General features: G+C 68.9%; 45 protein-coding genes (1 of these 45 running past the window's edge). 17 read left to right on the forward strand and 28 right to left on the reverse strand.

Annotation, left to right across the window (positions count from 1 at the left end):
• Together AC1DVI_RS17965 and AC1DVI_RS17970 are read left to right on the forward strand one after the other, a co-directional pair.
• The coding region (locus AC1DVI_RS17965; RefSeq protein WP_476959214.1) for an HU family DNA-binding protein at window positions 1-149 on the forward strand (149 nt) is incomplete at its 5' end.
• An 86-nt stretch (window positions 150-235) separates the two neighbouring features.
• On the forward strand, window positions 236-418 hold the full coding sequence (locus tag AC1DVI_RS17970; protein ID WP_476959119.1) for a hypothetical protein: 183 nt from the start codon (window positions 236-238) through the stop codon (window positions 416-418).
• A 9-nt stretch (window positions 419-427) separates the two neighbouring features.
• On the opposite strand, the gene AC1DVI_RS17975 is transcribed toward AC1DVI_RS17970, so the two are convergent.
• The 7 genes from AC1DVI_RS17975 to AC1DVI_RS18005 form a co-directional block, all read right to left on the reverse strand.
• Window positions 428-802 (reverse strand): response regulator, encoded by a 375-nt coding sequence (locus AC1DVI_RS17975; protein WP_476959120.1) that lies wholly within the window; start codon window positions 800-802, stop codon window positions 428-430.
• A gap of 99 nt (window positions 803-901) precedes the next feature.
• Entirely contained in the window at window positions 902-1633 is a 732-nt protein-coding gene (locus tag AC1DVI_RS17980; protein WP_476959121.1) for a helix-turn-helix domain-containing protein, read from the reverse strand.
• Between the two features lie 181 nt (window positions 1634-1814).
• Entirely contained in the window at window positions 1815-3131 is a 1317-nt protein-coding gene (locus AC1DVI_RS17985; RefSeq protein WP_476959122.1) for a four-carbon acid sugar kinase family protein, read from the reverse strand.
• Window positions 3128-4399: a ribulose-bisphosphate carboxylase large subunit family protein gene (locus tag AC1DVI_RS17990; protein WP_476959123.1), complete on the reverse strand. Its 1272-nt coding sequence runs from the start codon at window positions 4397-4399 to the stop codon at window positions 3128-3130. The genes AC1DVI_RS17985 and AC1DVI_RS17990 overlap by 4 nt, the downstream gene beginning before the upstream one ends.
• Window positions 4400-4407: 8 nt before the next feature.
• A complete protein-coding gene (locus AC1DVI_RS17995; RefSeq protein ID WP_476959124.1) occupies window positions 4408-4947 on the reverse strand; it encodes a VOC family protein in 540 nt (179 codons plus the stop codon).
• 44 nt (window positions 4948-4991) lie between these two features.
• Window positions 4992-6881: a TRAP transporter large permease gene (locus tag AC1DVI_RS18000; protein WP_476959125.1), complete on the reverse strand. Its 1890-nt coding sequence runs from the start codon at window positions 6879-6881 to the stop codon at window positions 4992-4994.
• Between the two features lie 39 nt (window positions 6882-6920).
• On the reverse strand, window positions 6921-7976 hold the full coding sequence (locus AC1DVI_RS18005) for a TRAP transporter substrate-binding protein (protein WP_174444299.1): 1056 nt from the start codon (window positions 7974-7976) through the stop codon (window positions 6921-6923).
• Between the two features lie 134 nt (window positions 7977-8110).
• On the opposite strand from AC1DVI_RS18005, the gene AC1DVI_RS18010 reads away from it, so the two are divergent.
• Window positions 8111-9196 (forward strand): LacI family DNA-binding transcriptional regulator, encoded by a 1086-nt coding sequence (locus tag AC1DVI_RS18010; protein ID WP_476959215.1) that lies wholly within the window; start codon window positions 8111-8113, stop codon window positions 9194-9196.
• Here AC1DVI_RS18010 and AC1DVI_RS18015 read toward each other — a convergent pair.
• The 11 genes from AC1DVI_RS18015 to AC1DVI_RS18065 form a co-directional block, all read right to left on the reverse strand.
• Window positions 9162-10100 carry a DMT family transporter gene (locus AC1DVI_RS18015; RefSeq protein WP_476959126.1) on the reverse strand — a complete coding sequence of 313 codons (939 nt, stop codon included), beginning with the start codon at window positions 10098-10100 and terminating at the stop codon, window positions 9162-9164. The genes AC1DVI_RS18010 and AC1DVI_RS18015 overlap by 35 nt on opposite strands.
• A 179-nt stretch (window positions 10101-10279) precedes the next feature.
• Window positions 10280-11224 carry a 3,5-dioxohexanoate:acetyl-CoA acetone transferase gene (gene kce / locus AC1DVI_RS18020; RefSeq protein WP_476959127.1) on the reverse strand — a complete coding sequence of 315 codons (945 nt, stop codon included), beginning with the start codon at window positions 11222-11224 and terminating at the stop codon, window positions 10280-10282.
• Window positions 11225-11280: 56 nt separating this feature from the next.
• Window positions 11281-12828, reverse strand: a complete 1548-nt coding sequence (locus AC1DVI_RS18025) for an acetolactate synthase large subunit (RefSeq protein WP_476959128.1) — start codon at window positions 12826-12828, stop codon at window positions 11281-11283.
• On the reverse strand, window positions 12825-13886 hold the full coding sequence (locus tag AC1DVI_RS18030; protein WP_476959129.1) for a histone deacetylase family protein: 1062 nt from the start codon (window positions 13884-13886) through the stop codon (window positions 12825-12827). The genes AC1DVI_RS18025 and AC1DVI_RS18030 overlap by 4 nt, the downstream gene beginning before the upstream one ends.
• Before the next feature lie 145 nt (window positions 13887-14031).
• A complete protein-coding gene (locus AC1DVI_RS18035; RefSeq protein WP_476959130.1) occupies window positions 14032-15261 on the reverse strand; it encodes a Zn-dependent hydrolase in 1230 nt (409 codons plus the stop codon).
• A gap of 27 nt (window positions 15262-15288) precedes the next feature.
• Entirely contained in the window at window positions 15289-16239 is a 951-nt protein-coding gene (locus AC1DVI_RS18040) for a ketopantoate reductase family protein (protein WP_476959131.1), read from the reverse strand.
• 10 nt (window positions 16240-16249) lie between these two features.
• The gene (locus AC1DVI_RS18045; RefSeq protein WP_476959132.1) at window positions 16250-17914 is read right to left on the reverse strand and encodes an ABC transporter ATP-binding protein; all 1665 of its coding nucleotides are present in this window, start codon (window positions 17912-17914) and stop codon (window positions 16250-16252) included.
• Entirely contained in the window at window positions 17914-18786 is an 873-nt protein-coding gene (locus AC1DVI_RS18050; RefSeq protein WP_476959133.1) for an ABC transporter permease, read from the reverse strand. The genes AC1DVI_RS18045 and AC1DVI_RS18050 overlap by 1 nt, the downstream gene beginning before the upstream one ends.
• Window positions 18783-19763: an ABC transporter permease gene (locus AC1DVI_RS18055; RefSeq protein ID WP_476959134.1), complete on the reverse strand. Its 981-nt coding sequence runs from the start codon at window positions 19761-19763 to the stop codon at window positions 18783-18785. Before AC1DVI_RS18055 ends, AC1DVI_RS18050 begins: the two co-directional genes overlap by 4 nt.
• A gap of 148 nt (window positions 19764-19911) precedes the next feature.
• Window positions 19912-21522, reverse strand: coding sequence for an ABC transporter substrate-binding protein (locus tag AC1DVI_RS18060; protein WP_476959135.1), 1611 nt, complete (start codon window positions 21520-21522; stop codon window positions 19912-19914).
• Window positions 21523-21562: 40 nt separating this feature from the next.
• Window positions 21563-22876, reverse strand: a complete 1314-nt coding sequence (locus AC1DVI_RS18065) for a M20 family metallopeptidase (RefSeq protein ID WP_476959136.1) — start codon at window positions 22874-22876, stop codon at window positions 21563-21565.
• Window positions 22877-23112: 236 nt separating this feature from the next.
• On the opposite strand from AC1DVI_RS18065, the gene AC1DVI_RS18070 reads away from it, so the two are divergent.
• Both AC1DVI_RS18070 and AC1DVI_RS18075 read left to right on the forward strand, forming a co-directional pair.
• Window positions 23113-24111, forward strand: a complete 999-nt coding sequence (locus AC1DVI_RS18070) for a LysR family transcriptional regulator (RefSeq protein WP_149167294.1) — start codon at window positions 23113-23115, stop codon at window positions 24109-24111.
• A 320-nt stretch (window positions 24112-24431) separates the two neighbouring features.
• On the forward strand, window positions 24432-27254 hold the full coding sequence (locus tag AC1DVI_RS18075; RefSeq protein ID WP_476959137.1) for a carbohydrate-binding domain-containing protein: 2823 nt from the start codon (window positions 24432-24434) through the stop codon (window positions 27252-27254).
• A gap of 57 nt (window positions 27255-27311) precedes the next feature.
• Here the strand turns inward: AC1DVI_RS18075 and AC1DVI_RS18080 are convergent, their stop codons facing one another.
• From AC1DVI_RS18080 to AC1DVI_RS18105, 6 genes are read right to left on the reverse strand one after another with little or no spacing between them, the layout of a single operon-like run.
• Window positions 27312-28589, reverse strand: coding sequence for a glycosyltransferase family 4 protein (locus AC1DVI_RS18080; protein ID WP_476959138.1), 1278 nt, complete (start codon window positions 28587-28589; stop codon window positions 27312-27314).
• Window positions 28590-28602: 13 nt separating this feature from the next.
• Entirely contained in the window at window positions 28603-29940 is a 1338-nt protein-coding gene (locus AC1DVI_RS18085) for an O-antigen ligase family protein (protein WP_476959139.1), read from the reverse strand.
• Window positions 29937-31163, reverse strand: a complete 1227-nt coding sequence (locus AC1DVI_RS18090) for a glycosyltransferase family 4 protein (protein ID WP_476959140.1) — start codon at window positions 31161-31163, stop codon at window positions 29937-29939. The genes AC1DVI_RS18085 and AC1DVI_RS18090 overlap by 4 nt, the downstream gene beginning before the upstream one ends.
• Window positions 31150-32415, reverse strand: coding sequence for an MATE family efflux transporter (locus AC1DVI_RS18095; RefSeq protein WP_476959141.1), 1266 nt, complete (start codon window positions 32413-32415; stop codon window positions 31150-31152). Before AC1DVI_RS18095 ends, AC1DVI_RS18090 begins: the two co-directional genes overlap by 14 nt.
• Entirely contained in the window at window positions 32412-34652 is a 2241-nt protein-coding gene (locus AC1DVI_RS18100) for an NAD-dependent epimerase/dehydratase family protein (protein WP_476959142.1), read from the reverse strand. Before AC1DVI_RS18100 ends, AC1DVI_RS18095 begins: the two co-directional genes overlap by 4 nt.
• Window positions 34653-34704: 52 nt before the next feature.
• Window positions 34705-37053, reverse strand: a complete 2349-nt coding sequence (locus AC1DVI_RS18105) for a GumC family protein (RefSeq protein WP_476959143.1) — start codon at window positions 37051-37053, stop codon at window positions 34705-34707.
• A gap of 564 nt (window positions 37054-37617) precedes the next feature.
• Between AC1DVI_RS18105 and AC1DVI_RS18110 the strand changes: the two genes are divergently transcribed.
• From AC1DVI_RS18110 to AC1DVI_RS18150, 9 genes are all read left to right on the forward strand, one after another.
• On the forward strand, window positions 37618-38565 hold the full coding sequence (locus tag AC1DVI_RS18110; protein WP_035679710.1) for a UDP-glucuronic acid decarboxylase family protein: 948 nt from the start codon (window positions 37618-37620) through the stop codon (window positions 38563-38565).
• Window positions 38566-38641: 76 nt separating this feature from the next.
• Window positions 38642-40240 carry an undecaprenyl-phosphate glucose phosphotransferase gene (locus tag AC1DVI_RS18115; RefSeq protein WP_476959144.1) on the forward strand — a complete coding sequence of 533 codons (1599 nt, stop codon included), beginning with the start codon at window positions 38642-38644 and terminating at the stop codon, window positions 40238-40240.
• A 51-nt stretch (window positions 40241-40291) separates the two neighbouring features.
• On the forward strand, window positions 40292-41371 hold the full coding sequence (locus AC1DVI_RS18120) for an NAD-dependent epimerase/dehydratase family protein (protein WP_476959145.1): 1080 nt from the start codon (window positions 40292-40294) through the stop codon (window positions 41369-41371).
• Window positions 41368-42174, forward strand: a complete 807-nt coding sequence (locus tag AC1DVI_RS18125) for a WecB/TagA/CpsF family glycosyltransferase (protein ID WP_476959146.1) — start codon at window positions 41368-41370, stop codon at window positions 42172-42174. Before AC1DVI_RS18120 ends, AC1DVI_RS18125 begins: the two co-directional genes overlap by 4 nt.
• Window positions 42175-42372: 198 nt before the next feature.
• Window positions 42373-43617 carry a glycosyltransferase family 4 protein gene (locus tag AC1DVI_RS18130; protein WP_476959147.1) on the forward strand — a complete coding sequence of 415 codons (1245 nt, stop codon included), beginning with the start codon at window positions 42373-42375 and terminating at the stop codon, window positions 43615-43617.
• A gap of 45 nt (window positions 43618-43662) precedes the next feature.
• Complete coding sequence (locus AC1DVI_RS18135; protein ID WP_476959148.1) at window positions 43663-44742, forward strand: GDP-mannose 4,6-dehydratase; 1080 nt, start codon at window positions 43663-43665, stop codon at window positions 44740-44742.
• Window positions 44743-44769: 27 nt separating this feature from the next.
• Complete coding sequence (locus tag AC1DVI_RS18140) at window positions 44770-45753, forward strand: SDR family NAD(P)-dependent oxidoreductase (RefSeq protein ID WP_476959149.1); 984 nt, start codon at window positions 44770-44772, stop codon at window positions 45751-45753.
• A gap of 80 nt (window positions 45754-45833) precedes the next feature.
• The gene (locus AC1DVI_RS18145; protein ID WP_476959150.1) at window positions 45834-47270 is read left to right on the forward strand and encodes a UDP-glucose dehydrogenase family protein; all 1437 of its coding nucleotides are present in this window, start codon (window positions 45834-45836) and stop codon (window positions 47268-47270) included.
• A 133-nt stretch (window positions 47271-47403) separates the two neighbouring features.
• Entirely contained in the window at window positions 47404-47946 is a 543-nt protein-coding gene (locus tag AC1DVI_RS18150) for a DNA-binding response regulator (protein WP_476959151.1), read from the forward strand.
• Here AC1DVI_RS18150 and AC1DVI_RS18155 read toward each other — a convergent pair.
• A complete protein-coding gene (locus AC1DVI_RS18155) occupies window positions 47903-48685 on the reverse strand; it encodes a response regulator transcription factor (RefSeq protein ID WP_476959152.1) in 783 nt (260 codons plus the stop codon). The genes AC1DVI_RS18150 and AC1DVI_RS18155 overlap by 44 nt on opposite strands.
• A gap of 709 nt (window positions 48686-49394) precedes the next feature.
• Between AC1DVI_RS18155 and AC1DVI_RS18160 the strand changes: the two genes are divergently transcribed.
• Entirely contained in the window at window positions 49395-50177 is a 783-nt protein-coding gene (locus AC1DVI_RS18160) for a LuxR C-terminal-related transcriptional regulator (protein WP_476959153.1), read from the forward strand.
• 60 nt (window positions 50178-50237) lie between these two features.
• Here AC1DVI_RS18160 and AC1DVI_RS18165 read toward each other — a convergent pair whose 3' ends face one another.
• Together AC1DVI_RS18165 and AC1DVI_RS18170 are read right to left on the reverse strand one after the other, a co-directional pair.
• Window positions 50238-51110, reverse strand: a complete 873-nt coding sequence (locus tag AC1DVI_RS18165) for a LuxR C-terminal-related transcriptional regulator (protein ID WP_476959154.1) — start codon at window positions 51108-51110, stop codon at window positions 50238-50240.
• Window positions 51111-51463: 353 nt separating this feature from the next.
• On the reverse strand, window positions 51464-52969 hold the full coding sequence (locus tag AC1DVI_RS18170) for a right-handed parallel beta-helix repeat-containing protein (RefSeq protein WP_476959155.1): 1506 nt from the start codon (window positions 52967-52969) through the stop codon (window positions 51464-51466).
• A 185-nt stretch (window positions 52970-53154) separates the two neighbouring features.
• Here AC1DVI_RS18170 and AC1DVI_RS18175 point away from each other — a divergent pair, with 185 nt between their 5' ends.
• Window positions 53155-54951: a glycoside hydrolase family 15 protein gene (locus tag AC1DVI_RS18175; RefSeq protein WP_476959156.1), complete on the forward strand. Its 1797-nt coding sequence runs from the start codon at window positions 53155-53157 to the stop codon at window positions 54949-54951.
• A 58-nt stretch (window positions 54952-55009) separates the two neighbouring features.
• Here AC1DVI_RS18175 and AC1DVI_RS18180 read toward each other — a convergent pair whose 3' ends face one another.
• Window positions 55010-56260 (reverse strand): BON domain-containing protein, encoded by a 1251-nt coding sequence (locus tag AC1DVI_RS18180; protein ID WP_476959157.1) that lies wholly within the window; start codon window positions 56258-56260, stop codon window positions 55010-55012.
• Between the two features lie 545 nt (window positions 56261-56805).
• Between AC1DVI_RS18180 and AC1DVI_RS18185 the strand changes: the two genes are divergently transcribed.
• Window positions 56806-57671, forward strand: the 5' portion of a protein-coding gene (locus AC1DVI_RS18185; RefSeq protein ID WP_476959158.1) for a ribonuclease J. 745 nt of this gene lie beyond the right edge of the window; 866 of the gene's 1611 nt are visible here — the first part of the coding sequence; the start codon lies at window positions 56806-56808; the stop codon falls past the right edge of the window.

Below are 57671 nucleotides of genomic sequence, written 5' to 3' on the forward strand. Positions count from 1 at the left end.
GCTTCGGCCAGTTCGAGATCGCCGAGCGCGGCGAGCGCACGGGCCGCAACCCGCAGACCGGTGCGGAGATCAAGATCGCCGCCTCCAAGGCGCCGAAGTTCTCCGCCGGCAAGGCCCTCAAGGACGCCGTCAACGGCAAGGCCGAGTAAGCCTTCCGCAAGGACAATCCTTGTATTGGATGAAGGGGCGGCGGCAACGCCGCCCCTTTCGTCTTTCCAAATTTCTTGGTGACGTCATGAGCAGCAACAGCGTTTACCGCTGGATCAAGGTCGAAGGACGGTGGGAGCCGGCGCAGCAACTGGCCGATGGCTCCTACATGCCGATCGGTGACATCGTGCCGCTGCCCGCCCGCAGCGTGAAGGTCGGTCCGGTGATCGAGCCGCCGCCCCGCAATGCCGCCCCCAAGGACGACGACTGAACCCGGGCTCTACCCGAAGGGCCGGGCGTGGTCGAGCATGGCGCGGACGGCGCCGATCGCCGCCTGGAAGCTGAAGGGCTTGTGGAGGACGCGCAGCCGGTCCGATTCCGGGTGCCGGAGCGCGCCGCTGTCGGCGGTCATGACGATCACCGGCAGGGCGGGCCGCCGCGCCCGCGTCCGGCGAATCAGTTCGTTGCCATCCATCACCGGCATGCGCAGGTCGGTCATCAGCAGCGACGCCGGCCCGCTTTCCAGGGCGGTGATGGCTTCCAACCCGTTGTGGGTCAGCGTGACGCGCAGCCCTTGGCCTTCCAGCGTGTCGGCAAGGGCCAGGGCTTCGAGGCGTTCATCCTCGGCCACGAGGATGTGGGGAACGGACTCCATGGTTCGGCCTGACAATGCAACGCAAAGGGAGTAAGGGGTACGTTGCGGCCGGCCGAATGGATTTCCCTTGATTGCGGAGGGTGATCAGCGTGCTTGATTTCAGGCGCATTCGGCCAGATCGGCCAGGGCCTCGGCGTCCAGCAGCTCGACCCGGCCGCCGTCCAGGATGCGGATCAGGCGCGAGGTCTTCAGCTTGGTGAAGCCGCGCGACACCGTCTCGGTGGTCAGGCCCAGATGGTCGGCGATGTCGCAGCGGCTCATCGGCAGGGCGATGGCCCGGCCGGCACCGGCACGGCGGCTCAGCGCCAGCAGGAAGCTGGCCAGCTTCTCCAGCGCCGACTTGCGGCCCAGCAGCAGCATCTGGTCCTGCGCCGCCACCAGTTCGGAGGTGGTGACCGACAGCAGGCGGCGGGCCAGGGCGGGCTGCGCATCGAGCAGGGCGTCGAGTTGGCAGCGCGGGATGCGCTGGACGGTGGAGGCGGTGATCGCCTCGGCCGAATAGAGGTAGCGGTCGGCGAAGGCCAGACCGACCATGTCGCCGGCCTGGAGGAAGCCGATGATCTGGCGGCGCCCGTCCGGCAGCAGCTTGTAGAGGCGGATCATGCCGTCGACCACCCGGAAGACGGCGTCGGCAGCCTCGCCCTCGGCGAAGATGGACTGCTCGCGGTCGAACACCCGGAACTGGGCGATGGCGGCCAGGGGGTCGGCGTCAATGGCGGCGAAGCCGGCGGCGGGACGGGACGGGGCGACACGCGGCATCGCCATCGCGACGGCCTGATGGCCGTGCGGAACGCGCGTCGGCTGGGCGGCGATGGCGGTGTGAGCGTGCATGTCGGGGCCCTCGGCGTTCGTGGAAGCGGCCCGTCCCTGTGGGGCAACCGCTCGATGAGCCGAAGTTATGCGCTGCGGGGTACCCTGTGCAGTTCGGTCTTGTACCTAAGGGGCTTTGCGTACGTAAGACTACCTAGGGGGCATTGCGGACGCTTGGGGGGCGGAGGGGGAGCAGGGATGCTCACCCCCCGTGGACCAGCCGTTCGAACAGGTCCTCCGATCCCATCTGACCACCCTTGAGCATCAGCTCGATGCCGTCGGTGGGCGGGTGCGCGCTGTGGGTCAGGCTGACCGTCACGCCGGGGCTGAGCGCCGTCCGGTAGGACAGGCCCCACAGGCCCAGCGCCTTCACCGCCTTGCTGGAGGTGTCGCCTCCGGCGATGCCCATGCGGCGCAGCGGCACCGCGCGGGCGACCGAGGCGACAAAGTCCGCGGTGGCGTCGGCGATGGCGGCGGACTGGGCGGTGTCGGGCGTCTCGCCCTCCGCCGGGGCGGTCCACACCAGCACGTTCCGGCCCTGGCCCAGGAGGCCGGTGATCTCGCTCCGCAGCCGCTCGCGGTAGGCGTCGTCGTGGCACAGGGCGCCCGCGTCCGCCGGCATGCGGTGGAAGGAGGCCGCCGCGGCGATCTGCCGGCGGGTGACCGGCGACAGGCTGCCGGCCAGCACGAAGACCGGCCCCGCCGCGGCGGCCAGCGGCGCGTCGCCGACCGCCCCGTCGCGCTCCCACTGGGTGGCCAGCGCCTGGACCACGCCGCTCGGCCCGACCGCCAGGAGGGGCGAGCGCTGTGCCCGTTCCCAAATCAGCCGCCCGGCGGGCGCCAGATCGGCCGGTTGGGCGATGTCCAGCAGGACGGCGGGAGCACCTGCCGCCACCATCCGGTCGAGCTTTTCGTCCAGCGCCCCGGTGTCCAGTCCGTAATCCGGGTAGTGCAGGGCGCCCATCCCCTCCAGCCCCTGCGCGGCGAGATGGAGGCGCAGGTCGGCCTCCGTCATCGGGGTCACCGGGTGGGCCTTCATCGTCGGGTGACGGTCGATGCGGTGAACCGTCCCGCCGGTGCCCGCCGCGGCGAACAGCGTGCTGAACAGGCAGTAGCGCCCGATGTTCGGCTGGCCGCCGACCACCGGCAGGAAGCGGTTGGGGAAGAAGGGCCGCAGGGCCGCCACTGCCGCCCCAATGCTGCCGACCCGCGGCGCGCTGTCGAAGGTCGAGCAGCACTTGTAGTGCATCACCGGCACGCCGAGCCCGGCGAAGAAGCGCCCCACCGGCTCCAGCTCCGCCCGCAGGGCTTCCGGGTCCATGGTGCGCGACGCCCCGGCGATCCCCAGCGCGTCCAGCGGGCCGAGGCCGGCCAGCCGCTCCGCGTCGGGGATCTCCAGCAGCAGCAGCGCCCGCTGCCCGGCCTTCGCCAGGGTGGCCAGCGTGTCGGTGGCCCCGGTGAAGTCGTCCCCGTACCAGCCCAGACGGGGGCCGGGCCGGGGCGGCGGATGGCCCGTCACTTGCCCGCCCCGAAGAACTCCAGGGCGCGCTTCAACTCCGGCCGGGTCGTGGCGGCGTCCGGCAGGGTGACGCCCTCGCGGACCGCCGCCCAGGCCTGGCGGATGCTCGCCACGCCCGCGGCGGGACCGTCCGGGTGGGCCATGATGCCGCCGCCGGACATGAACAGCAGGTCGTCCGTCCCCACCGCGTCCCAGGTCACCGGCACCGTCCCCGCCCACTGGCCGGAGGAGAAGGCCGGCATCACCGCGTCGTCGCAGCCCTCGGCCAGCGGGGCGAGGCAGGACTTGGCGCCGTCGATGACCTCCGCGTCGGGCTGGGCGAACTTGCCCTGGAGGCCGTGGACGTGCATGTGGTCCACCCCGGCCAGCCGCCACAGCGTCTGGTAGGCGTCGAAGCCGATGCCCAGGCTGGGGTGGCGCGACAGGGCGCCGAAGCCGTTGCGGTGCCCGTGCAACACCAGCCCGCTGTGACGGCGCAGCGTCTGCACGGTGGAGAAGCCGCACCAGTTCAGGCTGACCATCACGCAGCTTCCGCCCTCGCGCTCCACCAGATCGGCGTGGCGGCGCATGGCGTCCGTCTCGTCGCTGATGTTGAAGGCGACCATGACGTGCTTGCCGGTGCGGTCCTGGTGGCGGCGCACCCGGTCCATCACCGCCGGCACGCGCTGGGCCAGCGGGGCGTGGATCGGATCGGCGCAGATCTCGTCGTCCTTGATGAAGTCCAGCCCGGCGGCGCAGAGTGTGCCGACCAGCTCGCCGGTCTCCTCCGCCGACAGGCCGAGGTTCGGCTTGATGATGGAGCCGACCAGCGCCCCGCGCTCCACCCCGGTCAGCCGCCGGGTGCCGGCCACGCCGTGCCGTGGCGCGTCGAAGCGATTGCGGTACGCGGCGGGCAGGCGGACGGAGTCGAGCCGCAGGCCGGTGACCTCGCCCAGGTCGAACAGGTTGCCGGCCACCGTCGCGGCCAGCGTCGGCAGGTTGGCGCCGACGTTGCCGGTGGGGAAGCTGATGGCGACGCGGGCGCGCCGCCACGGTCCGGGCCGCTTCTGCCGCTCCAGCCACGTGTTCGGCAGGCTGGGGGAGGCGGCGGGTTCCAGCTCTTCCACCCGTTCCACCACGGCGCGAGCGCGGGCGCGCAGGTCGTCCGTCTCGCCGTGGACGCGGGTGAAGGTGCCGCAGGACTGCTCCCCCGCCATGACCTCCGCCACCTTGGCGGGGTCCAGCGGGGTCTCGATCAGATAGGTCGCCTCGAAGCGGTCGGAGCGCATGGCGAGACTCACAGGCGGCTGAGGTCGGGGAAGGGCCGGACCGGATCGCAGCCGTCCCAGTCGAGGGAGGCGTTGCGGATCAGGTCGAACATCTTGCCCTTCGGTCCGGCGACCTCCGACAGCTCGATCACCGTGCCGGGGTGGTACTCGGTGTCGAAATAGACGAAGCGGCCCTTCTCGCCGACCTCGCCGCTCATCACCGGCTTGAAGCCCTGGCCGGTCAGCCGCTCCAGGTCGGCGTCGTAATTCTCGGTCCAGTAGGCGACGTGCTGGAGGCCGGTGCGCCCGGCCTTCAGGAAGTCGCGGTACATCGACGGCGCGTCGTTGCGGGTCTGGATCAGCTCCATCTGGAGCGGGCCGGAGTTGGCGAGCGCCACCGAGTTGTGAACCTCGTACCGCTCCCCGCGGTAGGTGTAGTTCCGGATCGGAACCCGCTCGTTGTAAAACCACGGGCCGATGCCCAGGGTGCGGCTCCAGTAATCCATGGCGGCCTCGATGTCGTCGACGACGTAGCCAGCCTGCCGGATCTGGCCGAAGAATCGGCTCATGAAGGAACTCCTGATCTTATTGTTATGGGGGGACCGGCAAGGCTTCAGTAGGGAAGGAAGCCGGTGGAAATCCACGGAATGGCGGCGACCACGATCAGGCCCACGAGAAGGGCGGCGACGTAGCCCCAGATGTGCTTCAGGCCTTCGTCCGGGCTGACCTTGCTGATGGCGCAGGCGCCGTAGTAGCCGACGCCGAAGGGTGGGGCGAACAGGCCGATGCCCATGGCGAAGATCACCACCATCGCGTAATGCACCTCGTGCACCCCGGCGTCGCGGGCGATGGGGAACAGCAGCGGGCCGAACAGGACGATGGCGGGGATGCCCTCCAGCACGCTGCCCAGGATGATGAAGGCGATGATGGAGATGGCGAGGAAGCCGTAGCCGCCGCCGGGGATGTCGGCCATCCACAGGGCCAGCGCGCGGGAGAAGCCGGACTGCGTCAGGCCCCAGGCCATGGCGGTGGCGCAGCCGACGATGAAGATGATCGCCCCGGTCAGCGAGGCCGTCTCGATCAGCATCGGCTTCAGCCGCGCCCAGTCGAACTGGCGGTAGACCAGCAGGCCCATGAGGGTGGAGTAGGCGATGCCGATGGTCGACACCTCGGTCGCCGTCGCCACCCCTTCCACCACCGCGGCGCGGATGACGAAGGGCAGCAGGATGGCCGGCAGGGCGGCCACGGCCAGCCGGGCGATCTCCGACGCCGGCGGGCGGCGGATGTGGCTCAGGTCCTCATGGCGGTAGCGCCACCAGACGACGGCGCAGAGCGCCGCGCCCAGAACCACCGCCGGCAGCAGGCCGCCCGCGAACAGCGCCGCGATGGACACGCCGGTGACCGAGCCGATGGTGATGAGGACGATGGAGGGCGGGATGGTCTCGGTCTGCGCGCCGGTCGCCGACAGCAGGGCCACGAGGTCGCCGGGAGGGGCGCCGCGCTTCTTCATCTCCGGGAACAGCACCGGAGCGATGGCCGCCATGTCGGCGATCTTCGAGCCGGAGATGCCCGACACCAGATACATCGCCCCGATCAGCACGTAGGACAGGCCGCCGCGCACATGGCCGAGCAGGCTGGCGAGGAACTGGATCATGGCGCGGGCCATGCCGGTCATCTCGATCAGCAGGCCGAGGAAGACGAACAGCGGCACCGCCAGCAGGATCAGGTGCGACATGCCCTCGTCCAGCCGTCCGACCATGACGAGCAGCGGGGTCGAGGTGGTCAGCGCCAGATAGCCGAAGGTGGCCAGCGCGAAGGAGAAGGCGATGGGGACGCCGCCGAACACGCAGGCGGCGACCACGCCGACGAAGAAGATGACGAGGTTGGCCTGCCCCAGCGGCTTCAGCACCGGGCCGGCGAGCCAGAAGGCCACGGTCACCGCCGCGGTCAGCGCGACCGCCGCGAGCGTGATCCGGAGGTTGCGCATCCGCATCAGCCGGATCAGCGCGACCACCGCCATCAGCCCCAGCCCGGTCGGCAGGGCCGCCGCGCGCCAGGCGTTGCTGATCTCCAGCGCCGGGGTGACGATGAACTGCTCCTCCATGGCGTAGTCCAGGGCAGGGTGCAGGATCATCGCCAGGAAGGCGATGGGGGCCGTGATCGCCAGCGTCTCCAGCAGGGTGCGGGCCGTCGGGCCGACGCGGCTGACCAGACCGGTCATCCGCATGTGCTCGCCGCGGCGCAGCGCCACCACGGCGCCCAGCATGGACAGCCACAGGAAGAGGATCGAGGCCAGCTCGTCCGACCACACCAGCGGCGCGTGGAAGACGTAGCGCGCCGTCACCCCGGCCAGCAGGATGGCGATCTCGGCCAGAACGATGAGAGCGGCCGCACCCTCCACCGTCGCGGCGAGGCCGCGGTCCAGCCGATCGGTCCAGGAACCGCCGGACGCGGCCCCTGGCATGGCGCCGCCCTCGTCGAGCGCCGTCGCGTGGTGTGACAAAGCCGCACCCTCCCTTCCCATGTTGTTCACAGCCGTTTCTTAGGCGAGCTTGCCGACGGCTCCTTCCAGCAGCGCCCAGGCCTCGTCGCCGAAGCGGCCCTTCCACTCGCCGTAGAAGCCGCTGTCGCGGAGCTTGGCGCGGAAGCTGTCGGGGGACGGCTGGTTGAAGGTCAGGCCCTTGGACTGGAGGTCGGCCTGCACCGACTGGTTCAGCGCCTTGATGTCCTCGCGCTGCTGGACGCCAGCGTCGTTGATCGCGGTGGAGACGATCTTCTGCAGGTCGGGCGGCAGGCCGCGCCAGGCGCGCCCGTTGGCGATGAACCAGAAGCCGTCCCAGATGTGGTTGGACAGGGCGCAGTACTTCTGCACCTCGTACAGCTTGGCGACCTGGATGATCGGCAGCGGGTTCTCCTGCGCGTCGACGATGCGCGTCTGCAGCGAAGAGTAGACCTCCGAGAACTGCAGGCTGGCCGGGGCGGCGGACAGCGACTTGAACATGGCGATGCTGAGCGGGCTGACCGGCACGCGGATCTTCAACCCGTCCATGTCGGCGGCGGATTGGATCGGCTTGGCCCCGCTGGTCATTTGGCGGAAGCCGTTGTCCCACATCTTCTCGAAGGCGTGCAGGCCGACCTTGGAGATGGCGCCGCGCACATGCTCGCCCAGCTTGCCGTCCATGGCGGACCAGACCTGCCCGTAATCGGCGAAGGCGAAGCCGACGGCGTTGATGGCGGCCACCGGGACCAGCGTGGCGATGACCAGCGCCGAGGGCGTGAAGAAGGTGATGCCGCCGCTGCGCACCTGCGACAGCATGTCGGTGTCGCCGCCGAGCTGGTTGTTCGGGAAGATCTGGATGTCGACGCGGCCGTTCGTCTCGCGGCGGATGCGCTCTGCCGCCTCGTGCGAGCGGACGTTCAGCGGATGGGTCAGCGGCAGGTTGTTGCCGTACTTGAAGTCGAACTCGGCGGCGCGGGCGATGCGCGGCGCGCCGATCAGTGTGGCGGTGCCGGCCCCCGCGGCCAACCCGGCAACCATTCCAGCCGCCGGAGTGGCGGCCAACGCCTTGAGCATCTTGCGGCGCGAGAGCGGGTTCATGCTTTCCTCCCAGGAAACGTTGATGTAGTTTGATGTTCGACGGTGATTGTTGGTTGGACGGTATGTGCGCGAATGGCCGGTGTCAAACGCGAATGATGATGTGATTTGATGGGATCGGAGGGTTTTGAACCGTGATGCAGGATGATGCGGACGCCGTCGCCGCACCCTTCGAGAACGCCCGTGGACTGCCGCGGATCGCCGACATCGCGCGGTTGTCCGGCGTCTCCACCGCCACCGTGGACCGCGTGCTGAACCACCGCCCCGGCGTGCGCCCGGCGACCGTGCAGCGCGTGATGAAGGCGGCGGCGGAGCTGGACTACATTCCGGAATCGGACATCGGCGCGGCGCTGGGGCCGAAGCCGGTGCGGCTGGCCTTCCTGCTGCCGGACGGGACGAACCGCTACCTGACGCGGCTCGGCCAGCTCATCCGCCAGTCGGAGGCGGCGCTGGCCCCGCTGGGCATTCGCGCGCAGGTGGAGTTCATCAAGAGCTTCAACCCCGACCTGCTGGCGCGCAGCCTGCTCCAGCACTGGCGCAAGGTCGACGGGGTCGCCTTCATGGCGCTGGAGCATCCGGCGGTGCGCGAGGCGGTGAACGAGCTGGCGGCGCGCAACGTGCCGACCGTGACGCTGATCTCCGACGTGCAGAATTGCCGGCGGGCCGCCTATGTCGGGCTCGACAACCGGGCGGCGGGGCGGACGGCGGGCTATCTGTTCGCGCGCTTCCTCGGCGGGCGGGCGGGGAAGGTGGCGATGATCGCCGGCAGCCTCAGCTACCGCGCGCACGAGGACCGCGAGCTGGGATTTCTGAACATTTTGAAGGAGATGGCGCCGGCCATCGAGGTGGTGGGGCTGCGCGAGGCCCACGACGACGAGGCCAAGAGCTACCGGCAGACGCGGACGCTGCTCAGCCACCACCCCGACCTCGCCGGCATCTACACCATCGGCGGCGGGGCGGAGGGCGTGGCCCGCGCGCTGAAGGAGGCGCGGCGGGAGCGCGAGGTCGTCTTCATCGGCCATGGCTTCACGCCGGAGACGCGGTCACTGCTGATCGACGGCACGATGGAGGCGGTGATCACCCAGGACCCGCGCAGCGCCCTGATGAGCTGCGCCGCCGTCTTCGCCAATTTGCGCGCGGGCCGGCAGGCGATGCACGGCGTTGAGCCGCCGCGCATCGAGATCATTTTCAGGGAGAACCTGCCCCCCGCGGCTCCGCCGTGACCGGCGCCGGGGTGGGAACGGGCCGCTTGTCGCGCACCATCACGACCAGCAGGACGGCGCAGAGGATCAGCGCCAGCGCGGCGTAGGTGCGCAGCGGCGGCGTTTCGCCCAGCACGACGATGGCGCCGGTCACGCCGATCACCGGCACGATCAGCGAGCTGACCGAGGCTTGAGCGACGCTCAGCCGCCGCACGATGGCAAACCACAGCAGATAGCCGCCGACCATCGCCACCAGGATGTGGAAGACCAGCGCGACCAGCACGCGGGGCTCCAGCGCCAGCGTCGGGGCGGGGTCCATCGCCAGCGCGAAGGGCAGCACCACCGGCAGGGAGATGGCGAACTGCCAGCCGGTGATGGCGTTCGGCCCCATGGTCCAGGCCGTCCGCTTGATGAGGACGTTGCCCAGCGCCCAGCTCAGCGCTCCGGTCAGCATGAAGGCGGGGCCGAGCGGCAGGGCGCCCAGCCGCAGCAGATCGGGGCCGAGCAGAACGGCCAGGCCTGTCAGCCCGCAGGCCAGCCCCATCCACTGGCGCGGCCCCGGACGCTCGCCCAGGATGGGAATGGCCAGCAGCGTCGCCCAGGCCGGCATGGTGTAGGCGATGATGGCGGCCCCGGACGTCGCCATGTTCATCTGCCCGAAGGCGGAGCAGATGTTGAAGCCCGCCATGTTGAGCAGGGCGACGGCGACCAGCGGCCAGCGCTGTCCGCGCGGCACGGCCAGCGATTCCCCGCGCGACCGCGCGTAGGCGAACAGCACCGCCGCTCCCACGGCGAAGCCCAGGCTGCGCAGCGTCCAGGGCTGGATCTGGGTGAGGATGATCTTGACGGCGGGCCAGTTCAGGCCCCAGCAGACGCTGATGAGGCCCACCAGCGACAGATCCAGCGCCCGAGCGCGGCTTATCATGGCATGGGATTCCGGGTGTGGGGTGGAAGCTCTTCATTTCCCCTCTCCCCTCCGGGGAGAGGGTTAGGGTGAGGGGGTTGCGCTCGGCGGTATGTCCGGCAAAAGCGCATCCCCCTCACCGGCCCTGAGGGCCACCCTCTCCCCGGAGGGGAGAGGGGTCAATCGAGCGGAAACTCCGGTCAGAACGTCACCGCGTCGCCGCCCTTCAGGGAGAGCATGGCGCGGGCCTCGTCCGGCGTCGCGACCTCAAGCGCCAGCCCCTCGATCAGCTTGCGGACCATGGCGACCTGTTCGGCGTTGGAGGTGGCGAGGCGGCCTGGTCCGGCCCACAGATTGTCCTCCAGCCCGACGCGCACATTGCCGCCCAGCGCCAGCGATTGGGTGGCGATGGGCATCTGGTTGCGCCCGGCGCCCAGCACCGACCACACATACTGGTCGCCGAACAGCCGGTCGGCGGTGCGCTTCATGTGCATCACGTCCTCCGGATGCGCGCCGATGCCGCCCAGGATGCCGAACACCGACTGCACGAACAGCGGCGGCGTCACCAGCTTGCGGTCCAGGAAATGGGCCAGCGTGTAGAGGTGGGAGATGTCGTAGCACTCGAACTCGAAGCGCGTCCCGTTGCCGGAGCAGGTCTTCAGGATGTGCTCGATGTCCTTGAAGGTGTTCTTGAAGACGAGGTCGCGGCTGTTCTCCAGATAGGTGCGCTCCCAATCGTGCTGGAACTCGGTGAAGCGGTTCAGCATGGGGAACAGGCCGAAATTCATCGAGCCCATGTTGAGCGACGCGACTTCCGGTTGGAACTGCGCGGCGGGGCGCAGCCGGTCCTCCACCGTCATGGCGGCGCTGCCGCCCGTGGTGATGTTCACCACGGCCTTCGTCGCCTGCTTGATGCGCGGCAGGAAGCGCTGGAACAGATCCGGGTCCTGGGTGGGACGGCCGGTCTCCGGGTCGCGGGCGTGCAGGTGGACGATGGCCGCCCCGGCCTCCACCGCGGCGATGGCCTCCGCCGCGATCTGGTCCGGAGTCACCGGCAGGTGCGGCGACATGCTGGGCGTGTGGATCGAGCCGGTGACCGCGCAGGTGATGATGACTTTGCGCGCGCTCTTCTTGGGCGTGGTCATGTGTCCTCCCTTATCCCCCGCGCCCCTTGAGGGCGCGCGGGATGTGTTGTTGTTCGTCAGATCACCGCTTCGATCAGGAAGGGACCCTTGCGGGCGAAGGCGGCCGTCAGCAGGCGGTTGAAGCTCTCCGAGTCGGTCGCCTGTCCGCCCTCCACCCCCATGCCGCGGGCGAGCGCCACCCAGTCGAGGTCGGGGCGGCCCAGCTCCGTGCAGTTTCGGGCGTTCGGCCCCATGTCCCGGAAACCGAGGTTGCCCAGCTCCCATTGCAGGATGCCGTAGCGGCGGTTAGCGAAGACGATGGTCACGACGTTGGCCCGCTCGCGCGCCTGGCTCCACAGGGCCTGGAGCGTGTACATGCCGCTGCCGTCCGCCTGGAGCGTCACCACCTTGCGGTCGGGGCAGGCGATGGCGGCACCGAGCGCCAGCGGCATGCCGATGCCGATGGCCCCGCCGGTGATGGTCAGCCAGTCGTGCGGGCGCGCCCCGGCGCAGGCCGTGTAGACCATGGGGCTGGAGGAAATCCCCTCGTCCACCACGATGGCGCCTTCCGGCAGCAACGCCGCCAGGGACTGCCCGACTCTGTCGGCGGTGAGATCGTCGGTCGCCGGTTCGGGCAGGGCGAGGGGCTGCACCGGAACGGGCGTCCCGGCGGCGCCCACCGCCTCGACCAGCCAGCGCAGGGCGGCCAGGGCGTCGCTGCCCGGCGGGGCGACGTTGTGGATGCGGCAATCCTCCGGCGCCAGACGGCTGGGCTTGTCGGGGTAGCCGAAGAAGCCGACCGGCTCGCCCGAACCGATCAGGACAACGTGCTTGGCCCCGGCCAGCGCGGCGATGCCGAGGTCGATGGGGTAGGGGAAACGCTCCACCGTCACGCGGCCGGCCCCACGCTCGATGCGGGTGGCGCCGGTGTGGGCGTAGAGTTTGGCGCCGGTCGCGGCTGCGATTTGCCCCGCCAGCGCCAGCCCCTCCGCCCGCGTGGCGCGGCCGTTCAGCAGGACAACCACCCGTTCGCCGCCGCGCAGGGCGTCGGCGGCGGCGCGCAGGGCGTCGGCGTCCGGGGCGGCGGGGGCCGGCGGCTCGACGATGGTCGGCTCCACCGCCGCTGTGTCGTCCCAGGAGGAGTCCGACGGCAGGATCAGCGTCGCCACGCTGCAGGGCGGAGTCAGGGCGGCGCGGATGGCCTCCGCTGTGTCGGCGGCGACCGAGGCGGCGTTCGGCACCGTGTGCACCCAGGCCGACATGGGCTTCGCCAAGCCTTCCACGTCGGAGGTCAGCGGTGCGTCGACGCCGCGGTGCCACGTCGCGTGGTCGCCGACGATGTTGACCATTGGCACGCAGGCGCGCCGGGCGTTGTGCAGGTTGGCGAGACCGTTCGCCAGCCCCGGCCCGAGATGCAGCAGCGTCGCCGCCGGGCGGTCGGTCATCCGGGCGTAGCCGTCCGCCGCCCCCGTCGCCACCCCTTCGAACAGGGTCGGGACGCAGCGCGCGCCGGGCATGCTGTCGAAGGCGGCGAGAGCGTGCAGCTCCGACGTGCCGGGGTTGGCGAAGCAGGTGTCGACGCCGTTCGCCACCAGCGTCCGGACCAGAATTTCCGCGCCGATCATCGTGCCGCCTCCGTGAGCCCGCCTTCGAAACCGTCCAGGAAGCTGGCGAGATTCACCGCCAGCGCGTCGCAATCGTAACCGCCCTCCTGCACGACCACGGTCGGCAGGCCGGCGCCGGCGATCTTGCGGCCCAGCGTGGCGAAGCCCGGCGTCGTCACTTTGAAGAAGGCCAGCGGGTCGCCGACGTAGGTGTCGAAGCCCAGCGACAGCACCAGCGCTTCCGGCCCGAAGGCGGCGATGTGGGTCAGCGCCCCGTCCACCGCGTCGAGGAAGGTGGATTCCTCGGTGCCCATGGGCAGGGGGATGTTCAGGTTGCTGCCCAGCCCGCGGCCCTTGCCACGCTCGTGCGCGTATCCGGCGAACCAGGGGTAGAAGTTGTTGGGGTCGCCGTGGATCGACACGACCAGCACGTCGTCGCGCTCGTAGAAGATCGCCTGCGTGCCGTTGCCGTGGTGGACGTCCACGTCGAAGACGGCGACGCGCGGCGCGCGGCCTTGCTGGGCCAGCACCGGCAGCATCGCCTGGGCGGCGACGGCGGCGTTGTTGATGTAGCAGAAGCCCCCGGCCATGTCGCGGGACGCGTGGTGCCCCGGCGGACGGCACAGGGCGTAGGCCGCGCGCTCCCGACCGCTCGCCACCATCAGCGCCGCGTGGACCGCCGTGTCGGCGCCGCCGCAGACCGCCTCCCAGGTGCCGGCGCCGATCGGGCAGGCGGTGTCCGCCATGTGCCAGCCCGCCTGACCGACGATGCCCGTGGGATACTCGGCCATGTCGGTGTTGCGGTGGATGTTGGGGACGATGACCTCAGACGCGTCGGGCAGGGCCGACCAGCGGGCGTGGGCGGTTTCCAGGAAGCGCAGGTAATCGGCGGAGTGGACCGCCGCGCGCGGGCCGGCGCCGTAGGACGGCGGCTCCTCCACCGTCACGCCGCGCGCCCGCAGGGAGCCGACGAGCGCCTCCGCCCGTTCCGCCTTTTCCGGCGAGGGCTTCGGCTGGCCGCGCACCAGGAAGGTCGGCGGTCGATGGCGCAACTGGGCCTCGGCAAAGACATAGCGCATGGACAGGCTCCCGGAGTGATTTGATCCCCTCTCCCCCCTGGGGAGAGGGTTAGGGTGAGGGGGACGTGCGCGTCGGACCGTTCGGCAAAAGCGCAACCCCCTCACCCCGGCCCTCTCCCCAGAGGGGAGAGGGGAAAAATGAACGTTACCCAGCCGTCGCCAGAACCGCGTCGGCCAGAACCGCGCAGCCGGACGCGGCGTGTTCGGGCTTGATGTTCTCCGCCTCGTTGTGGCTGAGGCCGTTCTCGCAGGGGATGAAGATCATCGCCGTCGGCACCTTGCGCGCGACATAGACCGCGTCATGGCCGGCCCCGGACACGATGTCGCGGTGGCTGAGGCCGCGCCGCTCCGCCGAGCGGCGGACATGGCCGACCAGCTCCGGCGCGAACGGCGTGGTCGGGAAGGCCCAGAAGTCGGTCAACTCCAACGTCAGGCCGCGCTTGTCCGCGATGGCGGCCAGCCGCTCGCGCAGCATCGCGTCCATGCGGGCCAGCGCGTCGGGGTACGGGTTGCGCAGGTCGATGGTGAACCAGACGCGGCCGGGAATGACGTTGCGGGAGTCCGGGTGGACCTGGACACGCCCGATGGTCGAGCAGGCGTCGCCGCCGACCTCCAGCGCGATGGCCTCCACCGCCTCCATCATCACGGCGGCACCGGCCAGCGCGTCGCGGCGCAGGCGCATGGGCGTCGGCCCGGCGTGGGATTCGCGGCCCGTCACCGTCGCCTCGTACCAGCGCTGGCCCTGCGCGCCGGTCACCACGCCGATCTCGACATTCTCAGCCTCCAGCACCGGACCCTGCTCGATGTGCGCCTCAAAATAGGCGCCCATGGCGTGGCCGGTGACCGGGACGTTGCCCTTGTAGCCGATGCGCGCCAGTTCGTCGCCCAGGCGGACGCCGTCGGTGTCGCGGATGTCCAGCACATGGTCGAGTGTGAAGACGCCCATCGCCACGCCGGAGCCCAGCATCGGCGGGGAGAAGCGCGCGCCCTCCTCGTTGGTCCAGACGATCAGGTCGATGGGGGCGTCCGTCTCGATGCCCTGGTCGTTGAAGCTGCGGATGACCTCCAGCCCGGCCAGCACGCCGTAGATGCCGTCGAAGCGGCCGCCGGTCGGCTGGGTGTCCAGATGGCTGCCCATGCAGACGGCGGGACGGTCGGGGTTGCGGCCCGCACGGCGGGCGAAGATGTTGCCCACCTCGTCCACCGTCACGGTGCAGCCGGCCTCCTCGCACCAGCGCACGAAGAGGTCGCGTCCCTCCCGGTCGAGGTCGGTCAGCGCCAGCCGGCACAGGCCGCCCTTCGGCGTCGCGCCGATCGTCGCGAGGTCCATCAAGGTCCGCCACAGGCGGTCGCCGTCGATGCGCAGGTCAGACATGGTCGCTATCCCGATCCCAATTTCGAGTTATTGTTGAGTCTCGGCGCGAACCGCGGTCAGCAGCCCGGTCGCCGTGGGCAGGCTCAGCCCCACCCTTTTTGCCAATTCCAGCGGCGCATCCAGCACCGCCTCGATCTCCGCCCGACGGCCCGCCGCAACGTCGGCGCGCAGCGCCGGACGGATGCGGCCTGGATGCTGGGCCATGGTCCAGACGTCCTCGACCTTCGCCGTCGCCGGATGGCCGAGCGCCGCCGACAGGCCCAGGAGTTCCTCGACCACCGCCGCGAAAGTCGGCTGGAGCCCGTCGTCGTGGGCGATCTCCTGCGCCGGCTTGCCGGTGACGAGGCCGAGCAGGCCGAAGGCGAAGGGCGCCAGCAACGCCGTCCAGACCTCCGCCCGGATGTCCGGCACGGCCAGCGCGTTGAAGCCGCCCGCCCCGAACAGGGCCGCCAGATCCTTGACGTCCTCCTGTCCCGCCACCGCGCCGAGGGCGAGCCGCAGCCCGCCCAGATGCCGCAGGTAGCCGGGGGTCCGCCGCTCCACCGCCACGCGGGCGACGGCGCCGACGATGCGGTCCGCCGGGATGGCGTCCGACAGCAGCCCCTTCGGATCGACCACAGCCAACGGACCGCCGATGGCCTCGCCCCCCGGGTACCACCAGGGGATGCCGCCGACCACCGGCACCAGCCGCGTCTTCGGCCCGAGCAGGGGAAGAAGCAGGTCCAGCACGTCGGTCAGCAGGGGGGAGGGCACCGCCAGCACCACCACGTCCTGCGGGCCGAGCGCCAGCGTGTCGTCGGTCACCTCGGGCCGCACCGTCACCGGACGGCCCGAGGGGCCTTCGACGGTCAGCCCGTCGCGCCGCAGCGTGTCGAGCGTCCGCCSCCGGGCGACCAGCGCGGCGGTCAGCCCGGCGGCGGTCAGCCGCGCGGCGATCAGACCGCCGACCGCCCCGGCCCCGATGACGGCGACCTTCATGCCCGCCCCGTCAGGCGCTGTTGCGCAGCGCGGCGGACCGCCGCGTCACCGGAATCACGTCCTCCGGGATGGTCCAGCCCTTGCCGGGGATGGCGTCCAGCAGGGTGCGGGTGTAGCTGTGCTGCGGGTTGCCGAACACCTCCTTCGCCGGGCCGATCTCGACGATGCGGCCCTTCTGCATGACCGCGATGGTGTCGCAGATCTGGGCGGCGATGCGCAGGTCGTGGGTGATGAACAGCATCGACAGGTTCAGCCGGTGCCGCAGATCCTCCAGCAGGTCGAGCACCTGCGCCTGCACCGAGACGTCGAGCGCCGACACCGGCTCGTCGGCGACCAGCAGCTTCGGCTCCAGCGCCAGGGCGCGGGCGATGGAGATGCGCTGGCGCTGCCCGCCGGAGAACTCGTGCGGGAAACGCTCCGCCGCCGAGGCGTCGAGCCCGACGAGCTTGAGCAACGCCTTCGCCTTGTCGAGCGCCTTGCGGCGGTCCTCGCCGAAGGCCACCGGCCCCTGGGTGATGATGTCGCCCACGGTGTGGCGCGGGTTCAACGAGGCGTAGGGGTCCTGGAAGACCATCTGCACGTGCCGCCGGTAGGGCCGGAAGGCCGGGCGCGACAGCGACAGCAGATCGACCCCTTCGAACAGGATCTTCCCCGAATCCGGCTTGATCAGGCCGACGATGGAGCGCCCCAGCGTCGATTTGCCGGAGCCCGATTCACCGACCAGCCCGACCGTCTCGCCCTGGTGGATGGTCAGCGACAGGTCGTCGCCCGCCACCACCTTGCGCCCCGGCGTGAAGAAGCCGCCGCCGAGGTGGAAGGTCTTGCACACCTTCTCCGCCGTCAGCACCGGCTGGCGGGCGCGGGTGAAATCCTCGCGGTGCTCGATCAGGTGCGGGACGGCGGCGATGAGCTGGCGGGTGTAGGGATGCTTCGGATGGTTCAGCACCTCTTCGGCGGTGCCGATCTCGACGATCCGGCCGCGCTGCATCACCGCCACGCGGTGGGCGATCTCCGCCACCACGCCGAAGTCGTGGGTGATGAACATCACGCCCATATGGCGCTTGGCCTGGATGTCCTGGATCAGCTCCAGGATCTGCTTCTGGGTGGTGACGTCGAGCGCGGTCGTCGGCTCGTCGGCGATCAGGATGTCCGGCTCGACCGCCAGCGCCATGGCGATCATCACGCGCTGGCGCTGGCCGCCCGACAGGCGGAACGGGTAGCTGCGGCGCAGATGGTCCGGCTCCGGCAGGCCGACCGAGGCGAGAAGCTCCAGCACGCGGGCCCGGCGGGCGGCGCGGTCGAGCGTGGTGTGGTAGCGCAGCACCTCGTCGATCTGGTCGCCGACCCGCATCAGCGGGTTCAGCGCCGTCATCGGCTCCTGGAAGATCATGGCGATGCGGCCGCCGCGAAGCGCACGCTGGGCGCGCTCCGGCAGGCTGAACACGTCGGTGCCCTGGTGGCGGATCTCGCCGGACGACACCGTCACCGCCTTGGGCAGCAGGCCCATCACGGCGTGCGCGGTCATCGACTTGCCCGACCCGGACTCGCCGACCACGCAGAGGATTTCCCCGGGCTCCAGCGTGAAGGTCAGGTCCTCGACGGCGTGCGGGCGGTCGGCGCCGCGCGGCAGGTCGATGGTCAGGTTGCAGACGTCGAGGAGAGGCGTCTCGGTCATCAGGAACGGCCCTTTCGCGCCAGCTTGGGATTCAGCGCGTCGTTCAGTCCCTCACCCACGAGGTTGAGGGCGAGCACGGTCAGAAGGATGGCGATGCCGGGGAAGAAGCTCATCCACCAGGCCTGACGGATCACCGTGCGGGCGGCGCCCACCATGTAGCCCCAGCTCATCAGGTTCGGATCGCCGAGCCCGAGGAAGGAGAGGGAGCTTTCCAGCAGGATCGCCGTCGCCACCATCAGCGAGGCCGACACGATGATCGGGGACAGGCTGTTGGGCAGGATCTGGCGCCAGATGATCGTCATGTTCGACTGGCCGGTGGTCACCGCGGCGTGCACGAACTCGCGGCTCCGCAGGCTCATGAACTCGCCGCGCGCCAGCCGCGCCAGCGGCGGCCAGGAGACGATGGCGATGGCCAGCACGATGGAGGTCAGCGAGGGCGTGAAGATCGCCACCAGCACCACGGCCAGGACGAAGTTCGGGATGGTCTGGAACAGCTCGGTGAAGCGCATCACCAGATCGTCGACGCGCCCGCCGTAGAAGCCGGAGACGGCCCCCAGGAACACGCCGATCAGCACGGCGACGGCGGTCGAGGTCAGCCCGATCAGCAGCGACACCCGCGCCCCGTGGGCGATGCCCGACGCGATGTCGCGGCCCAGCGTGTCGGAGCCGAGCAGCGCGTCCTCCGACAGCGGCGGCTGGAAGGGCATCGCGGTCATGTCCCACGGGCTGTCCGGGTAGAGCACGTCGGCGAAGGCCGCCATCAGGATGATCAGAGTGAGGAAGGCCAGCCCGATCACCGCGCCCTTGTTGCGGGCGAAGGCGCCCCAAAAGCCCGACCCCTTGCGGGCGGGCGTGATGGCCGCGGCGGTCATGGCGCCACCTCGATGCGCGGATCGACGAGGGAATAGATCAGGTCGGTCAGCAGGTTGAACACCACCACCACCACCGAGGTCAGAAGGAAGATGCCGAGCAGGACCTGATAGTCGCGCTGCAACACGGCCTCGAAGGCGAGGCGCCCGATGCCGGGGAGCGCGAAGACGGTCTCGATCAGGATGGAACCCCCGATCAGGTGCCCGGCCTGGAACCCTGCCACCGTGATGACGGGCAGGATGGCGTTGCGCAGGATGTGCACCGACACGATGCGCCATTCCGGCAGGCCCTTGGCCCGCGCCGTCTTGACGAAGTCCATGTCGCGCACCTCCAGGATCGAGGCGCGGGTCAGCCGGGTGTAGACGGCCATGTAGAAGAGGCCGAGCGTGGTCACCGGCAGCACGAGGTGCTTCGCCTTGTCGAGGAGGGCCTCCCAGCCGGTGTAGCCGGCGCCGATGGTTTCCGTGCCGAAGGCGGGCAGCCAGCCGAGATTGACCGAGAAGAGAAGGATCAGCATCAGGCCGATCCAGAAGATCGGCGTCGCGTAGGCGGTCAGGCCGACCACGGTGATGGCGGTGTCCGACCAGGTGCCGGCGCGCATCGCCGCCAGCGTGCCCAGCGCCACGCCGCCCAGCAGGGCCAGCACGAAAGCGGTCAGCGTCAGCGACAGGGTGACGGGCAGGCGGTCCATCAGCAGGTCGAAGACGGGACGCTGCTGGCGGTAGGAATAGCCGAGGTCGGCCTGCACCACCTTGGACATGTAGGTGCCGAGCTGCTCGTACAGGGGGCGGTCGAGGCCGAACTGCTGGCGGAGCTGTTCGACGAACTTGGCATCGGCGGCCCCGGCCTCGCCCGCCATCACCGCGGCGGGATCGCCGGGCGCTGCGTGGACCAGGAAGAAGTTGAACACGGCGATCGCCAGAACGACGAAGACCGCCTTCACCAGCCTCTGTGAGATGAATAGGGCGATGCGGGGCATGTTGTCACTCCCGGGTGCGTGGTGCCCCCTCCCTAACCCTCCCCCGCTTCGCAGGGGAGAGGATTGACCTCCCTCTCCTGCGAAGCGGGGGAGGGAAGGGGCCCGCGGCGCGAGCCGCGGGAAGGGTGGGGGCAACCGCTCCCTTTTCTTACTTCTTGACCATGTAGACGCTGTCGTAGCTCTCGTTCACGCCGATGGCGGTCGTGACGGCGTTCTTGAAGCGCTTGTCCACGAAGGTCGGGAACTCCATCTCCAGCAGCCAAGCGACGGGCACGTCCTCGACCAGGATCTTCTGGGCGGCGGAGTAGAGCTGCTGGCGCTCATCGTCCTTGTTGGTCTGGGCGGCCTGGGCGAACAGCTGGTCCACCTCAGGGTTGGAGTAGCCCATGGTGTTGGAGAACATCACGCCCTTGCGGATGTTTTCCGACACGTAGGTGCGCGTCACGCCGAGCGCTGGGTCGCCGTACTGGTAGACGAAGTTGAAGCTCAGGTCGTAGTCCCAGTTGGACACCCGGTTGACCCAGCCGGCGGCGTCGGTGGTCTCCAGCGTCACGTCGACGCCGACGCGCTTCATCGCCTGCTTCACATACTCGCCGAGGCGGGTCCAGGTCTCGCCGTAGGGCATGACGAGCAGGCGGACCTTGGCGCGCGTGCCGTCGGCGCCCTTCTTGTAGCCGGCCTCCTCAAGCAGCGCCTCGGCCTTCTTCGGGTCGAAGTCGTACTTCTTGACGTTGGCTTCGTGGAAGCGGGTGACCGAGTTCACCGGGCCGGTCGCCGGACGGCCGAGGCCGAACCAGATCTTGTCGCGGATGAACTTGCGGTCGATGGCGTGCATCATCGCCTGCCGGAAGCGCTTGTCGTCCAGCGGCTTGTTGCGCGTGTTGATCTCGATCCAGGACAGCGGCGCGAAGAATTCGTAGCCCTTGGTCGTCATCTCGACGTTGGGCAGGCCCTTCAGGCGCGGGACGTCGAAGGTCTCGATGTCGTTGAACTGGGTCTGCTGGACGGTGCCCTGCTCCACGGCGACGGCGCGCGAGGCGGCGTCGGGGATCACGCGGAAATAGATGTCGTCCAGATAGGGCTTGCCGGCCTTCCAGTATTCGTCGTTGCGGACGAGGTGGATGTAGGAGCCCTTGTTCCACTCCTTGAACTTGAAGGGGCCGGTGCCGATCGGGGTGGCGTTGGCCGGGTTGGCCTTGAAGTCTGTGCCGTCATAGATGTGCTTGGGCATCATTGGGGCCGACGACACTTCGAAGGCCTGAAGGAACGGGCCGAACGGCTCCTTCAGCGTGAACTGGACGGTGTGGTCGTCCAGAGCCTCGATCTTCTCGCACTTGGAGAAGGTGGCGCGGGCGCGCGGGTGTGTCTCCATCAGGAACTTGGAGGTGGAGAACACCACGTCGTGGGCGGTGAAGGGCTTGCCGTCGTGCCACTTGGCGTTCTTCACCAGCTTGAAGGTGTAGACCTTGCCGTCGGGCGAGACTTCCCAGCTTTCCGCCAGTTCCGGCTGCGGCTTCAGATCGAAGCCGAAGGTCAGCAGGCCCTGGTAGATCTTGCCGGCGACCGTCTGCGTCGGACCCTGCTGGTTCAGGCCCAGCACCAGGATCGGCGGTTCCGGCTGGACGATGATGTTCATCGTGCCGCCGCGCTCCTGCGCCACGGCGACGCCGGGCACGGTCAGCGCCAGCGGCGCCGCCAGGGCGGCGGCCAGCGCCGCGGCGGTCAGGGTTTGACGAAAGTGACGCAAACGATTGCTCATGTCTGAAGCCCCCTTATTGTTGATTCTCGTCACACGACCGTTATGGATCGATGGATTCGAGGCCGCACCAGTCGGCCATGAACAGGGCCAACACGGCGGTAACCTTCGCCATGCTGTCGAGCGAGACGGATTCGTCGATGCCGTGGATGCGCTCCGCCTCCGGGCCGTAGCAGGTGGCCGGCGTGTCGCCGTAGAGGACGAAATTGCGGACGTCGGTGGTGCAGGTCTGGGCCAGCTTCGGCGCCGGGGTCCCGAAGATCGACCGGTGCGCGGCGTCCAGCGCCTCCAGCATCGGGTGATCGGGGTCCAGCGTGCAGCCCTCGGCCTGGAAGCCGCGGAAGACGACGCGGGCGTCGATCCCCTTGAGGTCGGAGTCGCCGCGGCAGGCCTCGGCCACCGCGCGCTCGATCTCGGCGCTGACCTCGGCGGCGACCCGGCCCGGCGGAAAGCCGAAGCGCAACTCCATCCGGCAGCGGGTGGGGACGGAGGACGCCCATTCGCCGCCCTCGATGTGCCCGACATTCAGGTTGTAGGGGTGGTGATGGTGCGCGTAGGCCGGATGCCGCCCGTCGGGGTGGTTCCAGGCCGATTCCAGCGCCTTCAGGTGCTTCAGCACGCGGAAGGCCGCCTCGATGGCGTTCAGCCCGGCGCCGGTGTCGAGCACATGGGCGGGGCGGCCCGTCACCTCCAGCTCGCAGCGGATCACGCCGACCTGGGCGATCTGGAGCGTGTGGTTGAAGGGTTCCGGGATCACCGCGGCGTCGGCCTTGTAGCCGCGGGCGACGCAGGCGAGCGCGCCGTTGCCGGTGCATTCCTCCTCGACCACCGACTGGAGATAGACCGGTGCGGCGGGCTGGACGCCCAGGCTCTTCAGCGCCTTGAAGGCCATGACGTAGGCGGCGATGCCGGCCTTCATGTCGCCGGCGCCGCGCCCGTAGAGGCGGCCGTCGCGGACCACCGGCTCGAAGGGCGGGGCGGACCACAGCTCTTCCGGACCGGTCGGCACCACGTCGATGTGGCCGTTCAGGATCAGCGACTTGCCGGTCGCCCGCCGGGGCCTGTGGACGCCGACGACGTTCTCGCGGCCTTCATAGGAGATCAGCGAGGGGGACCAGCCGGGCTGGGCCTTCAGCGCCTCCTCGTCGATGGCGAAGCGGTCCACCTCCAGGCCCATGCCCCGGAAGATCCGTTCCATCAGATCCTGCGCCGGGCCTTCCTGCCCCAGCAGGCTGGGGCTCCGGACCAGATCGGACAGCAGGCTCACTCCGTCCTCGCGCAGCTTCGCCACCGCGCCCAGGATCGCATCCCGGTCCACGGCTGCAATGCTCCGCCCACCCTCGTGGGATGCGGGCATGACGACTCCGTTCTTACCACTCCACCGCGCAGTCGTCCGTCTGGGTCGGCAAATCGCCGGGAAGAATCCGGAGCGATTTCGACTTTCGGACTATGACCCTGATTTTGCCCGGTTGGGCGAAGCCGGGGATCGACCGCTGACGACAGGCGTATTACAATTCAGCTTCTCATCCTCCGCCAAATCGATAATCCTCATTGCCGACATAAGCAGGATTTATGGCGATGGGATTTCCCCCGATGACGGCGCGCGACCTGGAACGGCTCGGCCACCAGCTCGACTGGAACCTGCTGCGCACCTTCATGGTGATCGTGCAGGAGCAGGGGCTGACCCGCGCGGCGCAGCGTCTCGGGCTGACCCAGCCGGCGGTGTCCCAGGCCCTGAAGCGGCTGGAGGACCAGATCGGCCGCAGCCTGATCGAGCGTGGGCAGGGCCGTTTCCGCGTGACCGAGGCGGGCGAGATCATCTACGCCGAGGTGCTGGAGATCTACGGCAACATCTCCCGCTTCGCCGTCCTGATGCGCGACATCCGCGAGGAGATTTCCGGCCACATCCGAATCCTGCTGGCAAGCCGGATCCAGTCGCTGCTGTTCGACGCCCTGCTGGAGCGCTTCCACGCCACCCACCCCCAAGTCACCTTCCGGCTGGACGTGATGGCGAGCGCCGACGTCCACATGGCGATCCAGCAGAAGACCGGCTCGCTCGGCCTCTGCCTGATGCGTGAGCCGCCGCCGCTGGTCGAGCACGCCCTGTTCGCCCGCCAGATCTACCGTCTCTATTGCGGGCCGCGGCACCATCTGTTCGGCCGCACCGGCCTGACGCTGAGCGATCTGCGCAGCGAGGGGTTCGTCTCCTTCACCTCCGACCAGATCGGCGGCGTGCTGTCGCCGCTGGCCGTCTTCCGTGCGCAGGAGGGGATCGAGAGCCGGATCGTCGGCGCCTCGGTCAATCTGGACGAGGTGCGGCGCATGATCTCCGTCGGGCTGGGCATCGGGCCGCTGCCCCGCCATGTGGCGGAGCGCGACGTGCGCGACGGGCTGCTCTGGCCCCTGCCGCCGGAGGAGGGGGTGGCGCCGGTGGACATCCACCTGCTGTGGAACCCTGCCTCCAAGATGAACCGGGCGGAACGCGCCTTCATCGAGCATTGCCGCGCCGCCATCGCCGGCATCCCTCTCGACCTGCGTTTCGATCCGGCGGCGGTGAGCGAGTGGATCGACCGCCAGTTTGGCGGCGACTGATCCTTCCGCGTTTTCGAAGTCCCGTTTCTGATGTCCCTAAGGGGCGTGCGCCGTCATCCAGTGGATGACGAGGCGCGGCGCTTGCGCGCCAGCAAGAGGCCGCAAGCAAAAATTCCCATTCTCTTCCCCGCTCTTTGATAAGCGGAAGATTCCTTTTTGAAAAACAGAGACTTCCTGGAGTCTTCGCAAAGGATCCCGGGAATCTCACAAAAATGCCCCGCCGCCCGCCGTCCTCGAATTGGTAGTAGATGCATATGCCAAAGGGCGAAATCGCCTAAGAACTCATACCAGAAGACAACATCTTAAGAGAGCATTGACATATGGCTAACCTGTACGGACCGAAGACGCTGACGGCCCCCGCTGGTGCGATCGTCATAGCACCGGGCGCCAACATCCAATCCATCGTCAATGGCGCTCCCGCTGGCGCAACCTTCTGGTTGCAGCCGGGCGAGTACCGTCTCCAATCGATCACGCCCAAGGACAACCAGACCTTCATCGGTGCCGAGGGCGCCGTGCTGAACGGGTCGAAGCTGCTGACCGGATTCACCCAGGACAGCGCCGGGCGCTGGGCGGTCGGCGGGCAGACCCAGCAGGGCGAGCGCCGCGCGACGGACGAGGCGACGCCCGGCGCGATGCGCGCCGGCTATCCGGAAACCGTCTATGTCGACGACAAGCCGCTGACCCCCGTTGACGCCCTGTCGAAGCTGAAGGCGGGAACCTTCTACTTCGACTACAACGCCGACAAGATCTATCTGGGCGACAACCCGGCGGGGCACAAGGTGGAGGCCGGGACCACCGCCCACGCCTTCGGCGGCACCGCGGACGGCGTGACGGTCAAGAACCTCGTCATCGAGAAATACACCCCGCCGGCGCAGGAAGGCGCCATCCAGGGCGACGTCAACTGGACCATCCAGGACAACGAGCTGCGGCTGAACTACGCGGTCGGCGCCACGGCGCAGGATGGCAGCAAGTTCATCGGCAACTACGTCCACGACAACGGCGAGATGGGGCTGGGCGGCGCCGGGACCAAGATCCTGGTCGAAGGCAACGAGATCGCGCGCAACGGCGCCTGGTCGGGCATCGACGTGTTCTGGGAGGGCGGCGGCACCAAGTTCGCCTACACCACCGATCTGGTGGTGCGCGGCAACTATTCCCACGACAACACCGGCTTCGGCCTGTGGACCGACATCGACAATGTCGGGACGCTGTACGAGAACAACGTCCTTGTGAACAACAGCGGCGGCGGCATCACCCACGAGATCAGCTACGACGCCGTCATCCGCAACAACGTGATGGTCGGCAACGGCGCCAAGCCGCAGGCCGAGGGCTGGCTGTGGGGCGGGTCGATCCAGATCCAGAACTCGCAGAACGTCGAAGCCTACGGCAACAAGATCGACATCACCGGGGTCAAGGGCGCCAACGGCATCGTGATGATCCAGCAGGACCGCGGCGCCGGAGAGTTCGGGACCTGGACCACGACCAACAACAAGGTCCACGACAACATCGTCGTTTCCAAGGACGGCAACGGCCAGTCGGGCGGCGTGGCCGACCACAACGAAGCCGGCATGCTCAACGGCGGCAACGTGTGGGACAACAACACCTACTACATGCCGGACGGCGACCGCTGGCGCTGGGGCGACTTCCCGGAAGGCGACAGCTGGTCCGCCTACATGAACGCGACCACGCAGGACGAGCATTCGACCCTGTCGCAGGCCTACCCCTCGACCGCCGGCTGGACGACGGTCACCCCGACCGCCCCGACCAATCCGCCGGCCCCCACTCCGACGGACACCACGCCCCCCTCGGTCAAGGTGACCATCGCCGACACCAGCGTGACCAAGGGTGAGGCGCCGCTCGTCACCTTCGCCTTCAGCGAGGCGGTGAAGGGCTTCGCGCTGGCCGACGCCACGGTGAAGGGCGGCACGCTGAGCGGCTTCAAGACGGTGGACGCCTCCACCTACACCGCCGTCTTCACGCCCTCGACCAACACGAAGATCACCGACGCCAACGTGGCGGTGAAGGTGGGCAGCTACACCGATCTCGCCGGCAACGCGGGCAAGGCGGGCGCCTCCGCCGGCTTCGCGGTGGACACGACGACGACCACACCGACCGTCCCGACGACGCCGACGGCCAGCGTCACGACGATCAAGGTCAACGCCTCCGGCGCCGCCGCGGGCGGGGTGAACGCGCATTTCAAGGTGCTGGTGGACGGCAAGGCCATCGGCGACGCCACGGTCGGCACGGCGGCGAAGGACTACAGCTTCTCCACCACGCTGACCGCCGGACAGCCGCACAAGGTTCAGATCCAGTACGACAACGACGGCTTCGTGAACGGCCAGGACCGCAACCTGTTCGTCAACAAGATCACCATCAACGGCACCGCCCACAACCCGACCGACGGGATCGTCACCTACGACAAGGGGGCGCTGGACGGCAAGGACGTGGTCAAGGGCCAATCGTCGATGTGGTGGGGCGGCACGCTGGTGGTCGACGCCCCGGCCAAGGAGTTCCCTGCGGGCGGCACGCTGCCGCAGAGCGGTCCCAGCAGCACGACGATCACCGTCAACGCCTCCGGCGCCGCGGCCGGCGGGGTGAACGCCCACTTCAACCTGCTGGTCGACGGCCAGAAGGTCGGGGAGGGCGTGGCCGGCACCTCGGCCAAGGACTACAGCTTCACCACCAGCCTGAGCGCCGATCAGGCGCACAAGGTGCAGATCCAGTACGACAACGACGCGGTGGTGAACGGCCAGGACCGCTCGCTGATCGTCAACAAGGTCACGATCAACGGCAAGGCGGTCGCGCCCACCGACGGCATCGTCACCTACGACAAGGGTGCCTTGGACGGCAAGGACGTGGTCAAGGGCCAAGCCGGCCTGTGGTGGAACGGCACGCTGGTGGTGGACGCCGACAAGGGCTTCTTCCCCTCGGCCACCCCGGTCGGCGAGGCCACGCCCCTGGCGGTCGACGCCGGGACGGACAGCGTGTGGAGCCATGTCGCGGCCCAGCAGGCGGCCGCCGCCCCTGCGGCTGTGGCCGACGCGGTGGCGGTGGCGAACAGCGTGTACGGGGCCATGCCGGTCGATGCCGGCTATGATCCGCTGTTCGACCACGTTGACCCGTCGCTGCTGAGCCACGCGGCGTAACGCGGCTTCGGCTGAGGTAGGAAGAGAGGGCGGGTGCTGCGCGCGCCCGCCCTTTTCTTACGCCGGTGCCGGCGTGTAGAGGTCCGGCGTGATCCGGCAGCTCGCGAAATCCTGGGCGCGCGCGTGGGCGGCGCGACTCATGGCGCGCAGGCGGGGGCGGTCCTGGTCCAGGGTCACGATGGCGTCGGCCAGACCGTCGATCACCTCCGCCGCCGCGCGCCCGCGGCAGGGAACGGCGAAGCCGCAGGAGGAATCGATCATGATCCCCGAACCGCCGAGATCGAGGCAGATCACCGGCTGCGCGTTGGCGAGCGCCTCCATGATGACGTTGGCGGCGGAGTCGTGCAGGCTGGGGAACAACAGCGCGTCGGCGCTGCGCAGCGTGGCCAGATAGTCGGGCTGCGACAGCCACTCGATGAAATCGACATGCTCGGCGATGCCCAGCCGGTCGGCGAGGTTCTTCCACTCCTCCGACTGCGGCCCGCTGCCGATCATCTGGAGCCGTGCCCGCGCGCCTTTCTCCAGCGCCCTGGCCAATGCCGTCAGCGCGTAGTAGCCGCCCTTCCAGTAAAGGAAGCGGCCGGAGAACAGCAGTTTCAGCGGCGCCCCGGAATCGCCGCCGGTCTCCGCTTTCATCTCCGCCTTCGGGGGCGCGAAGCGGTCGGGCAGGAGGGAGCAGCCGAAATGCTGGCGGGCCTTGTGGCGGTCCCCGGCGGGAAGGACGTGCCGGCTCTCATGGGTCTTCACGTAGATCATGTTGTAGCGGCGGTAGGTCAGGCGCAGGAAGGGGTCGATGCGCGTCATGGCGATGGCGGTGTTGCGGACCAGCTCCGTCGCGATGGCCTTCCAGCCCAGCGGGCGGATCAGCGGCCAGGGCGCCCGCTCGCCGCCGCCGACCGGGCCGATCACCGACAGGGGCGCCAGCCCGCCGCAGAAGGCGGGGAAGCGGATGCCGCCGATGGTCACGTTGTGGATGATGTCGAAGGGCTGCCGGCGCACCAGCTCCTTCACCACCGCCCGGCAGCGCCATTGCCACGCGATGTAGGAGAGCTGGAACCGCGTCTTGCTGTCGTGGTGCGCCATGGTGTCGGGGCGGTCGATGAACACGAAGTCGTCCGGTTCGAAGGCGGTTTCGCCGCGTGCGATCTTGCCCAGGATCTTCGGGCGCAGGCGCCCCTGCGTCACCACTTTCACGCGACAGCCCGACCGCTTCAGCCCCTCGCCCCAGTTCCAGCCGTTGGCGGATTCCGACCCGCTGTCCGGCTCGAAGGCGAAGGCCACCAGAAGAATCGACTTTCCGGCATTGGCGGATTCGCCGGCGAACGGTTCGCTCATCGTTCATCCTCCCTCATGAATGCGGCAGCGGGGACCGGTTTTCGAGTTCGTGGCGGTAGATCAGGCCGGCGGCGATGCCGACGCCGAACAGGACCCAGAACCAGATGCCCAGCATCGGCCCCTCCAGCGTCACGTCGAAGGAGGCGTTGATGACGATGGACAGCCAGTAGCAGAAGAGGAAGACGAACAGCCGCGCCCAGGCGCGGTCGCCGTTGCGGCGGGCCAGCAGGAAGGCGCGCATCATGAAGACCGACCAACTTCCCAGCAGCGCCGCCCACAGGACGAAGCCGGGCACCCCGGCGCGGGCGAGGATCGTCATGTGGGCGTTGTGCGGGCTGCGCAGCACCTGCCCGTCCTCGGCATCGACCACCTGGAAGCCGTCGTCGTCGGCCAGATTGATGCCGAAGCCCTTGCCGTCCCAGAAATGGTCGCCCTGCACGGTGTAGCCGATGATCTTGTCCCACCACATGATGCGCCATTGCTTGGTGCCGTCGAGCGTGGCGGTGTCGGTGGTCCCCATGATGCTCATCACGTTGGTGACGAGCTGGTCGACCGACAGCTTCCGCGACGAGACCTCGATCTCCAGGTTCAGCACCAGCGCCACGATGACGGTGACCGCGGCGATGCCCAACAGCGGGGCGAGTTGCCGGCTGCGCGGCACCAGGGCCAGCGCGATGGCCAGCGGCACGACGATGGCGAGCATGCCGCCGCGGCTGTGCGCGGCGACCAGCGCCATGCCGAACACCAGCATCGCCAGTTGCAGCGGATTCAGGCGGCGGAAGCCCAGCAGCACGAACAGGGCGACGCCCGCGAAATGAACGCCGACCTCGCCGGGGCGCAGGCTGATGAAGGGGACTCCGTAGCGCGGCCAAGTGGGAATCTGCGCGTTCAGAAGCTGGAACAGCGGGTAGACGACCGGCATGACCGTGACGAAGAACACCGCAAAGCCGCCATAGGCCAACACGAGGCGGCGCAGCCGTTCCGGCTCGTCGTACAGCAGGGCGATGACGACGAAGGCGAGCAGACCGTACATCACGATCACGCTGTCGCGCAGCGCGTCGAAGCTGTAGGTGCCGAAGTAGGGCAGCGTGCGCGCCAGCACCCAGACGATCAGGATCGCCAGCAGCGTTCCCGGCAGGCTGGAGACCGTGGCAAAGACTCCGCCGGTGCGCAGCATGACGAGCAGGCCGGAGAGCAGCAGCACCTCGCCGATGAACAGCGGCGGCGCCCCGATGTAGGCGAAGCCGCGCCCGGCCAGGGAATAGCCCAGCAGGACGACCATCAGGAAGGTCAGGTAGTGGTCCGCGGCGCGGGTCCGGCTGCGCTTCGGCGTGGCGAGGACGGCGCTCATGACGAGCGTCCGTAGGCGGCGGCGCGCAGCCGGGCGGCGATCCGACCCCAGTCACCGATCGCCACCACCATGCGGTGGGCGTTGGCCGCCATGCTCTGCCAGGCGCCGGGCCCGGTCCGCTCGGCGCGCGTCAGCGCGTCGGCCACCGCTTCCGCCGTCAGGGCCGACACGCCGAAGCCGGCGCCGTGGCCCTCCACATAGGGGACGAGGCCGGTCTCCCGCGTCACGATCAGCGGCAGGCCGGACAGGGCGGCCTCCAGGCAGCCGGTCGGCATCACGTCGTAGCGCGAGGTCAGCGTGAAATAGTGCCAGCCCGCCATCATCGCCGCCTTCTCCGCCCCGAAGACCGGGCCGTGGATGCGGATGAGGGTGCCGAGGCCGTGGGCGTTCGCCCGCCGTTCCAGCTCGGCGCGGGCGGGGCCGGACCCGGCCAGTTCCAGCACTCCGCGCCCGCCGGCGCGGCGGTAGGCGGCGAAGCCGTCGATCAGCAGGTCCACGCCCTTGTGGTCGATCTCGTAGCGCGCGCAATAGCCGAAGGTCAGCCGGTCGCCGTCCGGCGCTGCGCGTGGAACGGCGGTGGGAAGGCCGCCGCGCCGCGCCGACCAGGCGGTGTTGGGCAACAGGCGCACGGCGGCGGCGGGGGCCACCCGGCGGACGATGGCGGCCTCCTCCTCGGTGATGGCGTGGACGAAGCGGGCGCGGGCGAAGGCCGGGCCGTCGAAGAGGCGCAGCCACGCGGCGGGCAGACGGCGGCGCACCCGGCCCGTGATGTCGTAGACATGGGAGCACTGGCCGTGCAGCGTCACGCCATAGGCGACGCCACGCCGGTGCAGCCCGCGGGCGAGCGCCGCGAACAGCGGCTTCACCGCGCCATGGATGTGCACCACCGTGTCCGGCCCGGCGCGGTCGAGCAGGCGGTCGAGAGTCGCGTCCGCGATGGTCAGCGACCGCCCGGACAGCCGCGGCCCGCCGAGGGGGAAGCGCTGCGCCGGGCAGTCCGCCGGGATGCCGGTCAGGGCGTCCGGATCGTCGGAGAACAGGCACAGCCGCGCGTTGTCGCCCATGGCGCGCTGTTCGGCGATCAGGCTGCGCACCACATTGTGCAGCCCGTTCGCCGCGGAGGGGTGGGCGATGGCCGGCTGGATCACGACGTGCCGGAGGTCGAGCGGGCGCAGCCGGGACTCCTCGACGGGGAATGCGGCGCTGCCGTCAGCGGGCGACATGGGCGGTCCTCGTCTTGGAGAGGTAGTAGTGGGCGGCGCCGACGCGCAGCAGGCTGGAGAACAGCAGGGCCATGCACACCCCGGCGACGCCGTACATCGCCGCCAGCGGGCCGACCACGGCGAACACCGCCAGCGTCCCGGTGACGTTCACCACCAGCGCGAACTGGCTGCGCTGCACGCCGTAGAAGTAGGAGCAGACCATCTCCGCCAGATAGCCGGCCAGCGCCCCGATGGAGAGCAGGCGCAGCGGCCAGTCCTGGTCGGCGTAGGGCGACATGGCGCCGTAGACGACGTTCAGCATCTGGTGCGGGATCAGCAGGCCGAGGCTGTAATAGACCAGCAGCGGCGCCGCCCCGATGACGACGTAACCGCGGATCGCCAGCCACGCCTGCTCGTCCGGATGGAGGCCGCCGGCTCCTGTGGACAGGGTGCTGCGCCCGCGTGCGGCGATCTGGGGGACGAGGTTGCCCATGCCGATGATGATCGGGTTGGCGATGTTCACCAGATTGACCACCGCCTGGAACGCCGCGGTCGACGCCATGCCGTCCATCGCCGCCATCAGCCAGACGAGGCTCTGCACCCGCAGCATCAGGAACAGGTTGTTGGCGAGCGCCCAATGCCCGATCGACCAGAAGCGGCGGACGATCGCCGGCAGGTCCGACAGGCCGCCGAAGCGGGGGCGCAGGATCGCGAAATGGACGACCGCTCCGGCCAGCGCCGGACCGGTCATGGCGATGAACACCCGCTCCAGCGTCAGATGGCCGCCCAGCGCCATCAGGTTCAGAACGGCGATCTGGCCCAGATAGGTGACGCTGTCGCCCCACAGGGCCTTGTCATGCTTCAGCCCGGACATCAGCCCGCGCCGCCCGATCTCCTGCACCTGCCAGACGATGAAGTAGAGCACGGCGGGGCCGACCAGTTCCGGCATGCCAAGCCCGTACCCGACCAGCGCCAGGATGCCGGACAGCGGCAGGATCGAACCGGTGGTCATCAGGACGGCGCGGCCCGCCAGGGACCGGCGTTCGGCGGGGTCCAGCACCGCGCCTTCCACCGACAGCGGGTACTGGATCAGGCTGACATTGACGACCTGGAGCGCCAGCAGCACCGAGAGGAAGAAGACGAAGGTCCCATATTCCTCCGACGAAAAGGTCCGGGCGAGCTGGATGTTGATGGCGAACATGCCCAGGCTGACCACGCCCTGGTCGGCGAGGGTCCAGAAGCTGCGGACGAGTGACGCCGGGATCATCGTCATGCGCTGCCGACCCGCGTCGTCTCGGTGGGGAGGGAAGCAGGTTGCCGGTCATCGTTGACGGGCCGCGCGGCAACGGGAGCGGTGCGCGGCACGTCGCGGTAGGCCCAGCGCAGATAGTCCGCGGTCAGCGCCATGCCGTCCTCGAAGGTGAAGCGCGGCTCGTAGCCGAGCAGGCGGCGCGCCTTGGTCAGGTCGATGAGCGCCTTGGCCTGATAGAGCGCCAGCTTCTGCGCGTCGGGCAGCCAGAGCTGGTTGCGGCTCGCCTTCTTCTTCAGGAAGTAATGCACCATCACGAGATGGCGCAGCCGCGGCGGCAGGCTGTCGAACCCGCCCTGGAGAAGCCTGCGGGCCGGACGCCAGCGCACGATGATCTGGATGATCTTCTTCGGGTCCTGAAGCACCATGGCGATGTCGCGCCGCAGGCTCTTCATCTCCTTGCGGATGGTCTCGGCCGGCTGGAAGCGCAGGCTGTCCACGCCCAGCGCCTCCTGGAAGCGCCCGAAGACGGCGGCCCAGGGCGGGGCGTCGGGGCCGGAGATCACGAAGCGCTCCCCGATGGCCTGCGGGCTGCGCGTCGCCGCGATCATCGCGTCCACCAGATCGTCGATGTAGACGGCGTTGCACAGCCCGCTCTCCTGCGGCAGCACCACCGTGCCGCTCAGCAGCATCTCGGCGGGGGCGTTCGTCCAGGGCTTGCAGAAGGGGCCGTAGACGATGGAGGGCTGGAGCACCACCCCCGGCAGGCCGCGCTTGCGCGCCGCGTCGAGCACCATCGCCTCCAGGTCGAGCTTGTTCTGGACGTAGCTCCAGGCCCGGTCACCGTCGCGCGTCTCCTCCGACAGCGGGCCGTCGGGCAGCGGCTCGTAGACCGAGAAGGTGCTGAGATGGACGAAGCTCTCCACCCCGTTGGCGAGGCTGGCGTCGATCAGTGCGGTCATCCCGTCGATGTTCTGGCGGCGCGACCGCACGTCGTAGGCGCAGTGGAAGACCCAGTCGGCGCCGGCCACCGCCTTGCCGATGGCCTCGCGATCCAGCAGGTCGGCGCGGATGATCTCCACCGGGAAACGGGCCAGACGCACCGCCTGCGCGATGTCGCGGACGATGCAGCGGACCTTGGCGCCATGCTCCAGGCACAGCCGCTCGACCAGCCGCCCGCCGATGAATCCGGCGGCGCCGGTCACCACCACGGTGGGACCGTCTGTGCGGGGAGCGGCGGCGGGCGCCGGACCGTCGACCCAGGGCAGGGCCAGCGGCTTGCGGCTGGCGTAGCAGCGCTCGATCAACGCGGTGGAGGGCAGGGCGTCGCGCCCGCCGACGGTGGCCGGGCGCCTTTCGCGGATGGCGTCGGCGAAATCCTTCAGCTCCGCCTGGAACAGGTCGCCGAAGATCTGCGGCGGGATGTGGTTGGCCGAGAAGCCGTCATGGACGAAGTCGAGGATCTGCGGCACGTCCGAGGCGATCTGGTTCTCGTAGAGATGGACCTCGACGCTGCCCTTGGTGCCGTAGACGCGGATGGTGTTGCGCAGGGCGCGGGTGCGGCTCAGCTCCAGCGTTCCGGTGGCGCCGGACGCCATGGTCAGGGACAGCCGGCAATCGGACTCCAGCCCGCCGTGGCTGTCGTCGCTGTAGTCGACCTCCGCCGCCTCCCCGAACCACCACAGCAGCAAATCCAGCGTGTGCGACCCGGTGTCGAGCAGGACGCCGCCGCCGGCCCCGTCGCGGCGCAGCATGGCCGGCGAACTGATGCCCCAGTTGTAGACGAAGCCTTCCCGCGCCTCGAAGCGCAGGATGCGGCCGAGCTGGCCGGAGTCCACCAGCGCCTTCAGCCAGCGGACGCCGTTGACGTAGCGGCGCATCAGCCCGACCGCGAGCGCCAATCGACGCTCCTCCGCCGTCCGCACCATGCGTTCGGCGTCGGCCAGCGTGACGGCCAGCGGCTTTTCCATGAAGACGTGCTTCCCGGCCTCCAGCAGGCTGTGGCCGACCGGCGCGTGGAGCATCGGCGGGGCCGCCACCAGCGCCGCGTCGAACCGGTCCGCCGCCTCCCGCCAGTCGGCCACGGCGATGGGGGCGCGGTTGCGGCCGAGCATGGTCTGCACCGCCTCCAGCCGCTCCGGCGAGGGATCGACGAGCACGCTCGGCCGCCAGCCCAGGCGGAGCAGCGCCGGCAACAGGTGATGGCTCACGATGCTGCCGCAGCCGATGATGGCAAGCCGCGGGAACTCGGCGTTGGTCATGGAATCCTCACTTTTGGGATTGCCTTCGCGTGGGCGCCGTCCGTCGGCGCCGTCAATGCCGCGCGGGCGCGTGCAGGGCGTAGTAGTAGGCGTCGTCCTTGTGGCCGTACTTGACGTGCTTGGACGCGACGACCCGCGACAGCACGACGCCGCCGACCGCGCTGTCGACCGACTTCAGCTTGTTGAAACCGGCCATCACGGTGTCCAGCGGGGTGTGCTGCCAGCGGACGACGTAGATCACGCTGTCGGCCAGGAAGGACAGGGCCAGCGCGTCGGAGAACAGCATCACCGGGGCTGAGTCGATCACCACCACATCGTAATTGTGGCGCGCCCATGCGATCAGGTCGCTCATCGCCTGGGAGCTGATGCGGTCGTGCGCGTCGGGGGTGCCGATGGTGTTTCCCAGAACGCTGAGGTTGGCGGACTCCTGGTGGATCAGGTCGTCGATGCCGACGCGACCGTCCAGCAGGTCGGCGACGCTGCCCCGCGGCTGGTAGCCCAGCAGCGTCGCGATGGAGGGGCGGCGGAAGTCCGCGTCGATCAGCAGCGTGTTCAGCCCAAGCCCGGACAGCGACCGCGCCAGATTGGCCGCCAGCACCGACTTTCCTTCCTTGGGGATGGAGGAGGTGACGAGCAGCACCTTGGGCGGCGTTCCCCGCTTGCGCGGCATGCAGGCCATGGTGCGCACCGTCTGGATCGCTTCGCGGAAGGCGCCGATCTCGCGGGCGCGGCGGCTGTCGGGGTGGAGGGGCAGGTTCCAGGCCGCCTCGTTGCGGGGAAGCGACGGGACCATGCCGAGACAGGGCACGCCGGTCGCCCGCTCCACCTGGGTCGGCGTGCGCAGGCCGGAGCTGAGCCGCTCCAGCAGCAGCACCAGCGCCACCGCCAGCGCCGTGGAACCGACCAGCCCGACGCCCAGCGACATGCGCAGCTGCGGGAAGGCCGGGCGGATCGGCGGCAGGGCCGGAGCGCTGAGATGCGCGTCCAACGCGCCGGAGTTCTTCAGCGCCATCGTCTGCTCGTAGCGTTCGGCGAGGCTGCGATAGAGCGTGCGGTGCGCGTCGGCGGAGCGTTCCAGGTCGCGGAGCTGGATGCCGGTCGCCTCGATGCCTTTCTGCTGCTCCTGCAGGTCGGCGATGCTCTTCAACAAGGTGGCCTCGCGGATGCGCGCGACCTCCAGATCGGCGTCCAGTCCCTTCTGGATCTTGCCCACCTCGTCGCGGATGCGCGCCTTCAGCTCGCCGATGCCGCGGCGGAGATTCACGATGTCCTGGTGCTTGTCGCCATAGACCTGCTGGAGTTCGGCCAGCCGGCGCTCCAGCATCGCCTCCGCCTCGCGCAGCTTCTGGATCAGCGGGGAGGCCAGCACCTCCGGGATCGCCGCGGCGTTGTTGGCGGCGGTCTGGTCGCGGGCCTGGCGCACGCGCGCCTCGGCCGCCGCCTTCTGCGCCTGCGCAGCGGTCAGCTGGGTGGCGATTTCGTTCATCTGCTGCTGGACCATGTTGCGCCCGTCGGGCGGCAGTTCCAGCAGGCTGTTCTCCTTGCGGAAGCTGCGGATGGCCTCCTCGGCGCCGCGCACCGCCTCGCGCGCTTCGATGAGCCGCCCGCCGAGCCACTGGTTGACCCGCTCGGTCATGCCGCGGTTCATTTCCGTCCGGTAGTCCAGATAGGCTTGGCCGAACGCGTTGGCGATGGCGGCGGCCTTGGCGGGATCGACCGACGACGCCTCGATGATGATGGTGAAGGAGCGGTCGTCGTTGCGCGCCTCGATCCGGCGCAGCAGCGTGTCGATGGTCAGCAGGCGGGCCTGATCCGGGTCGCGGGCGATGGGGCTTTCATCGGCGCGGAACAGGGCGGTCGCCTGCTGCACGACCCGGCGCAGCACGTCGTTGCCTTCCGGCGGCAGCGCGCCGACACCGGCCTTGGTAACTCGTTTCAGCCAGTGATCGTCCGCGCCGTCCGGCGCCTTGAGCGTCGGGTTGAATTCGGGGTCGGTGAGCAGGCCCAGCTTTTCCACCACCCGTTCCGCCAGGGCGCGCGAACCGACGATGGAGACCTCGCTGCGCACCGCCGGCGCCTCGGGCGTCAGGTTGGACACCACCGACTTGAACTCCGCCAGTTCGACCCGCCGGGAATCGAGCTGCACCATCGCGGTGGCGCGGTACATCGGCTTCAGCGACTGCATGACGTAAGTGATGGTCGCCGTCCCCAGCAGAATGACGGCGAGCAGCAGCAGCTTGCGCCGCCACAGCACGGCCAGCGTGGCGAAGACGGTCGCCTCCTGGCGGCCGCGGACGTCGGAGGAGTCCCCGGCGGCCGATTGCAGAAGACTGTCCGGAAGGACGCTGGTGTGCGCTTCGTGGCCTGGAAGCGTTCCGCCTTTGCCGATCGAAGAATTCACGTCGTCGCCCCTTTCGTCTTGCTGGCTGGCGGTCCGTCCCGGGATCGGCGTGGCGGGTGGCTGCAGAAGGACGCGTTGCGGCCTTCTTGTTTTCCTTGGAGATAACCGAGAATTCGGGTGTCTTTTAATGACCGGGGCCGAATGGACGCGCCAAATGGACAGTGATGTTCCGCTGCTGAAACCGTTGCCGGACAGACTTCGAGTACCGTGAATGGCGCCGCGCAACAATTGAAAAAAAGAAGGCCCATCCGTCTCTGTGCTTACGCCAGCGACCGTCATAAATAATCATATCCGATACCCCGTCCGCGTGTTTGACGGTCAACTCCGCGCCGGTCACAGTTTGCCGGGTGCAGCGGGGCCGGTTCAGGCTTCGAAACGACGCACAATTCCAGACATGACCATGCATTCCCGCGTAAAGGGCCGAGCTATGGTCTGTATCGCATGGCGATGTGCTGTGGATCGTCGGCGAATTTTAAAATAATCACGGAAGCGGTTTGGCGCGATGTCTCCGCGATTTACCGCATCCCGGTCGAATCCCCCGGTCAAACTCCATGGAGAGGCTCAATGACGTCCACGACTGAGCGCGTTCTTGTGACAGGTGGCGCCGGGTTCATCGGATCCCACCTGTGCGAGCGTCTTCTGGCCGCCGGGAAAGAGGTCCTGTGCGTCGACAACTATTTCACGGGCGCGCGTTCGAACATTGCGCATCTGCTGGACAACCCGAAGTTCGAGGCGGTGCGCCACGACATCACCTTCCCCCTCTACGTCGAGGTGGACGAGATCTACAACCTCGCCTGCCCGGCCTCGCCGGTGCATTACCAGTTCGATCCGGTGCAGACGACCAAGACGTCGGTGCACGGCGCCATCAACATGCTGGGGCTGGCCAAGCGGGTGAAGGCGACGATCCTCCAGGCCTCGACCAGCGAGGTGTACGGCGATCCCTTCGTCCACCCGCAGCGTGAGGACTATTGGGGCAACGTGAATCCCATCGGTCCGCGCGCCTGCTACGACGAGGGCAAGCGCTGCGCCGAGACGCTGTTCTTCGACTACAACCGGCAGCACAAGGTCCCGATCAAGGTCGCGCGCATCTTCAACACCTACGGGCCGCGCATGAATCCGAACGACGGGCGCGTGGTGTCGAACTTCATCGTCCAGGCGCTCAAGGGCGATCCGATCACGATCTACGGCGACGGGTCGCAGACGCGGTCTTTCTGCTACGTCGACGATCTGGTCGAGGGGCTGCACCGGCTGATGGAGACGGACGGGACGGTGACCGGCCCGATCAACCTGGGCAACCCCGGCGAGTTCACCATTCTGGAACTGGCGGAGACCGTCATCCGGATGACCGGATCGCGCTCCCGGGTCGAGCGGCACCCGTTGCCCCAGGATGATCCGCGGCAGCGCAAGCCGGACATCACCAAGGCCCACGCCTACCTGAAATGGATGCCGCACGTGCCGCTCGAAGAGGGGCTGGAGCGCACCATCGCCTATTTCGCCAAGACCTATTTCTGAGCGCGGCGACGCAGCCGGCAGCGCCGCCGCATCGCTGGGGTGCGGCGGCAGGGAATGGGCCAACAGGGAACGGCGGATGTTCGAACTCCCTTCACGAGACAGCTCGGCAAAGCCGGACTACGGCGCGCGCGTGGGGATGGCCTTTCAAGGCCCGCGCCCGGACTCCGTCTCGCCGGTCGCCGCGGCGGCCTCCGCCCCCGCCCTGCTGTGCGGGCTGGTGGCCGCGGACGCGCTTGTGGTCGTCGGGACGGGGCTGGCGGCGGAGGGCATCGCCGCCCGTTTGCTGCGGGCCGCTCCCGCCGACCCGGCCCTGTTCACAGACGCCGTTCATGCTTTCGCGGGCGTTTTCAACGCCGCGGTCGGCCCGCTGGCCGTGCTGTCGCTGATGTGTTTCTACAGCGCGGGCTGTTACCGCAACCTGCGTCCCAAGGCGATGCGGCGGACCATCGGTTCGCACGCCGGGCCGCTGTTCGGGGCCTGGACGGCGGCCTTCCTGGTGCTCGTCCTCATGCTCGGCGTGACGGGGGACCTGCGGCGGCTGGACACGGCGGCGGCGGGGACGCTGTGGCTGTGGTACGGGCTCGGTCTGTTCGGGCTGACCGCGCTGCGCAGCCTGTTCCTCCGGCTGGCGCGCGACTGGAATCTGGCCGGCGGTTTGCGGCAGCGGACCCTGCTGGTCGGCACCAACGATCTGGCTCTCGAATGGCTGGACCGCCTCCAGCGCACGGAAGGGGCGGCTTACCAAGTGGTCGGCGCGGTGTCCACCGCGGCGGACCGACCGTCATCCGTGAACGCTCCGCCCCTGGCCACCGCCCGGTTGGCCGGGGTGCCGGTGCTGGGAGGCGTGACCGGGCTGGTCGAACAGGTGCGCAAGAACCGCATCGACCTCGTGGTGGTGGCCCTGCCCTGGAGCGCCGAGGCCGAGATCACCGATATCCTGGAGCGGCTGCGCGTCCTCGCGGTGGACGTCCGCCTGCTGCCGCATCGGCTGATCGCCCGCACCGCGGGCCTGTCGGTCGATGCGACGGCGGGCATTCCGCTGCTGGGCGTCATCCATCACCCGCTGGCCGGCTGGCGTGGCGTGCTGAAGCGGTCGGAGGACCTGCTGATCGGCGGCGCGGCGCTGGCCGCGCTCGCGCCGCTTCTGCTGCTGGCTGCGGCGGCCATCAAGCTGGAAAGCCCCGGCCCGGTGCTGTTCCGCCAGAAGCGCTTCGGCTTCAACAACGAGGAATTCGAAATCTGGAAGTTCCGCACGATGCACACCGACCGCGGCGACCAGTCGGGCGCGCAGCGGACCGTGCGCAACGATCCGCGGGTGACGCGCGTCGGGCGCTTTCTGCGCCGCACGAGCATCGACGAGCTTCCGCAGCTCTTCAACGTCCTGCGCGGCGACATGTCCATCGTCGGGCCTCGGCCCCATCCCGTCGCCATGAAGGCCGGGGACGTGCTGTACCACGAGGCGGTGGAGAACTACGCCTGCCGCCACCGCGTCCGTCCCGGAATCACCGGCTGGGCGCAGGTGAACGGGCTGCGCGGCGAGATCGACAACCTCCACACCGCCGCCCGCCGCGTCGAGCACGACCTCTATTACGTCGACAACTGGTCCCTGGGGCTGGACGCCGAGATCATGGTGCGCACCGCCCTCCTCCTTTTCTGGGACCGCAACGCCTATTGACCGGCGAAAACACCGAAAGAGCAACGAACAACAGTGAAGGAGTTAGACGTCATGTCCGTCGCCCTTGTCACCGGTTCCTGCGGATTGATCGGGTCGGAGAGTTGCCTGCATTTCGGTGCGCTGGGAATGGACGTCGTCGGCATCGACAACGACATGCGGCGCACCTTCTTCGGCGACGAGGCCTCGACCGCGTGGCAGCGCCAGACCCTGGAACAGACGCTGCGCCAGCGCTACCGCCACCACGCCATCGACATCCGCGACGCCGCGGCCATCGACGCGCTGTTCGAGCGGCACGGCTCGGCCATCTCCCTGATCATCCACACGGCGGCCCAGCCCTCGCACGATTGGGCGGCGCGCGACCCGCAGATGGATTTTTCGGTGAACGCCAACGGCACGCTGAACCTGCTGGAGGCGGCGCGGCGGCACTGCCCGGACGCGGTGTTCATCTTCACCTCGACCAACAAGGTTTACGGTGACACGCCGAACCGCCTGCCGCTGGTCGAGACCGAGACGCGCTACGAGATCGACCCGTCCCACCGCTACGCCGGCGGCATCGCCGAGGACATGTCGATCGACGCCACCCTGCACAGCCTGTTCGGCGCCTCCAAGGTGGCCGCCGACGTGCTGGTCCAGGAGTACGGCCGCTATTTCGGCATGAAGACGGTGTGCTTCCGCGGCGGCTGCCTGACCGGGCCGAACCATTCGCCGACGCAGCTTCACGGCTTCCTGGCCTATCTGATGCGCTGCGCCGTCACCGGCACCCGCTACGACGTGATCGGCTACAAGGGCAAGCAGGTCCGCGACAACATCCACAGCAACGACCTGATCGCCGCCTTCCAGGCATTCTACGACGCGCCGCGCAGCGCCGAGGTCTACAACATCGGCGGCGGACGGGCGAGCAACTGCTCCATCCTGGAGGCGGTGGCGCTGTGCGAGGAGATCACCGGGCGCCCGATGGACCTGGCCTTCAAGGAGGCCAACCGCATCGGCGACCACATCTGGTGGGTCAGCTCGCTCGACCGGTTCCGCTCCCATTACCCGTCCTGGGACATCCGGCACGACGTGCGCAACATCCTCACCGACATTCACGACAGCAATCGGCGCCGCTGGCGCGTGGAGGCCGTGGCATGATCGACCATGGGAAAAAGGAAGTGCTCGGCGTCTACGTCAACGCCGTCGATTACGAGGCCGGCGTGCGCGCCATCATCGACGCGGCGGAGCAGCAAAAGCCCTTCGCGGTCAGCGCGCTCGCCGTTCATGGGGTGATGACCGGGGCGCTGGACCCCGAGCACCGTTACCGCCTGAACGCCATCGACCTCGTGACGCCGGACGGCCAGCCGGTGCGCTGGGCGCTGAACCGGCTGCACGGCGCCGCCCTGCCGGACCGCGTCTATGGCCCGAACCTGATGCTGCGCACCTGCGCGGCGGCGGCGGCGAAGGGGCTTCCCATCTACCTCTACGGTGCTACGGCGGGGCTGCTCGACACGCTGACCACGGCGCTGACGGAGCGCTTCCCCGGCCTGATCATCGCCGGCGCCCGTCCGTCCGCCTTCCGCACCCTGAGCGCCGAGGAACGCGCGGCGGTGGACCGCGAGATCATCGAGTCCGGCGCGCGGATCGTCTTCGTCGGGCTGGGCTGCCCGCGCCAGGAGACCTGGGTCTACGAGCACAAGGCGGCGCTGTCGATGCCGCTGATCGCGGTCGGGGCCGCCTTCGACTTCATCGCCGGGAAACAACCGCAGGCGCCGATGTGGATGCAGAATTCCGGCCTGGAATGGCTGTTCCGGCTGTCCACCGAACCGCGGCGGCTGTGGCGGCGCTACGTCATGCTGAATCCGGCTTTCCTGTTCCTGCTGGCTTGCCAGGCGGTGCAGATGCCGCTGGTCCGCAGCGGCCAGGCGCGCCGTCCGAAAGGAGAGCTTCGATTTGGTTAGACGGTGATGGTTGTTTGGTGGTTGCCAAAGAGAAGCGCCGTTATTAAAAATGAAACTCCACCCGATGCTGCCTTCCTCTGTGCCGTTTTTAAAATGAAACGGCCTTGCATCGGCGGATTTTCCTGAACGACCTGGGGACAGCGCCGTGAACCGCGACCGATGCGGTCTGCGCTTCCATGACAGTCGAGGATTCCTGCGATGAGCCTGAAGATCCTGTCGGCGATCGTCGTGCCGCCGCATCTGGCGGTCAGCGGCGCCAGCAAGGCGGCGGAGAAGCTGAGCGTCGCGCTGCAGGCGCACGACCGCATCGACATCGCGAACATGGGCATGGCGAGCCGGGTGCCGATGGACCTCACCAAGCCGGGTGAACGGATCGCGGTGAGGACCTCCAGCCCCTTCGTCGGACTCGATTCCATTCTGCCCAACCGCGCGAAGACCTTGTTCTACCAGTCGAGCATCCCGGCGCTGATCCGCCACGGCTCCTACGATCTGGTGCACATCCACAACCCGATTCCGGCGCTGGAGATGATGCGGGTGGCCCGCGCCTGCGTGGCGAAGGGCGTGCCCTATGTGGTGTCCACCCACGGCTTCGTGGAGATCGGCAACCCGGCGGCCTTCCGGCGCATGGACGCGGCGCGGCGGCTGGCCTGGGACCTGCTGATCGACCGCCCGGTCCGCTACGTGGTCCGCAACGCCGCGGCGATCTGCGCGATCTCGCCCGTCGATCTGCCCATCGTCCGCGGCTTCGGCTTCACGGGGGACGACATCGCCGTCATTCCCTACGGCGTCGATCGCCCAAACGACTGGGGCGCCCCGACCCCGGCGGACCAGGACATCCACCGCAAATTCGGCATCCCGGAGCGGGAGGAGGACGGCGGCCCCGTCACCGCCTTCTTCCTGGCCAACCACACCGCCAACAAGGGGCTGGGCGTGCTGCTCGACGCCTTCGTGGGGCTGTCCACGCCGTTCCGTCTGATCGTCGGCGGCGAGAAGCGCGACTTCGTCGATTACGAGGCGTACCAGCGCCGCTGCGGGCCGGGCCAGACCATCCACCTCACCGGCAATCTGGCCGAGGCGGAGGTCGCCGCCATGTTCCGCCGCTCCGACCTGTTCGTCTTCCCGACCCTGGCCGACACCTTCCCCAACGTGATCCTGGAGGCGATGGCCTTCGGCGTCCCGGTGGTGACGACCCGGGTCGGCGGCATCCCCCACCAGGTCGACGACGGCTGTGCAGTGATCGTCGAGCCGGGCGACCCGCTGGCCCTGCGCGCCGCCGTCGAGCAACTGGCCGCCGACCCCGAGCGGCGGGCGCGGATGGGCCGCCACGGTCGACTGCGCGCCGCCCAGCGCTTCGACTGGGCCGCCGCCGCCGCCGACACCCACCGGCTCTACGACGCGGTGATCCGCCGCCCGGCGGGCGCCGCCGTCCTCAAGGCCGCCTGAACCCCTGCCCATCCGGAAAAAGCCGCAGCAATGGAGAAGAAATCTATGGAAGGCAAGACGCTCGTGACCGGCGGGGCCGGCTTCGTCGGCTGCAATCTGGTCAAGAACCTGCTGGAGGACGGGCGTGACGTCGTCGTCCTGGACGCCCTGCTGCGGCCGGGCAGCGAGCGGAACGCGGCGTGGCTGCAGACCCTCAACGCCGGGTCCCGCCTGACCTTCATGAAGGCCGACGTGCGCGACTTCGCCGCCGTCAAATCCTGCATGGCCGGGGCGGAGGAGGTCTACCACCTCGCCGGGCAGGTCGCGGTGACCTCGTCGCTGGACGACCCGCGCACCGACTTCGACATCAACGCGCTCGGCACCTTCAACGTGCTGGAGGCGGCGCGCCGCATGAAGAACCCACCGAAGGTGGTCTTCACCTCGACCAACAAGGTCTATGGCGGGCTGGAGCATGTGGCGGTGGAGCGGACCGGCAGCCGCTACCGCTTCGTCGACCGCCCGCTCGGCGTTTCGGAGGCGGAACCGCTGGACTTCCATTCACCCTACGGCTGCTCCAAGGGGGCGGCGGACCAGTATGTGCGCGACTACGCCCGCATCTACGACCTGCCGACCGTCGTCTTCCGGATGAGCTGCATCTACGGCCCGCGCCAGTTCGGCAACGAGGACCAGGGCTGGGTCGCGCATTTCATCATCTCGGCGCTGAGCGGGCGGCCCATCCACATCTACGGCGACGGCATGCAGGTGCGCGACGTGCTGTTCGTTGAAGACCTCGTGCGGGCCTTCCGCCTCGCCACCGAGAAGATCGAGGTCAGCCGCGGGCAGGTCTTCAACATCGGCGGCGGGCCGGAGAACACCATCTCGGTCTGGCGCGAGTTCGGGGAGATGCTGTCCACCCTGCGCGGCGCGCCGGTGGAGGCCGACTTCTCCGATTGGCGGCCCGGCGACCAGCCCTGCTACGTCAGCGACATCCGCAAGGCGGAGCAGGTCCTCGGCTGGCGCCCGCAGGTGGACCGCGACACCGGCATCCGCCGCCTGTGGGACTGGGCGGAACACTACCTCGCGCAGAACGGCCTGCCCACGGACCAGAGCCAGTTGGAACCGGGCCGCATCGCCCTCAGCGCGTAACCCGATCCCTGTGCGGTGGAGGAACCAATGAACGTTCTTGTAACGGGCGGGGCCGGCTTCATCGGCTCCCACATCACGCACCGCCTCGTGTCGCTCGGCCACCGGGTGACGGTGATCGACAACGAGTCCACCGGGCTGCGCTCCAACGTGCCGGCGGAGGTGCGCTACATCCGCGGCGACGTCACCAACCCCGCCGATCTCGACACGGCGTTCGAGGAGGTGCCCGACGCGGTGATCCACATCGCCGGGCAGGTGTCGATCATCCGCGCCTTCAGCAACCCGGTCAGCGATCTGCGCACCAACGTGGAAGGGACGGTGAATGTCCTTCAGCAATGCGTGGAGCGCGGGGTGAAGCGCCTGCTCTACGCCAGCTCGATGAGCGCCTACGGCAACGCCGAGACCGTGCCGACGCCGGAGGACACGCCCTGCTCCCCGGTGTCCTACTACGGGGTGACGAAGTACGCGGGTGAGCGCTACGTCCATCTGACGGCGGCGCGGCCCGACCTGCCGGGCGGTCTGGCCGTCACGTCGTTCCGCATGTACAACGTCTACGGACCGCGGCAGGCGGTGGACAACCCCTATCAGGGGGTGCTGGGCATCTTCCTGGGCAACATCATCCGCGGCGAGCCGATCCGCATCTACGGCGACGGCAAGCAGACCCGCGACTTCGTCTTCATCGACGACGTGGTGGACGCCTGGGTCGGCGCGCTCGACAACCCGGCCAGCCACGGGAAGATCTTCAACCTCGGCAGCGGGCGGCAGACCAGCATCAGCGAACTGGCCGACCTCGCGCTGGGGGCACTCGGTCGGACGCGGGCGGACCATCCCGTGCTCTACCACCCCGAACGTCCGGGCGAGCAGCGCAGCGTGCAGGCGGACGTGACCTACGCCGGGTCGGTGCTCGGCTGGACGCCGCGCACGCGGCTGGAGCAGGGGCTGGCGGAAACCGTGCGCTGGGCTCTGCGTGAGAGCGGGCAAGCGAACGGCATGGCGGAGCGCGCCGTGGCCTGAAGGTCATTTTTCGAGCCGGCCAACTTTCGAGCCGGCCAGGGATGGCTTCGGCAACGCCATCAAGCAACAGGAGTGGAATGATGCGGATCGCTGTTGTGGGGACCGGCTATGTCGGTCTCGTGTCCGGCGCCTGCTTTGCCGAATTCGGCATCGACGTGTGCTGTGTGGACAAGGATGAAACGAAGATCCGGCGCCTGAGGGGCGGCGAGATTCCCATCTACGAGCCCGGCCTCGACGTCCTTGTGGCGCGCAACATGGCGGCGGACCGTCTGTCCTTCACCTCCGACCTCGCGGTCGCCATGGAGGGGGCGGACGTGGTGCTGATCGCGGTCGGCACGCCCTCCCGTCCCGGCGACGGCGGGGCCGACCTGACCTACGTCCACGCCGCGGCGGCGGAGATCGCGCGGACCATGTCCCGCTACACGGTCATCGTGACCAAGTCGACGGTACCGGTCGGCACCGGGCGCCAGATCGCCGCGCTGGTCCGCGACATCAACCCGCGCGCCGAGTTCGACGTGGTGTCCAACCCGGAATTCCTGCGCGAAGGCTCGGCCATCGGCGATTTCATGCAGCCCGACCGCGTGGTGATCGGCGCCGACTCCGAGCGGGCGCGGGCGGTGATGGACGCCCTCTACCAGCCGCTGATCCGCGCCGGGACGCCCTTCGTGCGCACCGGCATCGAGACGGCGGAGCTGACGAAATACTCGGCGAACGCCTTCCTGGCCTTCAAGATCACCTTCATCAACGAGGTCGCCGACCTGTGCGAGCGGGTGGGGGCCGACGTGCAGGACGTGGCGGAGGGCATGGGGATGGATGGACGCATCGGGCGCCCGTTCCTGAACGCCGGGCCGGGCTTCGGCGGCTCCTGCTTCCCCAAGGACACCGAGGCGCTGGTGCGCACCGGGCGGCAGCATGGCGCGCCGGTCCGGCTGATCGAAACGGTGGTGGACGTGAACCGGGCGCGCAAGCGGCTGATGGCCGGACGGATCCTCCAGGCCTGCGGGCCGGACGCGGCGGGCAAGCGGATCGCCGTGCTGGGCATCACCTTCAAGCCCGACACCAACGACATGCGCGAGGCGGCGAGCCTGGAGATCATCCCGCTGCTTCAGGAGGCAGGCGCCACGGTCCATGTCTACGACCCCGCCGGCATGGAGGAGGGGCGCCACCTGCTGCCCGGCGTGGTCTGGCATGACGATGCCTACGCCCCGCTCGCGGAGGCCGACTGCGTCGCCATCCTGACGGAATGGAACGAGTTCCGCGCGCTGGATCTGGGCCGCGTCCGCAGCCTGATGCGCCGCCCGGTGATGGTCGATCTTCGCAACGTCTACGCTCCGGCGGCCATGGCGGCGGCGGGATTCCACTATTGCTCCGTCGGACGGCGCGACGTGCGGCCCGACGCGGCGAAGCGGCGCAAGGCGGCGGAGGCCATGCTCCTCAGCAACGGCTTCGCGGCGGACTCCTGCGTCCTGCCCTTCTCCGGTCAGCTTGCGGCGGCCGCCTCAGACTTGGCTGACTGACGCGGGCGCGATGCCCGCGGACCCGGTCACGCACCGGCGTCCTGAACGGGCCGTCCCCGCCCCGGCGACTGCCTGGCGGTGATGGCCCGGTGTGGGGGCCGGCTGGGATCTCCCGATTCCGAAAGACGCAGCCATGATTGGCTTGGACGCGCTGACCGGCAACCGACGAGACTTCATGCCCCGTGTGCCTCCCGGCGCACGGGGCGGTGCCCGTTCTCCCCATCCGGACGGACGGACTGGCAGGCGGGCGCCGATCACGGTTCTGCTGATCGACGACCGCTCGCTGTTCGGCGAAAGCCTCGCCGCCGCCATCAACGCTTTTGCGCCGGACGTGGCGGTCAACCACCGGCGCAGCGCCACGGCGTTGGCGGACCTCCCCGCCGCCCTGCGCGGAACCGATGTGGTTCTCGTGAGCATCGGGCGCGCCGACCCGGCGAAAGGCGGCATCGGCCAGCTTTTGGACGCGCTGTCGGGCGGCGGCCCCCATCCTCCCGTCGCCGTCCTGGCCGACCGGCCCGGTCCGGCGGTGACCGCCGCCGCGGCGCGTCTCGGCCTGCGCGGGGTGCTGAGCGGCCGGATGCCGCTGGCCGAGGTGATCGCCGCCTTGCGGCTCATCCACGGCGGCGGTACGGTCAGTCCCGATCCCGGCCCCTTTCCAGGCTCCGATCCCGGCTGAGCGCTTGCGGACCGGCCGGTTCGGCCGACTGCCAGGCCTTGCGCACGGCCTCGGCGCGGTTGGAGGCGCCCAGCGCCCGCAGGATGCCGCGGACATGAACCTTCGCCGTGTTCTCGCTGATTCCCAACTCCTGCGCGATGACGCGGTTCGACTTCCCTTCGCGAAGCCGTTGCAGCACGCCACGCTGACGCGCGGTCAGCGCCGCTCCGCCGGATGTCATGGGCGGATCGTCCTCCATGGCCTCGCGGCGCGGCAGCAGGCGGTGGAGGAAGGGAGAGGGGAAGAAGGTGCCGCCGCCCGCCACCAGACGGACCGCCTCCTGGGCGACGGCGAGGCCGACGCTGGTCGGCAGGCATCCCCGCACGCCCAGCCGGCTGGCTTCCAGCGGCAGGTCCTCCTCCCCGTCGGACAGGATGACCAGCGGCGTGCCGCCAAAGGCTCCGGCGAGGTCGCGCAACGTCGCCAGGACGCTGCCGTTTGGCGGGGTCAGGCTGACGACGTTGCACAGCACGACGGCGGGAGGGGGATCTCCGGCGAGCATCGCCTTCGCCTCGTCCAGCGACGCCGCGGTCCGCATGGTCAGGGACGGGTCGCGCAGGCTGAGGCCGGCGGATAGACATTCGCGGGTCAGCGGGGTTTCATCCAGAAGAAGGGCTGCGATGCTCCGGCGCCCGTTCACCGCTTCCGGGCCGCGTGCGGGGGCGCAGGGCGATGGAACCGGCTTCCCGCTCGATGCCATGAAGGATGTCTCCCGACCCGTTTTCCTGGTCTGATGCTGCGCTGCACACATGTGGCCGTCAACGTCAATCCTGCGTGGAAGTAACCATGTCGGACTTTGCCTTTACCTCCTATTTGATGTGTTTCCGCTGGAACTCTGTGTCTTCCGGAGAGGTCTCGGTCATCGCCATCCGGAAGCGCAATGTCTTGGCCTTGTCGTCTTACCATTGGTCAGAGCGCACCGATCCCTGACTTGTGCCGTTTGGGGCTGTTCTTTCGGCCGCAAAGCAGAAGGCGGTACGCGGCGGCTTTGCCCCTCCCGGCTGCAGGATGAGGCGGAACCGGCGTTCAGGGCCGCGCCCATCCTCACAAAGGCGTACGGCGTCGGCGAAACACGGTCCGATGGGCGCCGGAATGGGTACGGAACAAAACGCCGACCCGCTACAACCTTGCATCGAAGTGCGTATTTACCGGGCGCGCTGTTCTGGTAACGTTGAAAACATCAAATGCAAACCGCGCAAGCATTCCTGATGATCTTCCAACAGAAACAATCCATGTGGTCGGCAGGGAAAGGCGCTGAAAATGAAGAAGCTGAAATCTTTCCGAGTATCCGCGAGCGGACGCGCTCACCCGAAAATTGAAAATTCTCTCACCGGCGGTGGCGGGCAAAGGCTCGCCGCCATGGTCTGACAAGGTGAGAAGACTTGGTGTTTGATCGAAAGGGGGAGCGGATGACGACGGAAATCAAGCAGAAAGTAAGGATCGCCCCAGGCATCGCCCCAGGGATCGCTCCAGGCATCGCCCCAGGGATCGACGTGGTCCTGGTGGACCCGAACAGCCTGACTCGGGATTGCTTTTCGCTCGGCCTCGGCACGCTGTGCCAGGACATGACCGTGCGGTCGGTGGCCTCGCTGAAGGACGCCGCCGGTATCCTGGCGCGGGACGGGCGGACGGAGGTCGTGCTGTGCAACATCGGTGCGCGGATTGGGCTGAACGACGTCCTGTGCGCGGCCATCCGTGACGCCGTATCGGCCTGTCTGCCGGTGCCGCTGGTGATCATCTCGGACCGCGATGATGGCGGGATGATCCTGGAGAGCCTGCGCCTCGGCGTGCGCGGCTACATCGTGCCCAGCCTCGGGCTGGGGGTCATGCTGGAGGCGATCCGGCTGGTCGCCGCCGGCGGCACGTTCGTGCCGGCCACGTCGCTGCAATCGCTGATCGCGCCGGCGCCGGGCGGCGTTGCGGTTCCGCAGACCCCGCCGCCGGGCGCCGCCGTGCCGGTGACCGACCGGATCGGCGGACTGACCCCGCGGGAAATGGCCGTGCTGACCTGCATGCGCGAGGGCAAGTCGAACAAGCTCATCGCCTACATGCTGGGCATGTGCGAGAACACCGCCAAGGCCCATGTGCGCAATGTGCTGAAGAAGCTGGGTGCCACCAACCGGACGGAAGCCGCCTTCATGGCGCACGCCCATCTGTCCCGTGGCGCGGTGCTGGAGACGAACCAGCCCTGATCGATCGGTGCCGTGACGGAACGGTGCGGGACCCGCCCGCGCCGTTCTTGCGCGTTGCGCTCAGTTCTCCTCGCGCATGACGCGGCACACCGCTTCCGTCCGGTTGGTGGCGCCGAGCCGCCGCAGGATATTCCTCACATGCACTTTGACGGTGCTTTCCCGCATCCCCAACTCGTGGGCGATGACCTTGTTCGGCTTGCCCTCCTGAAGGCATTCCAGGACGGCGAGCTGGCGCGGGGTCAGTTGGGCCAGGTGCGGCTTGCCGTTGACCACGGGCGCCGGGACGGATAACGCGGCGTGCAGCAGCGGGTCCGCCACCGTGCCCTGGTCCAAGATCAGCCGGTGCAGGATGGTTGCCGGAATGAAGATGCCGCCCGCGGCGACCAGCCGGATCGCCTCCAGCGCCATGGCCAGGCCGACGGTCGTGGAGATGTAGCCGTGCGCGCCCTGGCGGATGGCCTCCAGCGCAGTCGCCGTCTCGTCGGAATCCGACAGCATGATCAGCGGGATGCCGTCCAGCACATCCAGAAGCTCGGCCAGCCTCGGCCGGAAATCCGGATCGGAGGCGAGCCGCCCGCTGAAATTGGCCAGCGCGACGTCCGGTGAATCGTCCCGCCGCACCACGCTTTCCAGGTCGGCCAGGGATGCCGCCGTCAAAACCCGAACCCCCCGTCCGCACAGGTTCAGGCTGGTGGACAGGCTTTCCCGCGTCAGCGGCGTTTCGTCGTGCAGGATGGCCGTGACGATCTGGCCCTCCCCCAGGGGCCGCGTCCCCCCGGACATCCGGTAATAGGACCCGAACGAACCGGGGTCGTTCATCGGGGCGGCGGTCAAGCGAGTGGCCGCCAGGATGTGATTGGACGTGAAGGATGTGGCCGATGGGGCGTGGCGGAAGGCGTTGGGCAGGCGCGCTCCGTCTTTGCACGGCAACATACAAAATCTCCCTCAGCCACACGCCATGGACACGCCCACCCGTGGAACCGCCCGGGATCGCCGCCAACGTCGCCGCCGACATTACCGGAGCGAAGACTTTGGCCCTATTCGATCAAATGAACCGGATCAAGCGGGAAGGCGATGCTGCAAGAGGTCTGTGCGACCGCTTAGGGCCTATAACATAGCAACCAATTTTGACCGTCAATCGCAAACAAGAACGTAATACTGTGCGCAGATATCCGCAAAGTACCCCCAAATTAGTAATTTTTTCAAAGCTGTAACAGTAATCTTGAAACCTTTGCTTGTCGGGACAAGCGATATCTATTCTCAGGGAGGAATGGGCGGAGGGTGTTTCATCGCGTTGTATCCGTGTGGGCCACGGAGGGGCAGGTCAGCGCCATCTTCTGGGGAATGCCGAGGTGGACGACGCTTCCCGTTTCCTGTCCCTGGGCGCGGATGGCGTTCCAGTCGGCCTCCGCGTCGTTCCAGAACCAGACGCGCTCTCCCGGATCCGCCAGATGATAGCGGTTGCCGTAAAGCCGGTTGCCGGCGGCGACCACCGCGTTGTCGGCGTCGACGTCGGTGACGGCGCCGACGCGCGCGTTGGCGTTGCGGATGACGATGCGGTTGTCGAAGATCTCGTTGCCGACGGCGGGGGTGTAGGGCGCGCGGTCCTGGGACACCACCGTCACCGCGTTGCCGTAGCCGCCCGGCACATCGACGTCGTTGCCGTAGACCTTCACGCCCTGGGCGCTGGAAATCAGGATCTGGGCGCCCCAGAACCAGCCCTGGCCGCGCTGCCCGTTGTCGGCGACCCGGTTGTTGCGGATCACCCCGTCGTAGCTGATCTCGTAGGTGATGCCGTTGTCGGCGTTGCCGAAGACCAGATTGTCCTCGATCACCAGCCGGTGCACGTCGATGTCGGCCCAGATCCCGGCGCCCACATTGTCGTGGACGCAGTTGCCGCGGATGATCCCGCCGCCTCCGGATTCGGTGACCTTGCCGCCGCCGCCCTCCCAATGGAAATCGACGCCGGCGTAGCCGTTGCGGGCGATCTCGTTGCCGGCGATCAGGAAATCCGTCCCCGACCCGGAAAAGCCGGCGTGGCCGTTGTCGAGGATGCGGTTGTCGAGGATGCGGCTGCCGTTGCCGGCGTTGACGCCGACGCCATGGTTCAGGCGCAGGACGGTGTTCCGGATGGTCCAGCCGGGGCCGAACTCCGCGTCCACGGCGGCGGCCTGGATGGGGGCGGCGTATTTCTCGATGGTCAGCGCCTGGATGACGACGCCCGACGCCGTGCCGCCGAAGGCGCGTGGGGTGACGCTGGTTTCCACGGTCCGACCGGTGGGATCGTCGCCGATCACGATTTCGTCGGCGTCGTAGTCGAAGAACCAGCGCCCCGGCCCGACGGCGGACCGGCTGCCGACATGGAGCATCGGCGCGTCGTCGATGAACAGATCCTCCGGGCGGGCGCAGCGGGGAAAGCCGGAGCGGCAGAACTCCGCCGCGTTGACCCGGCCCTCCTGCGTCTGCCCGCGGGCCACCCAGACGGGGCCGCGTCGGACGAAGGCGGTGAGCCGTCGCGCTCCGCTCAGCACCGCGCCGGGGGCGCCCTCGAACAGGTTGCGGTCCTTCGGCACGATGGAGTGCAGGCGGTGGACACCGGCTTCCAGCCGGAAGCGCGTGCCAGGGGGATGACGGTCCACCGCCGCCTGGACGTCGGCGCCCGGCCGCAGGGAGACGGTGGGAGGCTCCGCCCCCGTCGCCGTCATCGGAAGGCCGGCAAGAAGGAGGGCCGCCGCCGCGAGGCGGGCAGGGCGGGCGGCATGCCGCCGGGACTTGGCGCGTCCGGATTCCATGGTGGCCTCGATGCGTCGTCCTGCGGTGACGGGGCGGCGGGCGAAAACGCTACCACGCGGGTCCGCCTGCCAGAATCGTCAAACCGGATGATCGACCTTCGTCGGCGTCGGGTCTTGACCAGAGGGAACCGGAGCGGCCACCGGCCGTTGCCCAAAGGCACCCCCCAATCGTTCGAGAGCGTGTCATGGCCTCCCGCATCGAGGATTACGCCCTTCTGGGAGACTGCGAGACCGCAGCCCTTCTGTCCGCCGAAGGTTCCATCGACTGGCTGTGTTGGCCGCGCTTCGATTCCGATGCCTGCTTCGCAGCCCTGCTGGGCACGCCCGAGAACGGGCGCTGGCTGCTGCGCCCGAGCGATCCCGACGCCCGCACGACCCGGCGCTACCGCGGCGACAGCCTGATCCTGGAAACGGAGTTCGAGACGGCGGAGGGTGCCGTCACCATGATCGACTTCATGCCGCCGCGCGGCGAGGCGTCCGACATCGTGCGCATCCTGCGCGGGCGGCGCGGGCGTGTCGCCATGCGGATGGACCTGACCCTGCGCTTCGGCTACGGGCACGTCGTGCCGTGGGTGACGCGGATCGCCCCGCACACCCTGCGCGCCATCGCCGGGCCGGACATGGTCGTCCTGCACACCAGCGCCCCGATCCACGGCGAGGATCTGAGCACCGTCGCCGACTTCACCGTCGCGGAGGGCGAGAGCATCAGCTTCGTGATGACCTATTGCCCCTCGCACCTGCCGCTGCCGCAACCGGTCGATGCCGAACAGGCGCTGGCGGAAACCGACCATTTCTGGCAGGAGTGGAGCGGGCGTTGCGCCTACAGCGGCCCTTGGCGGGACGCGGTGATGCGCTCGCTGGTCACGCTGAAGGCGCTGACCTACCGCCCCACCGGCGGCATCGTCGCGGCGCCGACGACCTCCCTTCCCGAACAGCTCGGCGGGGTGCGGAACTGGGACTACCGCTATTGCTGGCTGCGCGACGCCACCCTCACCCTGCTGGCGCTGATGAACGCCGGCTATCTGCAGGAGGCGCGCGACTGGCGCGACTGGGGCCTGCGCACCATCGCCGGCAGCCCGCAGCAGATCCAGATCATGTACGGCATCGCCGGGGAGCGCCGCCTGCTGGAATGGGAAGTGCCCTGGTTGCCGGGCTACGAGGGGGCGAGCCCGGTCCGCGTCGGCAACGCCGCGGCCCCCCAGCTCCAGCTCGACGTCTATGGCGAGATGATGGACGCGGCGCATCAGGCGCGGATGCGCGGCATCGAGATCCAGCCGGAAGCCTGGCGCGTGCAGTGCGCCTTGCTCGACCACATGGAATCGGTGTGGGACCAGCCCGACGAGGGCATCTGGGAGGTGCGCGGCGGGGCGCGGCATTTCACCCATTCCAAGGTGATGGCCTGGGTCGCCGTGGACCGCATGGTGAAGAGCGCGGAGAGGTTCGGCCTGGATGCGCCGCTGGACCGCTGGAAGGCGCTGCGGCAGGCCATATGCGAGGACGTCTGCGCCAACGGCTATTCGAAGGAGCGGAACAGTTTCGTCCAATATTACGGAGCCAGCCACGTCGACGCGGCGCTGCTGATGTTGCCGATGCTCGGCTTCCTGCCGGTGGACGATCCCCGCATCCGGGGCACCGTCGCCGCCATCGAACAGGAACTGATGCAGGATGGCCTCGTCATGCGCTACCGGACGGAAAGGACCGACGACGGGCTTCCCGACGGGGAGGGGGTGTTCCTGGCCTGCTCCTTCTGGCTGGCCGACGTCTATGTGCTGCAAGGGCGTCAGGCGGAGGCCGAGGAGTTGTTCAACAGGCTGCTCGCCCTGCGCAACGATCTGGGCCTGCTGTCGGAGGAGTACGACACGACGGCGAAGCGGCTGGTCGGCAACTTCCCGCAGGCCTTCTCGCACATCGCGCTCATCAACACCGCCTTCAACCTGACCCGTGCGGAGAAGCCGGCGGAGCAGCGCAAGGACGGGGACTGACGGCGGACAAGGAAAGCCCCTCCCGCCGACGGGGGCGGGAGGGGCGTGTTTGGCACGGTCAGCGGCTGGTGCTGCCCGTGGTGGTGCCGGTGGTGCTGGTGCGGCTGGTGCTGTCCGTTGTTCCGCTCATCCCAGTGCCGGACATGCCGGTGCCGGACGTGCCGGAGGTTCCGGAGGAGCTTGTTCCGGACCCGCTCATCCCCGTGCCGCCGATCCCGGTGTTCGATGACCCGGTGGTGCCGAGCCCGGCCATGGCCGATGCTCCGGCGGTGGTGCCGGTGCCGCCGAACGTCCGCTCGCGGACGCGCAGGTTGTTCTGCACGTGGCGGACGCCGGATATGGTCTCGGCCATGTCTTCGGCGCGGCGTTTGGTCCGGCGGTCGTCCACGCTGCCGCTCAACGTGACCTCGCAATTGCTGACGGTCACGTCGATCTCCGACGCGTCGATGTAGGGATCGTCGGTCAGCCGGTCGTTCACATCCTCGCGGATGCGGTCATCGGAGCGGGTATAGCCGCGCGGGCCGCGCCCCCGGTGGTGCTGGGCGCCGGGATCGTCGTTGCGGGCGTCCATGCGGCGTCGTCGTTCCGCGTCCTCGTCGCCGAACCAGGAGGCCATCTCGTCGCCCGCCCGCTCGAAAAATCCGCGCTCCTCGTTGCGGCTGTAGCCGCTGCCGCCGCCATAGCCCATCCGGCCATAGTCGCGGTTGCCGTAGTCGCGGCTGCTGTAGTCACGATTCCCGGTGCCGCGCGACCCGTAATCCATGCCGCCATAGTCGCGGCTGCCGTAATCACGGCCGCCATAGGCTCCGCTGCCGTAATCGGAACGCCCGAAGCCGCCGCGGTAGCCGAAGTCCTGGCCGTAGTCGCCACGGTCCTCGTAGCTCTGACGATCCTCGCGGGAGCGCCAGTCGCGTTGGCCCTGGCCGTAGGAACCGCGCGCCCCGTAATCGCGGCCATAGTCGCGATTGCCGGAGCCTTGGCCATAGGAACCCTGGCCATAATCGCCCCGGCCTTCCTGCTGGCGCCAATAGTCGCGGCCGTAGTCGAAGCCTTCGCGGCCCTGGCCCTCATAGCCGTATCCGGGCTGGCGGCCGCCGCCGCCCATCATGCCGGAGCGGCCGGACTGGCCCGATCCGGATTGACCCCAATTCGATTGACCGAACTCGTCACGGCCACGGTTCTGGCCACGGTTCTGGTATGAACCGGCGCTCCACTCACGGCCTTCGCCGCGCTCGCGGTCGCGCTCCCACCGGTCGTCGTCGCGGCGGGTGCCCTGGTCGTTCCTCCACCTGGATTCATAGTCGGACATGGGATACTCCCCATTTGGACGGTGCCCGTTCGCCGGGCGTCCGCAAACAACAGGGGAGGTGGCGAAGGATCGCGGACCGGCGGTGGCTTTGCCATGCCATTGGTCACGTCTTTGCCATGCGCCCCGCACAGGCCAGCCAACCGGAGCGCCCTCGGGAGCCCGCGAGCGCCCGCAATTCCAGCATTCATGCGCTCGGCCGGCGCGTCGCGTGGAGGCCGCAGGGAATCAGGCGAAGGCGCCCCCCTTGAACGCCGCGGCGAAGGAAACATATGTGCAACATCGCCGGCGGATGGCCGTAACTTTCGGGTGACCGACCGGCGAACCCCCTTCCGGGTCGTGATTCAGCGGTTGACCGGCGTCGCCATCTGGATTACTGGCTCGAACACCGCTCTCCCTGGCCGGTTCGGCCGGCTGCCTCGACCCATCCCCATGGTCCTGGCGCCGCCGATGGCCGGGGAGACCCCCGAGATCCGCATCGACACGCGATGCACGCCCGTCCGGCAGCGTTGAATGCCGGCTGAGATGTTGTGAAGCAAGAAGGACGTATGACGTTTGATAACAAGCGCCGCCGCGCGGCGCCCAAGGGCGGCAACCGCCCGAACTCGAATTTTGGCGGCAACCGCCCGAACACGATTGTTGGCGATGTGCGCAGCGGCAAGTCCGGCGGCCCGCGTTTCCAGAAGAACCAAAACCCCAAGCCCTACGAGCGCCCAAAGGCGACCCGCCCGCCGGGTGCGCCGGTTCCCGGCCCGGTGCCGGGCAACGACGAAATTCTGTTCATCCCGCTCGGCGGCTGCTCGCGCATCGGCATGAACATGGCCCTCTACGGCCATGCCGGGAAATGGCTGATCGTGGACGCCGGCGTCGCCTTCATGGGCGACGAGGCGCCGGGCGTCGACAGCCTGATGGCCGACCCCTCCTTCATCGAGGAGCGGATGGACGAGGTGGTCGGGCTGGTCGTCACCCACGCCCACGAAGACCATATCGGCGCCATCCACCACCTGTGGCCGGGGCTGGAATGCCCGATCTACGCGACTCCCTTCGCCGCGCACGTGATCCGTGAACGGCTGAAGGAGTCCGGCGGCCTGCGCCACGCCCGCATCCGGGTGTTCGAGCCGGGCGCCTCCTTCGAGATCGGTCCCTTCGGTATCGAGACCATCACCGTCACCCACTCGATCCCCGAGCCGGTTTCGGTGGCGATCCACACCAAGGCCGGCACGGTCCTGCACACCGGCGACTGGAAGTTCGACCCGCACCCGCTGGTCGGACCGACCATGGACCTGGACGCGCTGAAGCGTCTGGGCGACCGCGGCGTTCTGGCGATGATGTGCGACAGCACCAACGCCAACGTCGACGGCACCACGGGGTCGGAGGCGGACGCCCGCGCCGGCCTGATCGAGGCCTTCGCCGG

The organism is Azospirillum sp. P4_B5 (assembly GCF_056402275.1).

What these genes read in the sequence shown, in the direction of transcription:
- AC1DVI_RS17970 (WP_476959119.1), top strand. Translation starts at nt 236, where the DNA reads ATGAGCAGCAACAGCGTTTACCGCTGGATCAAGGTCGAAGGACGGTGG.
- AC1DVI_RS17975 (WP_476959120.1), bottom strand. Translation starts at nt 802, where the DNA reads ATGGAGTCCGTTCCCCACATCCTCGTGGCCGAGGATGAACGCCTCGAA.
- AC1DVI_RS17980 (WP_476959121.1), bottom strand. Translation starts at nt 1,633, where the DNA reads ATGCACGCTCACACCGCCATCGCCGCCCAGCCGACGCGCGTTCCGCAC.
- AC1DVI_RS17990 (WP_476959123.1), bottom strand. Translation starts at nt 4,399, where the DNA reads ATGCGCTCCGACCGCTTCGAGGCGACCTATCTGATCGAGACCCCGCTG.
- AC1DVI_RS17995 (WP_476959124.1), bottom strand. Translation starts at nt 4,947, where the DNA reads ATGAGCCGATTCTTCGGCCAGATCCGGCAGGCTGGCTACGTCGTCGAC.
- AC1DVI_RS18005 (WP_174444299.1), bottom strand. Translation starts at nt 7,976, where the DNA reads ATGAACCCGCTCTCGCGCCGCAAGATGCTCAAGGCGTTGGCCGCCACT.
- AC1DVI_RS18010 (WP_476959215.1), top strand. Translation starts at nt 8,111, where the DNA reads ATGCAGGATGATGCGGACGCCGTCGCCGCACCCTTCGAGAACGCCCGT.
- AC1DVI_RS18015 (WP_476959126.1), bottom strand. Translation starts at nt 10,100, where the DNA reads ATGATAAGCCGCGCTCGGGCGCTGGATCTGTCGCTGGTGGGCCTCATC.
- kce (WP_476959127.1), bottom strand. Translation starts at nt 11,224, where the DNA reads ATGACCACGCCCAAGAAGAGCGCGCGCAAAGTCATCATCACCTGCGCG.
- AC1DVI_RS18025 (WP_476959128.1), bottom strand. Translation starts at nt 12,828, where the DNA reads ATGATCGGCGCGGAAATTCTGGTCCGGACGCTGGTGGCGAACGGCGTC.
- AC1DVI_RS18030 (WP_476959129.1), bottom strand. Translation starts at nt 13,886, where the DNA reads ATGCGCTATGTCTTTGCCGAGGCCCAGTTGCGCCATCGACCGCCGACC.
- AC1DVI_RS18035 (WP_476959130.1), bottom strand. Translation starts at nt 15,261, where the DNA reads ATGTCTGACCTGCGCATCGACGGCGACCGCCTGTGGCGGACCTTGATG.
- AC1DVI_RS18045 (WP_476959132.1), bottom strand. Translation starts at nt 17,914, where the DNA reads ATGACCGAGACGCCTCTCCTCGACGTCTGCAACCTGACCATCGACCTG.
- AC1DVI_RS18050 (WP_476959133.1), bottom strand. Translation starts at nt 18,786, where the DNA reads ATGACCGCCGCGGCCATCACGCCCGCCCGCAAGGGGTCGGGCTTTTGG.
- AC1DVI_RS18055 (WP_476959134.1), bottom strand. Translation starts at nt 19,763, where the DNA reads ATGCCCCGCATCGCCCTATTCATCTCACAGAGGCTGGTGAAGGCGGTC.
- AC1DVI_RS18060 (WP_476959135.1), bottom strand. Translation starts at nt 21,522, where the DNA reads ATGAGCAATCGTTTGCGTCACTTTCGTCAAACCCTGACCGCCGCGGCG.
- AC1DVI_RS18065 (WP_476959136.1), bottom strand. Translation starts at nt 22,876, where the DNA reads ATGCCCGCATCCCACGAGGGTGGGCGGAGCATTGCAGCCGTGGACCGG.
- AC1DVI_RS18070 (WP_149167294.1), top strand. Translation starts at nt 23,113, where the DNA reads ATGACGGCGCGCGACCTGGAACGGCTCGGCCACCAGCTCGACTGGAAC.
- AC1DVI_RS18075 (WP_476959137.1), top strand. Translation starts at nt 24,432, where the DNA reads ATGGCTAACCTGTACGGACCGAAGACGCTGACGGCCCCCGCTGGTGCG.
- AC1DVI_RS18080 (WP_476959138.1), bottom strand. Translation starts at nt 28,589, where the DNA reads ATGAGCGAACCGTTCGCCGGCGAATCCGCCAATGCCGGAAAGTCGATT.
- AC1DVI_RS18085 (WP_476959139.1), bottom strand. Translation starts at nt 29,940, where the DNA reads ATGAGCGCCGTCCTCGCCACGCCGAAGCGCAGCCGGACCCGCGCCGCG.
- AC1DVI_RS18090 (WP_476959140.1), bottom strand. Translation starts at nt 31,163, where the DNA reads ATGTCGCCCGCTGACGGCAGCGCCGCATTCCCCGTCGAGGAGTCCCGG.
- AC1DVI_RS18095 (WP_476959141.1), bottom strand. Translation starts at nt 32,415, where the DNA reads ATGACGATGATCCCGGCGTCACTCGTCCGCAGCTTCTGGACCCTCGCC.
- AC1DVI_RS18100 (WP_476959142.1), bottom strand. Translation starts at nt 34,652, where the DNA reads ATGACCAACGCCGAGTTCCCGCGGCTTGCCATCATCGGCTGCGGCAGC.
- AC1DVI_RS18110 (WP_035679710.1), top strand. Translation starts at nt 37,618, where the DNA reads ATGACGTCCACGACTGAGCGCGTTCTTGTGACAGGTGGCGCCGGGTTC.
- AC1DVI_RS18115 (WP_476959144.1), top strand. Translation starts at nt 38,642, where the DNA reads ATGTTCGAACTCCCTTCACGAGACAGCTCGGCAAAGCCGGACTACGGC.
- AC1DVI_RS18120 (WP_476959145.1), top strand. Translation starts at nt 40,292, where the DNA reads ATGTCCGTCGCCCTTGTCACCGGTTCCTGCGGATTGATCGGGTCGGAG.
- AC1DVI_RS18125 (WP_476959146.1), top strand. Translation starts at nt 41,368, where the DNA reads ATGATCGACCATGGGAAAAAGGAAGTGCTCGGCGTCTACGTCAACGCC.
- AC1DVI_RS18130 (WP_476959147.1), top strand. Translation starts at nt 42,373, where the DNA reads ATGAGCCTGAAGATCCTGTCGGCGATCGTCGTGCCGCCGCATCTGGCG.
- AC1DVI_RS18135 (WP_476959148.1), top strand. Translation starts at nt 43,663, where the DNA reads ATGGAAGGCAAGACGCTCGTGACCGGCGGGGCCGGCTTCGTCGGCTGC.
- AC1DVI_RS18140 (WP_476959149.1), top strand. Translation starts at nt 44,770, where the DNA reads ATGAACGTTCTTGTAACGGGCGGGGCCGGCTTCATCGGCTCCCACATC.
- AC1DVI_RS18145 (WP_476959150.1), top strand. Translation starts at nt 45,834, where the DNA reads ATGCGGATCGCTGTTGTGGGGACCGGCTATGTCGGTCTCGTGTCCGGC.
- AC1DVI_RS18150 (WP_476959151.1), top strand. Translation starts at nt 47,404, where the DNA reads ATGATTGGCTTGGACGCGCTGACCGGCAACCGACGAGACTTCATGCCC.
- AC1DVI_RS18155 (WP_476959152.1), bottom strand. Translation starts at nt 48,685, where the DNA reads ATGGCATCGAGCGGGAAGCCGGTTCCATCGCCCTGCGCCCCCGCACGC.
- AC1DVI_RS18160 (WP_476959153.1), top strand. Translation starts at nt 49,395, where the DNA reads ATGACGACGGAAATCAAGCAGAAAGTAAGGATCGCCCCAGGCATCGCC.
- AC1DVI_RS18165 (WP_476959154.1), bottom strand. Translation starts at nt 51,110, where the DNA reads ATGTTGCCGTGCAAAGACGGAGCGCGCCTGCCCAACGCCTTCCGCCAC.
- AC1DVI_RS18170 (WP_476959155.1), bottom strand. Translation starts at nt 52,969, where the DNA reads ATGGAATCCGGACGCGCCAAGTCCCGGCGGCATGCCGCCCGCCCTGCC.
- AC1DVI_RS18175 (WP_476959156.1), top strand. Translation starts at nt 53,155, where the DNA reads ATGGCCTCCCGCATCGAGGATTACGCCCTTCTGGGAGACTGCGAGACC.
- AC1DVI_RS18180 (WP_476959157.1), bottom strand. Translation starts at nt 56,260, where the DNA reads ATGTCCGACTATGAATCCAGGTGGAGGAACGACCAGGGCACCCGCCGC.